Genomic DNA, 54,223 nt, shown 5'->3' with positions numbered 1-54,223 from the left:
GGCAGCATCCCGCGGGCGCGGCAGGATCCGCGGCCTCAGGCGCTGATGCAGGTCGATGGGATCGGTCACGGCGTCCAAGCCCGACTCCTCTCTGGTTGTTATAGCGTTCCACGTGACAACACCCAGCACACCGGACGTTATATCGGCACAGCAGGGGACCGAACAAGGCACGGAGGTCGCCCCTCTGGGGTAAGACCATAGGGCCCCGTGCCGAGCGAGGGGCGCCGGGGGCAGGCCGAAGAGGGGGTCCTATGCCAGGGATGGCATCGGTAGCGCCCAGGGAGGGGTTCACAGCGCCCCCTCGCAGGCCTGTCGCCGGATCAGCCCCGAGGGGAACCCCTATCGGCGATTCTCGGCGACGAACTTCTGCACCGCGGCCAGCTCGGAGGGCAGCACGGTGTAGCGCTCCTCGCGCTCCAGCAGGTCGTCCATATGCGGCGGCAGCGGCACGCCCGGGAAGCCCGCCTTGACCACCGCCTCGGCGAACTTGGCCGGATGGGCGGTAGCCAGGGTGATCATCGGCACGGCCGCATCGCCCCGCTCGCGCTCGGCGGCACGATAGCCGGTGGCGGTATGCGGGTCGAGGACCTCCTGGGTGCGGTGGTGGGCCTCACGGATCACCTCCAGGATGGTGGCATCATCCACGCTGTGGCTAGCGAACTGCTCGCGCAACCTGGCCAGCGGCGCCTCGGCGAGCGCCGTCGGCTCCGCCTGGAAGCGTTCGAGCAGCGCCGCCACGGCGGCACCGTCGCGTCCATAGGCCTCGAACAGCAACCGCTCGAAGTTGGACGACACCACGATGTCCATGGAGGGTGCGAGGGTGGCCACCAGGTCCTGCTTCGAGAAGTCGTTGTCGGCGAGGGTGCGGTGCAGGATGTCGTTGGCGTTGGTGGCGATGACGAAGCGTTCCACCGGCAACCCCATGCGATGAGCCATGTAGCCGGCGAAGACATTGCCGAAGTTGGCCGAGGGCACGCAGAAGCTCACCATGCGGTGCGGCGCGCCCAGCGCCACGGCGGCGGCCACGTAGTAGACGATCTGGGCCATGATGCGTGCCCAGTTGATGGAGTTCACCGCCACCAGCCGGGTGCCGTCCAGGAAGCCCTGGTCGGCGAAGCTCGCCTTGACCATGGCCTGGGCGTCGTCGAAGTTGCCCTCGATGGCGACGTTGAAGACGTTATCGGCCAGCACCGTGGTCATCTGGCGGCGCTGCACCTCGGAGACCCGCTGGTAGGGATGCAGGATGAAGATGTCGAGGTTGTCGCAGTGGCGGCAGCCCTCGATCGCCGCCGAGCCGGTGTCGCCGGAGGTGGCGCCCATGATCACCGCGCGCTCGCCACGCTTCTTCAGGAAGTGGTCGAGGATGCGGCCGAGCAGCTGCAGGGCCACGTCCTTGAAGGCCAGCGTCGGGCCGTGGAACAGCTCGAGCAGAAAGTGGTTGGCGTCGAGCTGGTTCAGCGGCACCACGGCGTCGTGGCTGAAGGTGGCATAGGCATCACGCACGATACCCCGGAAGGTGTCGTCGTCGATCTCGCCGTTGACGAAGGGCCGCATGACCCGGAAGGCGATCTCGGCGTAGGAGAGCCCGGCCATGGCCGCCAGGTCGTCACGGGAGAGCCGCGGGATCTCCTCCGGCACGTAGAGGCCGCCGTCGCTGGCCATGCCGGTGAGCACGACCTCCTCGAAGGAGAGCGCGGGCGCCTGCCCGCGGGTGCTGATATAGCGCATGGTTTATTCCTGCTCGTCGAGGCTCTCGACCCGGATACGGGTGACGGGGCCGGCGATGTCGGCCATGGACTCGATCTGGCGGATCGCCTCGTTCATGTGCTGCTCGCGGGTGCGGTGGGTCAACAGGATGATCGGCACCAGCTCACCCTCGGTGGCCTCCTTCTGGATCAGCGCTTCGATGGAGATGCCCTGCTCGGAGAGGATGGTGGCCACCCGGGCCAGCACCCCGGGGCGATCCACCGCCAGCAGCCGCAGGTAGTAGGCGGTGGTGATCTCCTCCATGGGCATGATCGGCAGCTGGCTGACGTCCTCGCCGATGCCGCTGAAGGCCAGGTAGGGCACCCGGTAGTGGTGGTCGGTGGTGATGTCGCGGGCCACGTCGAGCAGGTCGGCCACCACCGCCGAGGCGGTGGGCTCGGCGCCGGCGCCGGCCCCGTAGTAGAGGGTCGGGCCCACGGCATCGCCCATCACGGCGATGGCGTTCTTGACGCCGTGGACGTTGGCCAGCAGGCGCTCCTTGGGGATCAGCGTGGGGTGCACGCGCAGCTCGAGGCCCTGCTCGGTGCGCTTGGAGATGCCCAGGTGCTTGATCACGTAGCCCAGGTTGTCGGCCTGCTCGACGTCCTCGGCGGTGACCCGGGAGATGCCCTCGGTATAGGCCTTGTCGAACTGCAGCGGCACGCCGTAGGCGATGGAGGCGAGGATGGTCAGCTTGTGGGCGGCGTCGATGCCTTCCACGTCGAAGGTCGGGTCGGCCTCGGCATAGCCCAGCGCCTGGGCCTCGGCCAGGACGTCCTCGAAGGCCCGCCCCTCGTCGCGCATGTGGGTGAGGATGTAGTTGCCGGTGCCGTTGATGATGCCGGCCACCCACTCGATACGGTTGGCGCCCAGGCCCTCGCGCAGCGACTTGATCACCGGGATGCCGCCGGCCACGGCGGCCTCGAAGGCGACGATCACGCCCTTCTCGTGGGCGGCCTGGAAGATCTCGTTGCCGTGCACGGCGATCAGCGCCTTGTTGGCGGTGACCACGTGCTTGCCGTTGTCGATGGCAGTGAGCACCAGCTCGCGGGCCACCTCGTAGCCGCCGATCAGCTCCACCAGCACATCGATGTCGGGATTGGTGGCCACTTCGAAGACGTCGGCGGTGGTCTTGAGGCCGGTGAGGTCACACGCCGGGTTGGGGGTGCGGTAGGCGACCTGCTCGATGACGATCGGTCGCCCCGCCCGCCGTGCGATGTCGTCGGCGTTGCGCGTCAGCACATTGAAGGTCCCGCCACCGACGGTCCCCAGCCCACAGATTCCTACTCTCACCGGTTTCAATGTCTCGCTCCTGCTCGCATGTTTCTTTGTGTCAAGGCGTTGTGTCCAGGCGTGTCGTCGGCCCGCCGGGGGCAGGCCGCGTGGCCGGCGCTCGTCATCGGAGGCGGCGCACCGCCTCACTCCTCCAGGCCGAGCATGGCGGCCAGGCGCTCCGCGGGCACGTAGCCCGGTACCAGGCGCCCGTCGGGCAACACGATGGCCGGTGTGCCCTGGACGCCCAGCTCCATCCCCAGATGATACTGTGACTCGACCGGATTGTCGCAGTCCGCGGCCCCGGAAAGCGAATCTTCACGCTTGGCGGCGCTCATCGCCTCGCTGGGATTCTCCGCACACCACACCTGCTGCAGGGTGCGCGCGCCCTCGCCGTTCATGCCGGTACGCGGAAAGGCCAGGTAGTGCACCTCGATGCCCAGCTCGTTGAGCCGCGGCACCTCCTCGTGGAGCTGCCGGCAGTAGGGACAGGTGGTGTCGGTGAAGACCACCAACTCGGCGCGGCTCTCGGGGCCGCGGAAGATCACCCGCTCCTCCTCGGGCACCCCGGCCAGGCGCGCGGCACGGTCGGCGTTGCGTCCCTGCTCCGAAATGTTGACCAGGCCCTGCTCGCCGTTGCGATAGAGGTCGCCCACCAGGAAGTACTCGCCCTCGGCGTCGCTGTAGAAGCGCTCGCCGGTCTCCAGGCGCACCTCGAAGATGCCGTCGAGGGGTGCCTCGCGCACGCTCTCCACCGGCATCGGCTGGCCACTCACCGCCAGGCGCTCGGCGAGGCGCTCGGCCTCACCCTGCTGGGAGAGGGCCTGGGCCGGCAGCGACAGGGCCAGCAGGCCGGCCAGGCCGGCCAGGAGGGCACGGGAAGGGATCGTCATGGTTCATCCTCGCGGGTGATGATCGGCATGCAGGCGCTCCAGGCGCGCCTGCGCCACATGGGTATAGATCTGCGTGGTCGAGAGGTCGCTGTGACCCAGCAGCATCTGTACGACACGCAGGTTGGCCCCATGATTCAACAGATGGGTGGCGAAGGCATGGCGCAGGGTGTGCGGCGACAGCGAACGCTCGATGCCGGCCACCCGCGCATGGGCCTTGATGCGGTACCAGAAGGCCTGGCGGGTCAGGGGTCGGTCGTCGCGCCCCGGGAACAGCGCCGGCCGGGAGGCGTCGCGCATCAGCGCCCCGCGGGCGGTGCGCAGGTAGCGGGCGAGCCAGTCGACGGCCTCCTCGCCCAGCGGCACCAGGCGATCCTTGTCGCCCTTGCCGCGCACCCTCACCACGCCCTGGCGCAGGTTCACCGCCTCCACGCCGAGCCCCACCAGCTCGGAGACGCGCAGCCCCGCCCCGTAGAGCACCTCGAGCATGGTGCGGTCGCGCAGCCCCAGGTCGGTGGTGACGTCAGGGGCAGCGATCAGGCGCTCCACCTCGGCTTCCTCCAGGGTCTCCGGCAGGCTCGGGCGCACCCGCGGCAGGCGCACCTCGGCCAGCGGGTCGCGCTCGAGGAGCCCCTGCTCCAGGGCCCAGCGGTAGAAGCGCCGCAGGCTCGACAGCAGCCGCGCATTGCTGCGCAGCCGGTAGCCCGCTGCGCGGCGCTCGTCGAGCCAGGCCGGCAGGGTCGAGGGCGCCGGCGCCAGCAGCGTCTCGCCGCGCTCCGCCAGGCGTGCCGCCCAGGCGGTCAGGTCGCGGCGGTAGGCGACCAGGGTGTGCTCGCTCGCCCCCTGCTCGAGCCACAGGGCATCGAGGAAGGCCTCGACCCGGCCGCTGGCGTCGTCATGGCGCTCGCCCATGCTATCTCCCCGTCATCCCATCCGACGCCAGGCCTCGCCGCCATGCGACGAGACCCCGCCCCGCGGGTGCGGTGACGGGGTCTCGAAGGGGGCCGGGACGAGGTCCCGGCCCGGGCGCGGCCGGCGGCACTCGCCTCAGGCCAGCTTTTCCTTGATGCGGGCGGACTTGCCGCTGCGCTCGCGAAGGTAGTAGAGCTTGGCCTGACGCACGTCGCCACGACGCTTGACGCTGATCGACTCGACCAGCGGGCTGTAGGTCTGGAAGGTACGCTCGACGCCGACGCCGTGGGAGATCTTGCGCACGGTGAAGGCGGAGTTCAGGCCGCGGTTACGCTTGCCGATGACCACGCCCTCGAAGGCCTGCAGACGCTCGCGGTTGCCCTCCTTGACCTTGACCTGGACGACGATGGTGTCGCCGGGGGCGAAGGCCGGGACTTCCTTGCTCATCTGCTCGGCTTCGAGCGCCTGGATCACCTTGTTCTTGCTGCTCATGACATTGACTCCTTGATAACCTGACCCGCCGGATCCGGTTCGTTGCCGGCGGATCGTGATCCCGGCGCCCGAGCGAACTCGAGAGCGCGGGAGATGATGGGTGACGCGGGTCCGCGGCTCGTCGCGTCCCGCACCTCCGCCCTGACCTACCTGGTGGACAGCGCGTGTTCCTCGATGAACTCCTCGAGCAGCTCGCGCTGCTCGTCGCTCAACGTCCTGCCTTCCAGCAGGTCGGGGCGCCTCTGCCAGGTCCGCCCCAGGGACTGCTTCAGCCGCCAGCGCCGGATGGCGCCGTGGTTGCCGCTGAGCAGGACCTCCGGCACGCGCCGCCCGTCGATCTCCTCGGGGCGGGTGTAGTGCGGGCAGTCCAGCAGCCCGTCGTTGAAGGAGTCCTCGACCGCGGAATCCTGGTGGCCCAGCACCCCGGGCACCAGCCTTGCCGCGGCATCGATCAGCACCATGGCCGGCAGCTCGCCGCCGCTCAGCACGTAGTCGCCGATCGACCACTCCTCGTCGATGTCGCGCTCCACCACGCGCTCATCGATGCCTTCGTAGCGCCCGGCCACCACCACCAGGGGTGGGCCCGACGCCAGCTCCTGCACGCCGGCCTGGTCGAGCCGCCGCCCCTGGGGCGACAGGTAGACCACCCTCGGGCGCTGCCCGGTGGCCTGCTCGGCCCTGGCCCTGGCAGCGTGGATCGCCGCGCGCAGGGTGTCGACCTTCATCAGCATCCCCGGGCCGCCGCCATAGGGACGGTCGTCCACGGTGCGATGCCGGTCGGTGGCGTAATCGCGCGGGTTCCAGAACTCCAGCGCGATGCGCCCCTTCTCCACCGCCCGGCCGGTGACGCCGTGGCGACTGATCGCCTCGAACATCTCGGGGAACAGCGACACCACGCCGATCCACATGTCCGCGGCCTCCTCGGGGGCCGTCCAATCGGATGCCATCAAACCTGTTTCCGTCAAAAATCGGGATCCCAGTCGACGGTCATCACGCCCCCTTCGAGGTCCACCTCGAGGATCACCTCCTCGGGCAGGAAGGGCAGCAACCGCTCACGGGCGTCGACGGCGTCGGCCTCGAGGCTCCCCTTCACCACCATGACGTCGTTGGCGCCGGTCTCGAAGAGGTAGTCGACGCACCCCAGCACCGTCCCGTCCCGGGTGACCACCCGCAGGCCTTCCAGCTCGTGCCAGTAGAAGTCATCGCCGGACAGTTCGGGCAGTTCGGCCTTGGGCAGCAGGATCTCCGCCCCGGCCAGCGCCTCGGCGGCCTCGCGGGTGTCGCAACCCTCGACCCGAGCCACCAGGCCCTTGCCGTGGCGGCGGCCCTGCACCAGGCGGCGACGCTCCAGGGCCTCGCCCCGACGCAGCACCCACTCGGCATAGTCGAGGATGCCTTCCATGGGACCGGTGTACGAATACACCCTGAGCCAGCCCTTCACGCCATAGGGGCTGGTCAGCTTGCCCAGCACCACGTGATCGTCGGCCTGCTGCGGCTGTGCGCTCTCGCTCATCGACGACCTCGGCACCCGGCGACTCAGGCCTGCTTGCGGGCTTCCTTGACCAGCTCGGCGACCCGGTCGGAGAGCTGGGCACCCTGGTTCTGCCAGTGGGCGATGCGGTCCAGGTCGATGCGCAGGCGCTCTTCCTGGCCGCGGGCGACCGGGTTGAAGAAGCCCAGGCGCTCGATGAAGCGGCCGTCGCGGGCATTGCGGGAATTGGTGACGGTCAGGTGGTAGAAGGGACGCTTCTTGGCGCCACCACGTGCCAGACGAATGGTAACCATGGCCTAGTCTGTCCTTCGGTTGAAGTTACGGATATTGCGGTCGGGGCCGGGCCTCGACGACCTTCTCGGGAAAGCGGGCCCGTGGCCCGGCTTCGCGTCGTTCGGTCACGACGGCGACCGCGAGCCTTCGCGGTCCTGCCATGAAGACGCAGCATTCTACGGAAAACAGCCCCGCTTGGGAACCTTTTTCGGGCTTGGCGGCCTCGCCTGCCTGGGGCCTGCCCCCATAGGCCGCCCCGACAGGCCGTTGCGCAGTCTACCGCCGGGGAAAGCCGCCAGGCCCCCCCATGCCTCCCGGGCCACCCATACCACCGGGCCCGCCGGGACCACCGCCGCCCATCATGCCGGGCATGCCGCGCATCATCTTCTGCATGCCGCCCTTCTTGCCCGCCTTCTTCATCATCTTCTGCATCTGCTTGTGCTGCTTGAGCAGGCGGTTCAGGTCGGGGACCTGCAGGCCGGCGCCGGCGGCGATGCGACGCTTGCGCGAGCCGTTGATGATCTCCGGCTTGCGGCGCTCCTGGGGCGTCATGGAGCTGATCAGCGCCTCGAGCTTGCCCAGCTCCTTCTCGGGGCCGGGGCCCTGGGCCATCTCGGCCATCTGGCCCATGCCGGGCAGCTTGCCGAGCAGGCCGCCCATGCCGCCCATCTTCTTGAGCTGCTGGAGCTGGTCGCGGAAGTCCTCGAGGTCGAAGCCCTGGCCCTTCTTGACCTTCTTGGCCAGCTTGTCGGCCTTGCCCTTGTCGACGGTGCGCTCGGCCTCCTCGATCAGCGACAGGACGTCGCCCATGCCGAGGATCCGCGAGGCGACGCGGTCGGGATGGAAGGGCTCCAGGGCATCGACCTTCTCACCCACGCCCATGAACTTGATCGGCTTGCCGGTAACGTGGCGCACCGAGAGCGCCGCGCCCCCGCGGGCGTCGCCGTCGGCCTTGGTGAGGATGACGCCTGTCAGCGGCAGCGCCTCGTGGAAGGCCTTGGCGGTGTTGGCGGCGTCCTGGCCGGTCATGGCATCGACCACGAACAGCGTCTCGTCCGGCGACACGGCCCGATTGAGCGCCTGGATCTCGGCCATCATCGCCTCGTCGATGGCCAGGCGGCCGGCGGTATCGACGAGCACCACATCGTGGAACTGGATCTTGGCGTGCCGGATCGCCGCCTCGGCGATATCGACGGGCTGCTGGTCGGAGCGTGACGGGAAGAAGTCGACATCCACCTCGGCGGCCAGCGTCTCGAGTTGGTCGATGGCCGCCGGACGGTAGACGTCGGCGGAGACCACCAGCACCTTCTTCTTCTCGCGCTCCCGCAGGTAGCGTGCCAGCTTGGCCACGGAGGTGGTCTTGCCCGCGCCCTGCAGGCCGGCCATCAGCACCACCGCAGGGGTGCCCTTGAGCTCGAGGCCCTCGTTGGCCAGGCCCATGATCGCCTCGAGCTCCTGCTGGACGATCTTGACGAACTGCTGCCCCGGGGACAGGCTCTGCGACACCTCCTGCCCCACGGCGCGCTCGCGGACCCGATCGATGAAGGCCTTGACCACCGGCAGGGCGACGTCGGCCTCGAGCAGGGCCCGGCGCACCTCGCGCAGGGTGTCCTTGATGTTGTCTTCGGTCAGGCGTGCCTGACCCTTGACCGACTTGAGCGTCTGCGACAGGCGCTCGCTGAGATTCTGGAACATTGGCCTCTCCACATGCGACGGCCGGAAGGTTGGCGGTGATTATACGCCCTGTAGCCGCGAGTCTCCATGCACGGCGCCCCGCCAGCGGCTGCGCCCTGTGCGGGGGCGGGGCGATTGGGTATAGTAGCCGCACGCCATCCACCCAACCGGCGCATGGAACGCTATCGATGCAGGCGCTCGCCCTGGCCATCCTGGCCTTCATCCTCTACCTCGCCGCGGCTTCCTGGCAGGGCCTGGTACTGGTTCGCCGCGTCGCGCCGCAGCCGCTGCTGGTGCGGGGCCTGGCAGTCCTGGGGCTGCTCTGCCATCTGCCGCTGGTGGTGAGCCTGTTCGGGCAGGGGGCCCCGACCCTGCCGGGCCTCGCCGCCAGCATGGTGCTGCTCAGCGCCATGGCGGTGGCCGTGCTGGTGGCCGCGAGCCTGTTCAAGCCCGTGCTCAATGCCGCCACCGGCATCCTGCCCCTCTCCGGCCTGGCGCTGCTGCTGGCTGCCGGCCTGCCCGCCCCGGCACCCGCCGACGGCCTGCCCCCTGGCGTCGCCCTGCATGCCATCAGTTCCCTGCTGGGCTTCGCGGTGCTGGCCATCGCCGCCGTGCAGGCGGTGCTGCTGGGCCTGCAGAACCGCGCCCTGCGCCAGCACCACATTCGCGGCATCGTCCAGTCCCTGCCACCGTTGACCACCATGGAGCGGGTGCTGTTCGAGCTGGTGTGGGTGGGCATGGCACTGCTGACGCTGTCGATCGTCAGCGGCCTGCTGTTCCTCGACAACATGTTCGCCCAGCACCTGGCCCACAAGACGATCCTCTCGCTGGCCGCCTGGGTGATCTTCGCGGTACTGCTGTTCAGCCACCACCGCCTGGGCTGGCGCGGCATGCGCGCCGTGCGCTGGACGCTCGGCGGCTGCGCCCTGCTGGTGCTGGCCTACTTCGGCAGCAAGTTCGTGCTGGAAGTGCTACTGAACCGCGGCTGAGGACCCGGCGATCGCCTTGACACCGCGCGCGCCCGTCCCGTCAAATCGAGCCTGACACGCGACCGAGGAACCCTAGACTTGAGCGACGACTTCCCACTGGGATTGCTGTTCGGCCTGCTTTTCCTGCTCATCTGCCTGTCCGCCTTCTTCTCCAGTTCCGAGACCGGCATGATGTCGATCAACCGCTACCGCCTGAGCCATCTGGCCAGCAGCGGGGAACCGCGGGCCCAGCGCGTCGCGAGGCTGTTGGCACGCCCCGACCGACTGATCGGCGTGATCCTGATCGGCAACAACCTGGTCAACAACCTGGCGGCGGCCATCGCCACCGTGCTGGCCATCCACTTCTTCGGCGAGGTAACGGGGCCGGCGGTGGCCCCGCTGATCCTGACCATCGTGATCCTGATCTTCGCCGAGGTCAGCCCCAAGACCTACGCCGCGGTGAAGCCCGAGCGCATCGCCTTCCCGGCCTCGCTGGTGCTGGAGCCGCTGCTCAAGCTGCTCTACCCGCTGGTATGGCTGGTCAACGCCCTCTCCAACGGCCTGCTGCGGCTGATCGGCGTGAAGAGCATCGAGGGCGGCGGCGACAACCTGACCCGTGACGAACTGCGCACCGTGGTCCACGAGGCCGGCACCCTGATTCCCCAGCGCCACCAGACGATGCTGCTCTCCATCCTCGACCTCGAGAACGTCACCGTGAACGACATCATGGTGCCGCGCCACGAGGTGATGGGCATCGACCTGGACGACGACCTGGAGGACATCCTCGCCCAGATCCGCACCAGCCAGCACACCCGGGTACCGGTCTACAAGGGCGACATCAACAACATCATCGGCATGCTCCACCTGCGTAACGCGGCGCGCTTCCTGTCACGCGATGAGGTGACCAAGGCGGCCATCGTCCAGGAGGCCCGCGAGCCCTACTTCATCCCCGAATCCACGCCGCTGCATACCCAGCTGCTCAACTTCCAGAAGCAGAAGCGGCGCATCGGTATCGTGGTGGACGAGTACGGCGACGTGGAGGGCCTGGTCACCCTGGAAGACATCCTCGAGGAGATCGTCGGCGAGTTCACCACCGACGTGGCGGGCATGGAGGAGGAGATCCACCGCCAGGACGACGGCAGCTACGTGATCGAGGGCACCGCCAACATTCGCGACATCAACAAGTCGCTGGGCTGGCAGCTGCCCACCGACGGCCCCAAGACCCTCAACGGGCTGATCCTGGAGCACCTGGAGGCCTTCCCCGAAGGGCCCGTCTCGATGCAGCTGGGCAGCGTGCGCATGGAAATCCTCGAGGTGCGCGACAACCTGATCACCGCGGCACGCTGCTGGCAGGCGCCGCGGCGCCGCTGACGCCACGCCGACTCAGCGGCGCTCCAGCGCTCCGCCGGCGACCGGCTCGACCCAGCGGTCCGCCTCGGCCTTGAGCGCGCGCACCCGCACCTCCAGGCACCGGCGCGTCGCCCGGGCCGGCGACAGCGGTTCGCCGAAGCGCAACACCACCCGCGCGCGAAAGCGGCGTGGCCACTTGGTGAGGGCGCGCGCCCCGCAATGCGAGGTCCAGGACCCCCAGAGGCCGGCCAACCCGGCGGGGATCACCGGTACCGGGTCACGGGCCAGGATCCGCTCCAGGCCACGCCGGAAGTCATGAATCTCGCCATCCGGGGTCAGTCGCCCCTCGGGAAAGAGCATCACCACCTCGCCGGCGCGCAGCGCCCGTCGCACCTCCTCCAGGGCACGGCGCAGGCTGGCCGGATCGCGCCGGTCCGACTCCACGGGGATGGCCCCCACCAGCCGGAACAACCAGTTGAGCCAGGGCGAGTCATAGATCGGCTTGTCCATCAGGAAACGCAGCGGGCGGCGGCTGGCGCCGCCCATCACCAGGGCGTCCATGAAGCTGACGTGGTTGCACACCACCAGGGCGGCACCGCGCGTCGGGATGTTGGCCTGCCCCTCCAGGCGCAGGCGGTAGAGGCAGCGCACGGCGAGGTACACCAAACAGCGCACCACCGACCGCGGCCGGCTCACCAGCCGCCAGGCGAGCCACAGCAGCGGGCCGGCGGCAAGGATCCAGGCCAGCGCGGTCACGTCTCGGCGGACCTCGCCCTCAGCCCGGCGAGGATGGTGTCCAGCAACTGGTCGAGCAGTTCGCCGACCTCCAGCTGCTGACCCTGCCAATAGCCCAGGCGCTCGTTGAGCCCCAGCAGCACCAGGCCGTGGACGCTGCCCCACAGGGTGCGCCCCAGGCGGCGCGCTTCCAGGTCCCCCAGGGCCGGCTGGTACTCCTTGAGCGTGCCCTCGACGCGCACGAAGAGTGCCTCGATCATGGCGTTCTGGCGCTGGTCGAGCTCACCCTCCTGGGCCAGGGGGTAGTCGAACAGCAGCTGCCAGCGGTAGGCCTCGCGCTGGGCGAACTGCCAGTAGGCGCGCGCCAGGGCCTGCAATCGTTGCTCGGGAGTGGCGCGGGTGGTCAACGGCTCGATCACCTCGCGCAGCCGTGCCAGGGTCTCGAGGTTGACGTGCTGCAGCAGGTTGTGGAAGCTGCCATAGAGCTTGAGTAGGGTACTCGGGGCACAGCCCACCTCCCGTGCCAGAGCCCGCAGCGAGAGGGTGTGCACCGGATTCTCCTGCAGCCAGGCGTCGCACGCCGCCATGACCTGGGCATGGAGCGCCTCGGGGGCATGCTGTCTGGGACGGGCCATCGAAATCCTCGCGAGCCGGACGGGCGTTAGCGTGAAGGACCTCAAGGATAGCGCACATCGAACACTGTTTTCGATACCCGGGCCGCATTCCCCACGTCGCGCTTTTCCCGGACGGCCCGCTTGGTTACCCTGGCGACCCACCAACGCGGAGCGCCCATGGCCGGCCGACTGCATATCGCCCCCCTCGATTCCGATGCGCTGCTGCCCGAGCTGGCCGTCGATGCGCCCCTGGTCACCAGCCCCAACCTGGCGCCGCGGCGCATGATCTCGGCGATTCGCCTGGAGGCCGGGCGGCCACGCCTGGGCCGGCTGTTCTGGGGCCTGACGCCCCCCTGGCTGGAGGTGCTCGACCATGCGCCCCACTGTGCCCGGGCCGAGTCGCTGGAGGCGCGCCCCATGTTCCGCGAGGCCTTCCAGGCCCGGCGCTGCCTGGTGCCGGCCAGCGGGATCTATGTCTGGAAGCCACAGCCGCGCTTCAAGCAGCCCTTCCTGGTCACCCGGACGGACCGCGGCCCCCTGCTGCTGGCCGCCCTGTGGTGCCGCTTCCACACCAGCCTGGCCGAGCACACCGACTCCCTGGCGCTGATCACCGTGCCGAGCAATCCGCTGCTGGCGCCGCTCAGCGATCGGTTGCCGGCGGCGATCGACGCCACCGATGCCCGCCGCTGGCTGGCCCCCGACACCCCAACCGCAGAGGCCCGGACGCTGCTCGCCCCTGCCCGGGCGGAACTGTTGGGCGCTTTTCCGGTATCAAGACGAGTGAACAGCCCCGCGCACCAGGACGCCGCCTGCGCCCACCCCGTCGGGCCCATGCTGCGCCACCGCGCCTGATGCTTCCCCGAGACGAGGAGAAAGGATGTCCCGCGCCCTGCCCCACGCGCCCAGCCGCCACCTGCTGCCGCTGGCGCTACTCACCCTGGCGGCCCTCGCCGTCCTGCCCGAGGCCCGCGCCGAACGCCCGGACGAGGTGGCCGCGGCCACTACCCCGATCGTCAGCCCCCACGACGAGCGCGACTACCGGGCGCTGACCCTGGAGAACGGCCTCACCGCCCTGCTGGTCAGCGACCCCGAGGCCGACGAGGCGGCCGTGTCGATGAACGTCTCGGTGGGCAGCGCCCAGGACCCGGAGGACCTGGCCGGGCTGGCCCACTTCCTCGAGCACATGCTGTTCCTGGGCACCGAGCCCTACCCCAAGGCCGACGCCTACCAGGACTACCTGTCGCGCCACGGCGGCAGCCACAACGCCTTCACCGCGCCCCAGGACACCAACTACTTCTTCGACATCGAGCCCGAGGCGCTGCCCGGCGCCCTGGACCGCTTCAGCCGCTTCTTCGTCTCGCCGCTGTTCAACGCCGACCGGCTGGGCAGCGAGCGCAACGTCGTGCACTCGGAGTACGTGGCACGCATCCGCGACGAGGGGCGGCGCGAGAACGACGTCCTCGACCGCCTGCTCAACCCCGAGCATCCCTTCACCGGCTTCGCCGTGGGCAGCCGCGAGACCCTGGCCGACCGTCCCGAGGGCGAGCCCAGCCTGCGCGAGCGGGTGATCGACTTCTACGAGCGCCACTACGGCGCGGGCGTCATGCACCTGGCGGTGGTGGCGCCGCAGCCGCTGGACGAGCTCGAGGCCCTGGTGGCCGGACGCTTCGTCGACGTACCGGACCGCGATCTCGAGCGGCCGGTCATCGAGACGCCCCTCGCCCTGGAGGAGCGCCTGCCACGGCGCGTCGCGGTGCAGTCGCTGCGCGACAGCCGCCGGCTGAGCTTCCTCTTCCCGGTACCCGACCCCATCGCGGAGTATCGCCACAAGCCCGCCGACCTGCTCGCCCACCTGCTGGGTCACGAGGGCGACGGCAGCCTGCTGGCGGTGCTGCGCGAGGCGGGCTGGGCCGACGGCCTGTCTGCCGGGGTCACGCGGGGCGACGGCCGGCATGCGTTGTTCCGGGTCGGCATCAGCCTGACCCCGGCCGGCGCCGAGCAGCGCGACGCCATCGAGGCCAGCCTGTTTGCCGCCATCGAGCGGATCCGCGAGGAGGGCCTGGCGGAGTGGCGCTACGCCGAGCAGGCACGGCTGGCCGAGCAGGCGTTCCGCTTCCAGCAGCACGGCGCCCCCCTGCGCGATGCCATGCGCCTGTCCATGAACCTGGCACGCTTCCCGATGGAGGACGTCCAGTACGCCGACTACCGCATGGACGGCTTCGACCCGGAGCGCGCCCGCGAGTACCTGGCGGCCCTGCGCCCCGACAACCTGATCCGCCTCTACAGCGCCCCGGACGTGGAGGGCGAGCAGACCTCGCCCTGGTTCAACGCCCCCTGGCGGGAGGAGGCGGCCGGGAACGCCGAGCCGCTGACGGGCCTGGCCCTCCCCGAGCCCAACCCCTACATCGCCGAGGACCTCGAGCTGCTCGACGACCAGGACCAGCGACCCCAGCAGCGTATCGACGAGCCTGCCTTCGACTTCTGGTACATGGCCGACGCCAGCTTCGACACCCCCAAGGTGGAGTGGCGCTTCAGCCTGCAGCACCCGCGCGCCGCCGAGGCGCCTCGTGAGGCGGCGCTGGCCCGCCTGCTGGCCGGCTGGCTGGAGGACAGCCTCAACGAGGCGCTCTACCCCGCCCGGCTGGCCGGCCAGCACGCCGAGGCCTACGCCCATGCCCGCGGCATCACCCTGGCCTTCTCGGGCTGGCGCGACCGCCAGCCGGCGGTGATGGAGCGGGTGCTCGAGCAGCTGCAGGATGCCGAGATCGGCGCGGAGAGCTTCGAGCGGGTGCGCCACCGGCTGCAGCGGGAGTGGCGCAACGCCCCCCAGGACGCCCTGCACCGCCAGGCCGGACGCACCCTGGCCGAGGCCCTGGTGCGCCCGCAGTGGCCTTCCGAGGCCCTGCTGGAGGCGAGCCGCGAGCTCGCGGTCGAGGACCTGCGCGACTTCCGCGGCGCCTTCCTCGCCGAGCTGCGCCTGGAGGCCATGGCGGTGGGCAACCTCGATGCCTCCACGGCCGAGGCCACGGCCCGGGAGGTCGCCGAGGCCCTCGCCCCGACCCTCGACGCCGCGGCGATTCCCGACCTCGTCCCGCTCGCGGCCGAGGACGGACTGCCGCCCCTGACCCCGGCCACCCGGCGCGAGGAGTCGGTGCTGCTGCGCTACCTGCAGGGCCCCGACCGTTCGCTGTCCAGCCAGGCCCGCCTTGCGGTGCTCGGCCAACTGATCGAGACGCCCTTCTACCAGCGCCTGCGCACCGAGGAGCAGCTCGGCTACGTGGTCAACGCCGGCTACTCGCCGATGCTCGACGCCCCCGGCCTGGCGCTGCTGGTGCAGTCGCCGGAGACCGAGAGCGAGACCATCGACGCCCGCATCGACGCCTTCCTGGAGGACTTCGGCGCGCGCCTCGAGGCACTGGACGACGAGGACCTGGTTGCCTACCGGCAGGCGGTCCATGACACCCTGACGCGTCGCGACACCAGTCTCGGCGAGCGTGCCGACCGGCTATGGCGGGCCCTGGCCTACGGCGACACCGCCTTCGATCGCCGCGAGCGCCTGGCCGCCCGGGTCCTGGAGGTCACCCGGGACGACCTGCTGGCGGCCTGGACGGCGCTGCGCGACGGCCCCGCCGTGCGCGTCGCCTTCGATCCGGGCGACGAAGCCGATGACATCCTGGCGCTGACCCGCCACCTCGAGCCGCTGCCCGAGGGTGAAGAGTGATCCCCGGCTGCGCCGGGAGCGATAAGCTGCAAGCTTCAAGCCGGAACAGGGCCACCCATAGCGGCCCTGGCAAAAGGCGTAGACCGGACCAGGCCCGAAACGGGAGAGGTCAGTCCGCGTCAAACGCCTGGGGCGGCATGATCGCCTCCACGTGCATCACCAGTTCCTCGAGGATCTGCCGCTCGCGATCCTCGAGGGCCACCTGGTTGAGCCGCTCGATCTCCCTGGCGAAGCCCTTGAGGGTCAGGCTGGCCACCGCCGGGTCGTTCATCCGCGCCCAGCGATAGGCCTCCCAGCGGGCGAGCTCCTCGCCCTCCAGGGTGTCGGGATAACTGCGCGCCCGATAGCGGTAGAGCATCTCCTCGAGGCGCGGGTCCTGGAAGGCGAAACGCGCCCCCACCAGGTCCCAGGGGTCGGTGTCGCGCACCCGCTGCATCTGCTGGCGATCCGCCGGCGAGAAGAAGCCCCCCGAGTAGAGCATCAGGTCCGGATCGCCGGGCCCCTCCGGAGGGGGCTCAGCGAACACCTCGGCGACCCGCGCGGCCACCTCGGGGTGCTCGGCGAGCCGCTTCCAGTGAGCGCGGCAGGCGGCCATGTCGAGCCCCAGCCGCTCGACGATGGTGCCGTACTCCCCCTCCCGGGGGCCGGCGACGTCCTTCAGTGCACTGGCCGGGAAGAGCACCGGGCACTTGTTGATGTGGATCACCTTGAGGGGGATGCGCTCGGTGCCCTCGGCCAGGTCGTCGTTGCTGACGAAGACCCGTTGGCGGATCTGCTCGGGGGTCAGGTCGAGGAGCGGGGCCGGGTCCACCGAGAGGTCATAGACGATCACCCCGTTGGGGTTGGTGGGGTGCTCGGCCAGGGGAACCACCAGGGCGCTGCAGGCGCGGCTGGCCGGGTAGCGCCGCGAGACGTGCAGCACCGGCTTGCGGCCCGGCACGTCCAGCAGCCTGGCCACCGCGCGCTTGCCACGCAGCTTGAGCAGGTAGTCGAAGAGGTTGGCGTTGGCCTCGCGCAGCCGCCGGGCCAGGGCGATGGTCGCCCGCACGTCGGCCAGGGCGTCGTGGGCCCCGGCGTGCTCGATGCCGTTGGCCGCGGTGAGATCCTCGAGCCGGAAGCTGGGGGCGCCGTCGTCGCGCCGCGGCCACTCGAGGCCCTCCGGGCGCAGGGCATGGAAGGCCCGTACCACGTCGATGAGGTCCCAGCGGGAGTTGCCGTTCTGCCACTCGCGGGCGTAGGGGTCGAGCAGGTTGCGGTAGAAGAGGTGGCGGGTCACCTCGTCGTCGAAGCGCAGGCTGTTGTAGCCCACCGAGCAGGTACCCGGCTCGCCCATCAAGGCCGCGATGCGCCCGGCGAACTCCGCCTCGGGCAGGCCGCGACGGCGTGCCTGCTGGGGGGTGATGCCGGTGATCAGGCAGGCCTGGGGATGGGGCAGGAAGTCGTCGGCCGGCTTGCAGAACCACTCCACCGGCTCGCCGATCTCGTTGAAGTCGGCATCGGTGCGGATCGCCGCGAACTGGGCGGGGCGATCGCGACGCGGGTCGGCACCGAAGGTCTCGTAGTCATGCCACAGGAAGGTCAGCGGGGCGTCGGACGGCGCCATGGGCGAGCTCTCTCTGACGGGTGGTGCAGGATGAAGGCCTCAAGCCTAGCACAGCCCCGTCGCGGGCTCAGCCTGCCCCGGGCCTCAGGCCCGGGGCAGGGTCACGTTGAGCTCCAGCACCGAGCAGTTGTCCTCGCTGTCGAGGCTGATGTTGATGGCATCGTCGTCCACCTGGACGTAGCGCCGGATCACCTCCAGCAGCTCCTTCTCCAGCATCGGCATGTAGTCGGGTTGCCCGCGCTGGCTGCGCTGGTGGGCGACGATGATCTGCAGCCGCTCCTTGGCGACCGACGCGGACTTCTTGCGCTCTCGCTTCAGGAATTCGAGCAGTTTCACCGGCGACCTCCTCCGAACATGCGGCTCAGCAGGCTCTTCTTCTGGTATTCGTGGAAGCGCAACGGGACATCCTCGCCGAGCAGGCGGGACACGGTATCGGCATAGGCCTGGCCGGCGTCGCTCCCGGCGTCGTGGGTCACCGGCACCCCCTGGTTGGAGGCACGCAGCACCGCCTCGGACTCCGGGATCAGGCCGATCAGGTCGATGGCCAGGATCTCGCGGATATCCTCCAGGTTGAGCATGTCCCCCATGTCGACCCGCCCCGGGTTGTAGCGGGTGATCAGCAGGTGCTCCTTGACCGGGTCCGCGCCCCGCTCGGCGCGCCGGGTCTTGGAGGCGAGCAGGCCCAGGATGCGGTCGGAGTCGCGCACCGAGGAGACCTCGGGGTTGGTGATCACGATCGCCTCGTCGGCGTAGTACATGGCCAACTGGGCGCCGCGCTCGATGCCCGCCGGGGAGTCGCAGAGGATATAGTCGAAATCCTTGCCCAGGGTCTCGAGCACCTTCTCGACCCCTTCCTGGGTCAAGGCGTCCTTGTCGCGGGTCTGGGAGGCCGGGAGGATGTGCAGGTTGTCGACCCGCTTGTCGCGGATCAGCGCCTGGCTCAGTCCCGCCTCGCCCTGGATGACGTTGACCAGGTCGTAGACCACGCGGCGTTCGCAGCCCATGATCAGATCCAGGTTGCGCAGCCCCACGTCGAAATCGATGACCACGGTCTTGTTGCCACGCAGCGCCAGGCCGGTGGCGATGGCTGCCGCGCTGGTTGTCTTGCCGACGCCTCCCTTGCCGGAGGTCACAACGATGATCTTGGCCAAGAGTCGCTTCCTGTCTGTCGTTGAAGTGGATTCCGTATGACCCGGGGCCTGCCCGCCCCTCAGCCGAGCGAGGTGATGCCGAGCTGGTCGCCGTCGAGGCGCACCTGGACCGAGGTACTCAGCAGGCGCGGGTCGATGTCCTCGAGGCGCTTGTAGTTGCCGGCCACCGAGAGCAGTTCGGCGTGCAGCTCGCGGCAGAAGATGCCGGCCTGGGGATCGCCGTGGATGCCGGCCAGGGCGCGACCGCGCAGGGCGCCGTAGACGTGCACGCTGCCCGCCGCCAGCACCTCGGCGCCGGCATTGACGGCGCCCACCACCACCAGGTCGCCGTCGGGCGCCGTGACCTGCTGGCCGGAACGCACCGTGCCGCGGTAGATGCGCCCGCCGCTGGCCACCCCGGGCGGCGACTCGAGATCGCCCTCGGCCGGCGCATCGCCCTCCTGGGACGGCACGCTCTCCAACTGGCGCGGGCGGCTGGCCTCCTGGGGGGGAAACCAGCCCAGCCCCAGCGCCCAGGCCGACTGCTTGACCGGGTCGGTACCGCCACGCACCGCCACCGGCAGCAGCTTGTGGGCGCGACACACCGCGCAGATGCGCTCCAGCGCCAGGTGAGGCTCGTCGAGCCTCTCGACGCTGAGCACCACCGGGGTGTGCTGAAAGAAGGCCGGGGACTGGCTGAGCTTGCCGGCGAGCTGGTCGCGAATCTGCTCGGGATCGGCGCAGGTCAGCTCCATGACCGTCATCGGCAGCATGCCCCCCTTGAAGGTGAAGGCCATGCGATCCCTGTCCAGGTTGAGACTCATTGCCGAACTCCACGTCGGGGTTATCGGGGTATGGGTCAAAACTAAGCGAGTCCCGTCTCCCCTGCAACTCAATCATACGCACGGCGGTGCCCCGGTGTCAGTGTCTCCGTCAGGCCACACCCGAGCGCCGGAACGGACTTTTCCCCAGCGGCGGCGCGTGCTTAGATACCCGCAAGGACGCCAGTTCGACCATCGACCAACAATATCCGGGCCGGCGCGTCCCGGTCCGCACCGCGCCCCCCGCCAGGATCGCCCATGTCAGGACTCTTCCGTCGCCTCTTCGCCCCCCGCTGGCAGCACCCCGACCCCAAGACGCGCCGCCAGGCCATCGAACGCCTCGACCCCGCCCGCGACGAACACCGCCAGGCCCTCGAACGGCTGGCCGCGGACGCCGATGTCACCGTGCGCGCGGCGGCCCTGGCCCGCCTCGAGGATCCCGAACGCCTGCTGGCACTGGCCGACGAGGCACCCTCGCCCGAGCTGACACGCCGGCTGGTGGCACTGCTCAGTGGCCGCGAGGGGCGACTGGAGCTGGGCGCCCGGGTCGCCCTGGTGGAGCGTCTCGAGAAGGCCGACCTGCTCGCCGAGATCGCCCTGCAGGGTGACAACCAGCAGCTGCGCCTGGCGGCGGTCGAGCGCCTCGACGACGAGGCGGCGCTGATCCGACAGGCCTGCGACAACGGCATCGCCGCAGTGCGCCAGGCCGCCGCGGCCCGGGTGACCAGCGAGGAAGGCCTCAACCGCCTGGTCCGCGAGGCGAAGCGTGACCGCCAGGTGGTACGCCAGGCCCGCGAGCGCCTCAACCGCCGGCGGGCCGACGCCGCCGGGCTGGCCGCCGCCCGCGAGAAGCGCGAGGCGCTGGTCGAGGAGCTGGAGCGCCACGCCCGGTCGCCCTGGGAACCGTTGTATGCCGGACGCTTCCGCCACCTGATGCGCGAGTGGAGTGCCCTGGAGGATCCCCCCGAGGCCGGCCTGGAACGCCGCTACCAGGACGCCTGCCTGCGCTGCCGCAAGGTGATCGAGGATCACGAGGCCCAGCAGCGTGCCCAGGAGGCCGCCCACCGCCACCGCGAGGATGCCGAACAGGCCCGCGAGGGGCTGGTGGAGGCCCTGGAGGAGGGGCTCGAGGCGCTCACCCGCAGCGAGGTCATCACCGCCCAGGACCTCGACAGCCTGCGTGCCCAGAAGCGCCTGCTGGCCAATCGCTGGCAGCTGCTCTCCGACCAGCACCTGGCCGACGAGGCCCTGGACGTCCGCTACGATGACGCCCTGCGCCGCTTCGAGCGGGTCACCGGCGCCTGGGTGCGCCTGCAGCAGCGCGCCGGCGAGATCGAGCGCGCACTCGCCGACGGCGATGACGAACGCCTCCAGGCCCTGGTGGAGGCCACTGCCTGGCCCGAGGAACTCGCCCCCACCCCGCTCCTGCGACGGGCCCGGCAGCACCTGGCGACCGAGCCCGGCCAGGCGAAGACCAGCGGCGCCGAGCGCCTGGCGCGCTTCGCCGCCGACCTCGACGAGCTGGAGCGCCTGCTCGAACGGGGCGCCTTCAAGCCGGCCAGCCGCCTCCACCAGCGCCTGCGCCAGGCCGCCGAGGGCCTCGACGAGGCACAGCGCCGGCCCCATGCGGCGCGCCTCAAGCGGCTGGGGGCCCGGCTGGCCGAGCTGCGTGACTGGCGCGGTTTCGTCGCCGGGCCCAAGCGCGAACAGCTGGTCCAGGCCATCGAGTCGCTGGCCGACGACGAGACCGCCGTGGACGCCGCCCTGGATCGCCGCCACCGCCAGCTGGTCAAGGAGTGGAAGGCGCTGGGCGACGCCGCCGCCAATCGCGAGCAGTCGGCCCAGTTCCGCGCCGCCTCCGACCGCATCCATGAGCGACTGGGCCCCTGGCGGGCCCGGCTCGATGCCGAGCGCGAACGCAATCTGGCCACCCGCGAGACCCTCTGCGAACAGCTCGAGACGCTGCTCGAGCGCCCCGCCGAGGAGGCCGACCCGGATGCCCTGCGCGAGATCCGCGACCGCGCCCGGGACCAGTGGCGGCGCGCCTCCCCGGTCCCCCGCGACCAGGCCGAGGCCATCGGGCGCCGCTTCGGGCGCATCCGTCATCGCCTCCAGGCGCTGATCGACCAGCGCGCTCGGGAGATCGCCGACGCCAAGCGCGAGCTGATCGAGGAGGCGCGCACCCTCACCGAGCAGGAGATGCCTGCCACCCGCCGAGCCGAACAGGCCAAGGCATTGCAGCGGCGCTGGCGAGCCCTTGGGCGCGCGCCCAAGGGCGAGGAGCAGGCGCTGTGGCGGGAATTCCGCGGCCTCTGCGACACCATCTTCTCCACCCGCGAGGCGGAGCGCGACGACCGTGCCCAGCGGGCCCGGCAGCGCCTGGACACCATGCAGGCGCTGATCGACCGCCTGGATGCCTGGCAACCCTCCGGCCCCCACGACGAGGCGGAACTGGCCCGCGCCATCGACGAGGCCGCCGCCCTGGAGCCGCTGCCCAGCGGGCGTCGCAGCGAGGGCATGCGGCGCCGCTGGTCGGGCATCGTGCGGGCCCGCCGCGAGCGCCTCGAGCGCCTGGCGGTGGCCGAGGAAATCGAGCGCTGGCGGGCGGTACGCCCCCTGCTCGACGCCCACCTGGCGGCGGATGCCGAGCAGTTGGACGGCGGAGACGCCCGCGAGGTCGAGGTTCCCCCCGAACTGGACCTGGCGGAGGACATGCGCGGCGCCCACGCGCGGCGCAACGCCGCACGCCAGGATCCCGCCGATCAGGCCGAGGTGGCGGAACGCCTGGCCAGGGTGCGCGTGCACCTCTCGCTGCTGGCGGTGGGCAGCGTCAGCCATCGCGACGACCCGCTACGCCTGGCGATCCAGGTCGAGCGCCTCAACGAGAACCTGGGTCGGGAACCCTCCCGCGCCGAGGAGGTGCACGGCGTGCTGCGCGAGCTGCTGGCCGTGGGGCCGGTCTCTCCCGTGCTCTGGGAGCGCGAGGTGGGCGAGCTGGACCGGCTGCTGGAGCGGCTCGTCCACCTGCCTCCCCCCTGATACGCGAAAGCGCGAGGCACCTGGTCCTCGCGCTTTCCGGCGTGCTCGGCCTCGCCGTTCCGGGATCCTCCGGGACAGGCGAGGCCAACCTGGCGATCAGCCCATGAACTGGCCACCGTTGATGTCGATGTTGGCACCGGTGATGAAGCCGGACTCCTCGTCGGCCAGGTAGGCCACCAGGCGACCGATCTCCTCGGGCTTGCCGTAGCGCTTGACCGGGATGGTCTCGCGGATCGATTCGCGGACCTTCTCGGGGATATTCATGATCATGTCGGTGGCGATGTAGCCGGGGGACACGGTGTTCACCGTGATGCCCTTGGTCGCCGTCTCCTGGGCCAGGGACATGGTCAGGCCATGCATCCCCGCCTTGGCGGCGGCATAGTTCACCTGGCCGAACTGGCCCTTGCGCCCGTTGATCGAGGAGATGTTGATGATGCGCCCGTACTGCCGTTCGAGCATGCCTTCGATCACGCTGCGGCAGGTGTTGAAGACGCTGTTGAGGTTGGTGTCGATGACCTCGCGCCACTGCTCGGGGGTCATCTTCTTCATGGTGCCGTCGCGGGTGATGCCGGCGCAGTTGACCAGCACGCCGATGGGGCCGTGCTTCTCCTCGACCTCCTTGACCCCCTTCTGACAGGCGTCGAAGTCGACGAGATCGATGCCGGCGATGTCGATGTTGTCGAAACCCTCCGCCTTCTGGGTCTCCAGCCAGGTCTTGGCCTTCTCCGGATTGTTGTAGCCGGCCACGACCATGTAGCCCTCGGCGGCCAGGCTGCGACAGATGGCGCTGCCGATTCCCCCGGTTCCCCCGGTTACCCAAGCAACGGTTGCGTTCTTGGCCATTGTTACCTCCCTGATCATGATGACGCTGCGGCCCGACCCGAAACCAACGCGGGCGGTACCGGCATTGTTCGCGATACGGTTGCCATTTTCATGACAACCGAGGTCAGTATGAACCACGCCCGGCGGGAGGGACGAGCGTTTTAACCCGCCCCTTGACTCCTGCCAGGTTCCCGGTAGAATATGCCTACGTTGATGCGGGGTGGAGCAGCCTGGTAGCTCGTCGGGCTCATAACCCGAAGGTCGTCGGTTCGAATCCGGCCCCCGCTACCAAATATCGGAAAGAAGCCGATTCCTTAGGAGTCGGCTTTTTTCGTGCCCGACGACCCGGTCGTCGGTTTCCCCTCTTTCAGGTTCAGCGGCCCCCGCTACCCTTCCCCTCTCCCTTGATCAGGGGTGCCACACCGAGCCGGCCGATGCCGGGAAGCTTGAGCGCCGGGCGGCGCAGGTCGAGGCCCAGCGCCAGCCCCAGCAGGTTGAGCTCGAGGCCCTCGTCGCGGCCCAGGGTCAGGCCCAGCACCCCGCCCAGGGAGGCGGTCAGGCCGGCCCCGCCCGGCGCCGCCGCCAGGGGGCCGTCGAGCAGGTAGTCCTTGCCCACCGCGGTCACCGGCAGCACCGCCTCGAGCCCCTCCACCTCACGGATCAACCAGGCGGTGAAGGTATTGCTGTTGGGGCCGGGCCAGGCGCGGTAGGCGTCGGGGGCCGGGTAGGCGGCCACCGCCGCCTCGATGGCGGGGATCAGCCGCGCGGCCCCTTCGCCGCGGTAGTCGGCCAGCAGGCGCGGCGGATTGCCGTACCAGGCGCGATCCGGGGTCTCGGTGGTGGTGCTGGCCAGCGCCGGGCGGCGCCAGCTCGTCACCTGGTGCATGCGCCACGCCGCGGCACCGGCCTCCCGGCTGGCCACCCAGGTGTGCACGCCGAAGGCGCCCCGCCAACCCCAGGCCCGAGCGGCGTAGAGCTGCACCACCGCCCCGGGCGCCTCGACGGGGCTCGGCGCCAGGCCGGCCGGCTCGCGACTGGCCGCCCCCCAGTGGCGTCCGACCTCGACGCCCCCACTAGCCAGCATCCACAACGGGCCGGCCAGCAGCAGGGCCAGGGCCACCAGCATCGCGGCCAGCGGCCGCCAGAGACTGCGCATCACGCCTCCTCCCCTTGAATCCTTCGCCCGTCACCCGCATCTCAGGTGGAAATCCACTCGATCCCGGGAACCCCAACCATGTCCATCGTCGACCCGCGCACCGGAGAGCCCCTCACCGCCGATCTTCCCTCCGATGCCGAGGCCAGCGCCACACCGGATGCCGGCCAGGCGCCGGAGGTGATCATCGACGTCGACTCCAGCAATATCCAGCAGGTGCTGGAGCTCTCCATGCAGGTGCCGGTGCTGCTGCAGTCCTGGGCCACCTGGTGCGAGCCCTGCAAGAACCTGATGCCGGTACTCGAGAAGCTGGCCCGCGAGTACCGCGGCACCTTCGTGCTCGCCAAGCTCGACATCGACGCCAACCAGGAGATCGCCGCCCAGCTCGGCGTGCGCTCGGTACCCGACGTCAAGCTGATCAGCCAGGGCGGCCTGGTCGACCACTTCCAGGGCGCACTGCCCGAGAAGCAGGTCCGCGAATGGCTGGCCCGCTACTTCCCGGCCCCCGAGGACGCCCCGGCCAGCCCCGAGGAGCAGGCCGCCGAGGCGCTGGCCGCCGGCGACGCCGCCACCGCCCGGGCCCTCTACGCGGAGCTGGCGCAGCAGTATCCCCAGCACTACCCCTACCAGATCGAGCTGGCCCGAGCCCTGGTGGCCGAGGGCAATGCCGAGGAGGCCCGCGCCCTGCTCGACGACCTGCCGCCGGAGGAGCGCGACGGCCCCGCGGCCCGCGGGGTGCGCGCCAGCATCGAGTTCGGCGAGGAGGCCCCCTCGGCCGAGGAGCTCGCCGCCCTGGGCGACCGCGACGACAGCGAGGCCCGCTACCGGCGCGCCCTGCGCCGGGTCGCCGACGGCGACTACGAGGCGGGGCTGGAGGGCCTGCTGGCGCTGATGAAGAGCGACCGCGCCTACGGCGACGACGCCGCCCGCCGGACCCTGCTGCGGGTCTTCGATGCCCTGGGCGCCGACCACCCGCTGACCGTCACCTATCGCCGCAAGCTGTTTGCCCTGCTCTACTGAGCCCGCACGGCGGCTGCCCTTGGGCGGCCGCCGGCGTCATGCCGCCAGCACCCCGTCGAGGCGTGCCAACGCCGCCTCCAGCTGCGTCGCCGTGGTGCCGAAGTTGAGTCGCGCGAAACCCGGCCAGCCGAAGTCGGCGCCGTCGGAGAGCGCCACCCCGGCGCGCTCGAGCAGCGCCCTGCAGGGCGAGGCCCCGCCTTGCAGGGCCGGCGCCTCGCGCAGGTCGAGCCAGGCCAGGTAGGTGGACTCGGGCGGGCTCATGGCCACCCCGGGCCAGCGGGCCACGCGCTCGGTCAGGGAGTGGCGATGGCCGCGCAGCACCGCCAGCAGCGCCCGGCGCCAGGGGTCACCCTGGGCGTAGGCGGCCTCTGCCGCCACCAGCCCCAGGACGTTGCCGTCGGGTGTCAGCCCCTTGATGCCCCGGGCGAAGCGGCGGCGCAGCCCCGGGTCGGGGATCACCGCACAGGCGGTGGTCAGCCCCGCCAGGTTGAAGGTCTTGGACGGCGCCCAGAGGGTCAGGATGCGCGAGGCCAGTGCCGGGAAGGTGGCCGCCAGCGGTCGATGCCGCGCCCCCTCGTCGAGCAGCAGGTCGCAGTGCAGCTCGTCGGAGACCACCAGCAGGTCGTGGCGCTCGACCAGCTCGGCCAGGCCGGCCAGCTCCTCGCGGCTCCAGACCCGGCCGGTGGGATTGTGCGGCTGGCACCACAGCAGCAGCCGGGTGCGCGGGGTGATCGCCGCCGCCAGGGCCTCGAGATCGAGCCGCCACGGCTCGCCGGGGCGGGCGGGGGACCGCATCGGCGCCTGCTGGGGTTCCCGGCCGGTGCGTTCGGCGACCCGCAGGAAGGGCGGATAGATCGGCGTCAGCGTCAGCACGCCATCGCCCGGCTCGGTCAGCGCCAGGCTGGCCAGATGCAGGGCCGGCACCACGCCCGGCAGCCACAGCTGCCAGTCGGGCTCGATGGCCCAGCCATAGTGCTCGGCGCTCCAGGCACACAGCGTCTCACGCAGCGAGTCGGGCACCAGGCCGTAGCCGAACACCCCGTGGTCGACCCGGGCACGCAGCGCCTCGAGCACCGCCGGCGGCGAGACGAAGTCCATGTCGGCCACCCACAGCGGCAGCACCTCGCCGCCGTAGCGATGCCACTTCTGTGAGGGCCAGTGAGACGCATCGCCGCCCTGCGGATGCCGCCGCTCGACGGGCGTGGCAAAATCGAACTCCATCCACACTCTCCTTCTCATGGCCAGGAACAGCCGATGACCAAGACCATGCCCCAGGACGACTTCTATGCCAAGGTGCGCCGCGGCCTGCCTGCGCTGCTGGGCCAGTGGCTGGCACTGGGCCAGGATGCCCCCGACCGCCTGGCCCTGATACTCGCCGAGACGGCCCGGGTGGCGAAGCTCGGTGAACCGGAGGCCACCCCGGACGGCGCCACCCTGGCCGCCTGGAGCGCCCCCGGCGCCGGTGACGAGGTCCCGCTGTGGGCGGCGCGTACCGCCACCTTCCTGCTGGTGCAGATGCCGGCCCGGCCGGTGCCGGACGGCGACGACGAGGCCTGCGCCTGGGCCTACTGCTGGCTGCGCAACCGCGACTTCGACGACTTCGCCGCGGCCCATGCCGCCCTGCCCGAGCACCTCAGGGAGCCCCTGGACGCCGCCCTCAAGGCCGCCTGGACCGACCGCCAGGGACTGCGCCTGGTGTAGGAGCCTGTACCCACTAAGGATAAGGAAAACGAGATGGAGGTTCCCCTCGCCTGGCAGCTGGCCAAGCTGCTGGTGTCCATCGGCATGGTGCTGGGCCTGGGCGCCGTCGCCGTGCGCGTCAGCCCGCGCGTCGCCGGCCTGCTGGCCGGCTACCCCCTGGGCACGGCCATCGCGCTGTTCTTCATCGGCCTGGAGCTCTCCCCGGCCTTCGCCGCCGAGAGCGCCGTACACACCCTGGCCGGCTTCACCGCCACCCTGGCGCTGGGCGGCGGCTACCTGCTGGCCGGCCGCCGCCCCGGCCTGCCCGGGGTACTGGCCGGCACCCTGGGCGGCCTGGCGGCCTTCCTGGCGGTCAGCCTGCTGCTCACCCGGGTGGAGTTCACGCGGCTCACCGGCACCCTGACCACCCTGGTGGCCATCGCGCTCTTCCTGCGCCTCTATCGCCGGGTGCCCGAGAGCCTGGCCAGGCCGTCCGGCGGCTTCTCCTGGACCGCCCTGGGGGTGCGGGCACTGCTCGCCGCCGCCATCATCTTCGTGATCACCGGCCTGGCCCATGTGCTGCCGGCCGCCTGGGCCGGGGTCATGGCCGCCTTCCCGGTGACCATGTACCCCTTCCTGGTGATCCTCCACCTGACCCACGGCCCCGGCCCGGTGGCCACGGTGATCAAGCATTACCCGGCGGGGCTGGGCTCGCTGCTCTGCTACGCGCTCTGCGTATCGCTCGCCTACCCCGCCCTGGGCCTGGCGCTGGGCACCCTGGCCGGCTTCGCCGTGGCCACCCTGTGGCTGCTGGCCTGGACGCGCCTCCAGGCGTGGCAACGCCGGAGAGGCGAGGGGCGGCGAGGGCAGGCCACCCCACCTTAGAAGGATTGACCGAGCGCTTGCTCGGGGCAAAGCTGTGGCCCTAGAGCGATCACAATCAGGACCCTGCCATGTTCATCCGCACCATCGAGCCCGCCTTCTACGACACCGACGCCCTGGGGCACGTCAACAACACCCGGCTGCCGGCCTGGTTCGAGCTGTCCCGCAACGATCTCTTCCGGCTCTTCACCCCGGACCTGGACCCGGCCAAGTGGCGGCTGATCATGGCCCGCATGGAGATCGACTACCGCGCCGAGTTGCACTACGGCAGCGAGATCGAGATCCGCACCTACCTCTCGCGACTCGGCAACAGCTCCTTCACGGTGAGCCAGGAGGCCCGCCAGAACGGCCGGCTGACCAACCTGGGCCATACGGTGCTGGTCCACTTCGACCACCAGGCGAAGCGCGCCGTGCCCATCGAGGGCGAGCTTCGCGAGGCGCTGGAGGCCCACCTCCAGGAGGAGCCGGCCGAGGCATGACCCCCGCCGTCAAGCTGCTCGAGGAGGCCGGCGTCGACTTCGCCCTGGCCGAGTACCACCACGATCCGCGCACCCCGGCCTTCGGCGAGGAGGCGGCCCAGGCCCTGGGCCTGTCGCCCGACGAGGTCTTCAAGACCCTGCTGGCGCGACTCGACGACGGCCGCCTGGCGGTGGCCATCGTCCCGGTGTCGGGCCAGCTGGACCTCAAGGCCCTGGCCCGGGCCGCCGGCGCCCGCCGGGCCACCATGGCCGACGCCGCCGAGGCCCAGCGCGCCACCGGCTATGTGGTCGGCGGCATCAGCCCCCTGGGCCAGAAGCGCCGTCTGCCCACCTTCCTCGACGCCAGCGCCGAGTCCCAGGCGGCGATCCACGTCAGCGGTGGGCGCCGCGGACTGGAGATCCGCCTGGCGCCGGCCGAACTGCTCGCGCTCACCGCCGGCCGCCTGGCGCCCCTGGCGCGGTGGTGAGCCGAAACTCGCGCCCCGGGGTCTCAAGGGGATAAGGTAGCGACCCGGCATCCCATCCACCCACAGGAGCCAGGCATGGCCATCCGCTACACCCTCTGGCTGGATCCCGACGATGTCACCCGCCACCGGGCGGTGGAGGCGGACCTGATCCGCTACTTCGTCGAGCGCTTCGCCGACTACCCGCATATCCGCTTGTTCGGCGCCGATCCCTACGATTATGATGCCCCGTTCAATCGACTCCATGACGTCCTGATGGCCCGGGCCGCCGAGTACTGCGAGCGGGAGTGGTGCTACGTGCCCACCCCCGATCAGCTCAATCGCGCCTTCTTCCTGGCCGTCGGGCGATCCAACAAGTTCGTACGGGGCCCCGACGATGGTGATCCGCACCGATCAGACTCCTGACGCCTGCCAGCTGGCGATCATCGCCGAGCAGCTCGGCCGCGCCCCGCGGGGCATCGAGGCCGTGGCGGCCACCGACGGCGAGGGCACGCCCCTGGTGCTGCGCATGGCGCCCATCGTCGACGGCAAGCCCTTCCCCACCCTCTACTGGCTGAGCTCCGAACAGCTCAAGGTGGCGCTCTCGCGCCTCGAGGCCGACGGGGTGATCAAGGCGCTGGAGAGCCGCCTGCAGGCGGCCCCCGACTTCCTCGCCGCCTACCACGCCAGCCACCGCGACTATGTCGCCACGCGCTGGCGCCGCATGAGCGCGGACCAGGCCGCCGAGGTAAGGCGCCTGGGCTACGAGGCGGTGCTCCGCGAGCGTGGCATCGGCGGCATCGCCAACTGGGACCAGGTGCGCTGCCTGCACACCCAGTACGCCCATCACCTGTGTGGCGACAACGTCATCGGCCAGTGGCTGGACGCCGAATTCGCTGTCGCCGACTGCCTGCCCTGACCCAGGCTTCCGACCACGCGACACCGACGCTAGGATGGGCCATCACCCAAGGAGGAGAAGATGTCCAGATTCTGCGTCTACCTGGGCTCACGGGACGGCCGTGACCCGCAATTCCTGGAGGCCGCCCGCCGGCTCGGCACCCAACTGGCCCGGCGCGGCCACACCCTGGTCTACGGCGGGGCGCGCATCGGCCTGATGGGCGCCCTGGCCGACGCCGCCATGGCCGCCGGCGGCGAGGTGATCGGCGTGATGCCCGACCACCTGGTGGAGCGCGAGCAGGCCCACCGGGGCCTCAGCGAACTGCTTCGGGTGCGCAACATGCACGAGCGCAAGGCCGGCATGGCCGCCCATGCCGACGCCTTCATCGTGCTGCCCGGGGGCATCGGCACCCTGGAAGAGTTCTTCGAGGCCTGGACCTGGCACTATCTGGGGCTGCACGACAAGCCGATCGGCGTGCTCGACACCGGCGGCTTCTACGCCCCACTGCTGGCCTTCCTCGACACCACCGTGGAGCACGGCTTCCTCAACGCTCGCACCCGCGCGGAGCTGCTCGACGCCGCCGAGCCCGAGGCGTTGCTGGATATCCTCGAGGCGCGGCTAGCCGAGCGCCACTGACCACCAACGAGGGGGAGGAGCCCGCCATGCACGCCATCATCGTCGACGGCGACCGACTGACCTGGCAGGAGACACCGACGCCGCCGGCACCGCAGGGCCGGGAAGTTCGCCTGGGCGTCGCCTGGGCCGGCGTCAACCGTGCCGACCTCATGCAGCGCGCCGGCCACTACCCACCGCCCCCGGGGGCCAGCGAACTCCTCGGCCTGGAGGTGAGTGGCCGGGTCCTCGAGGCCGGCCCCGAGGCGCGGCTGCGCCCCGGCGAGCGGGTCTGCGCCCTGCTGGCGGGCGGCGGCTACGCCGAGCAGGTGGTGGTGGACGAACGCCAGGTGCTGCCGCTGCCCGAGGGCATCGCCCTGCGCGAGGCCGCGGCCCTGCCCGAGGTGTTCGCCACCGCCTGGCTCAACCTGTTCATGGAGGGTCAGCTGCGCCCGGGCGAGCGGGTGCTGCTGCACGCCGCCGCCAGTGGGGTGGGCACCGCCGCCATCCAGCTGTGCCGCGCCTTCGGCCAGCCCTGCTTCGCCACCGCCGGCAGCGCGGCCAAGCTCGCCGCCTGCCGCGAGCTGGGCGCCGACGCCGGCTGGAACCGCCACGACGGCAGCTTCGTGAACGCGGTGAAGGCCTGGGGCGGCGCCGACCTGATCCTCGACCCGGTGGGCGGGCGCTACCTGGCCGACAACCAGCGAGTGCTCAACGCCGACGGCCGACTGGTGCTGATCGGCCTGATGGGCGGCCGCCGGGCGGAGCTCGACCTGGGCCGCCTGCTGATGAAGCGCCAGCGGCTGCTCGGCTCGACCCTCCGCGCCCGACCGCCCGAGGCCAAGGGCGAGATCCTCGCCGCCCTCCACGCACACGTCTGGCCGCGGCTGACCAGCGGCGAGCTGCGCCCGCTGGTGGATCGCACCTGGCCCATCGCCGAGGCCGAGGCGGCCCACGCCCATGTGCAGGCGGACGCCAATATCGGCAAGGTGCTGCTCGAGGTGAGCGGCGAGGGATGAGGCGAGGCGGGCGCCTCAGGCGTCGCCGGCCAGCTCGCGGGTGCGCTGATAGGTCAGCTGCAGCAGGCGGGCATCCTCCCCGGCGCGATGGCGATGGATGCCCAACTCCACCACCAGCTTCTCCTTGGCGCGCTTCCACAGCGCCAGCTGGCACTCGCTGAGCAGCATGCGCAGCGCCTCGAGGCGGAAGGCCGGCAGCATGCCGGCGTGATGGAAGAGCAGCGACAGCCAGGTGTTGTCGTAGCCCCAGCTGTCGCTGTAGCAGACGCCGATTTCGCCGAGTTCGTCGTTGAGCCAGCGCGCCACCTGGCGGACCGGGTAGCCCTCGCGCTCGAGGCGCGCTCGGCTAATGCCGTGGAGCAGTTCCGCCTTGGGATCCCAGTGGGTCCACTCGGCCAACGGCTGGATCAGGAAGGCACAGCTGCTGCCATCCGGGCGGGCCAGGCCCACCTCGATGGGGTAGCTGCCGCGCCCGAACCCGGACGCCTCGATATCGAGCAGTGTCGGTAGCGTCACGGGCGGGAGTGTCCTCGGGCGAATGAACGGAAACGGTCGGCCGGGCCGACCTCACTCGACCTAGTGTCGCGTCTCGGCTTCGCCGCTGTCCAGCGCCTGGCCGGCCAGGCCCGAGGCGCGGTCGGCCAGCCACTGCCAGTGGTGGGCGCGCTCGGCGTCCACCGGCAGGCCCAGTTGCCCCTCGCGGTAGGCGCGGGCCAGGCGGGCGGCGGCCAGGGGGTGGCCGGCCTCGCCGGCACGGGCATACCAGGTGACGGCATGGTCATCGCGACGCGGGTAGAGGGCGCAGCCGTGCTCGTGGATCTGCCCGGCCTGGTACTGGGCACGGGCATTGCCGGCGTGAGCCGCCTCCAGCACGTAGCGCGCGCCGCGCGCCTTGTCCTGGGGACTCATGCCGCGGTGGAAGAGCATATGGCCGTAGAGCGACAGTGCCGCCGGGTGGCCGGCATCGGCGCAGCGCTGGAAGAGATGCATGGTCAGGCGCTGAGTGCGCGGCGAACGGGGAAGCCAGCGGGTATGGAACAGCTGCTCTGCCAGGCGGTACTCGAGCCGGGTGAACAGAGAGGATGCCTGTGACATGGCCTACTACCGGATCCTGTAACGCAATGGACGAGACACGCCAGCACCACCCTGTGCGCGGCGTCTGCGATCTGCTTGAACCAGGGGCCCCATCCTTGCTGCGGGGCACAACGGGCGGCCAGCATACGCCCGCCCCGGCGGCGACTCAACCCCGCATTTGCCGCCCCGCCGACGTCTGGCTACCATGCCGTTTCCATATCCGCGGATTCCGGCAAGGGGAGACAGGATGCAGACGCGACCGCTGGGCACCACCGGCATCGAGGTCAGCCGACTCTGCCTGGGCACCATGACCTTCGGCGAGCAGAACAGCGAGGCCGAGGCCCACGAACAACTCGACCGCGCCGTGGCCTTCGGCATCAACTTCATCGACACCGCCGAGATGTACCCGGTCCCGCCGAAGGCGGAGACCCAGGGCCGCACCGAGGCCTACCTCGGCAGCTGGCTGAAGCGACGCGGGAGCCGCGACGACGTCATCGTCGCCACCAAGGCCGCCGGGCCGGGGCTGGACCACGTCCGTGGCGGGCCGCGCCTGACCCGCGAACATCTCCACCAGGCCATCGACGCCAGCCTCGCGCGCCTGCAGACCGACTACGTGGACCTCTACCAGCTGCACTGGCCGGACCGCACGACCAACTTCTTCGGCCGCCTCGGCTATGAGCACGACGAGGAGGAGGACGCCACCGCCCTGGAGGAGACCCTGGCCGCCCTCAAGGAGTTGGTGGATGCCGGCAAGGTGCGCGCCATCGGGCTGTCCAACGAGACCCCCTGGGGCGTGATGCGGGCCCTGCAGCTGGCCGAGCGCCTCGGGCTGCCGCGGATCGCCTCGGTGCAGAACCCCTACAACCTGCTCAACCGTACCTTCGAGGTAGGGCTCGCCGAGATCGCCCACCGCGAGAGCGTGGGGCTGCTCGCCTACTCGCCGCTGGCCTTCGGCGTGCTCTCCGGCAAGTACCTGGACGGCGCCTGGCCGGAGGGTGCCCGCCTGACGCTGTTCGAGCGCTTCAAGCGCTACACCAACCCCCAGGCCGAGGCGGCCACCCGGGAGTACGTCGCGCTGGCCCACGACGCCGGCCTGGACCCCGCCCAGATGGCGCTGGCCTTCGTCAACTCGCGCAGTTTCCTGACCAGCAACATCATCGGCGCTACCACCATGGAGCAGCTGGAGAGCGACCTGGCCAGCGAGTCCCTGAAGCTCGACCGGGACCTGCTCGAGGCCATCGAGGAGGTGCATCGGCGCCACCCCAACCCGGCGCCCTGAGGGGCGCGCCGGCTATCGCGTCGATAGCCCACCCGGCGGGTCACGCTTGGTATACTCCGGCCAACCCCACAGGCACAGGAGCGCCCCCATGCTGAGCGTGATCTCGCCCGCCAAGAAACTCGATTTCGAGACCCCGGCCACCACCGCCCAGTACACCCGGCCGGACCACCTCGAACGTAGCCGGCAACTGATCGAGATCCTGCGCGACTACTCGCCCCGGCGCCTCTCCGAGCTGATGGGCCTCAGCGACAAGCTGGCCGCCCTCAACGCCGCCCGCTACGCCGAGTGGCACACCCCCTTCACCCCCGACAACGCCAAGCCCGCCGCCCAGGCCTTCCGGGGCGACGTCTACGTGGGGCTCGAGGCAGACACCTTCAGCGACGACGACAACGCCTTCGCCCAGCAACACCTGCGCATCCTCTCCGGCCTCTACGGCCTGCTGCGCCCCCTGGACCTGATCCAGCCCTACCGCCTGGAGATGGGCACCCGGCTGGAGAACCCGGCCGGCCGCGACCTCTACGCCTTCTGGAAGGAGACGCTGACCGCGGAACTCGACCGCGCCGTGGCGGAAAGCGGCAGCCCGGTGCTGGTCAACCTCGCCTCCAACGAGTACTTCAAGGCGATCGACACCGGCCGTCTCCAGGCGCGGGTGATCACCCCGGTGTTCAAGGACGAGAAGAACGGCAAGCTCAAGGTCATCAGCTTCTACGCCAAGAAGGCCCGCGGCCTGATGGCCGCCTGGATGATCCACCAGCGCCTCGACGATCCGGAGGGGCTCAAGGACTTCGCTGTCGCCGGCTACACCTACAACGCCGCCATGAGCGAGGGCGATACCCTGGTCTTCACCCGCCCGGAAGGCGCCGCCTAAGCCCCCTTCAGGGTCAGGCCCCTAAGCAGATTGAAGGGCCTGACCCCAAGGGGCAGGCTACGGAAATATCAAGGGGCGCGCCGCCCGGGCCTTGAGGAAGCGCCGGTGGGCCTCCTTGAAGCGCGCATCGTCGCAGCGCTGCAGCCACTCGTAGGCCACCATGTCGGCGCTGACCGGCACCGCCCCGGCCTGGACCAGGCGCTCGCGGGCCAGGCGCGCCTCCGCCGCCCGACGGCTGGCGCAGGCCTCGGTGAACCAGTAGACCTCGTAACCCGCCTGAAGCAGGCCCAGGCCGGTCTGCAGCACGCAGATATGCGCCTCGCTGCCGCACAGCACCACCTGGCGCCGCCCGCTCGCCGCCAGGGCCTCGGCGAAGGCCGGCTCGGCATGGGCGTCGAAGTGCACCTTGTGCCACAGGCGATGCCCCGGCAGCGCCTCCCGCAGCCGTGGCACGCAGCCGCCCAGCCCCTCGGGATACTGTTCGGTGAGCCACACCGGCACCTCCAGCAGCCCGGCCAGGCCGCCCAGCCAGGCGGCCTCCTCCACCGCCTGGTCGCCATGCTCGATCACCGGCAGCAGGCCGGCCTGGAGGTCGACCACCAGCAGCAGGCCCTCCTCGGGAATCAGGCGCATCGGCGTTCTCCGTCGGTTGTTGTCGTGGAGTCCCAGCATAGCCGCTAGAATGGGCCGTCACGACCCTTCCCCGCGCCTCACGGAGACCATCCTCACATGCGCCATTTCCTGATCATGCTGGTGGCCGGCCTGCTGACCCTGGGCCCGGCCCTCCAGGACGCCGAGGCGCGCCGCCTGGGCGGCGGCAAGACCTTCGGCACCCAGTCGCGCACCGTGCAACAGCAGCCGGCCGCCACCCAGCAGGACTCGGCCACCGGCAACCGCACCGCCCAGGGCGGCATCGGCTCGCGCATGCCGGGCATGCTGGGCGGCATGCTCGCCGGGGGGCTGCTGGCGGCGCTGTTCTTCGGGGGCGCCTTCGACGAGCTGCGACTGATGGACATCCTGGTGGTGGCGGGCATCGCCTTCCTGCTGTTGCGACTGTTCGCCCGCCGCCGCCCGGCCATGGCCGGCGGCCCGGGGCAGCCCGCGGGCGCGCCCCGCAGCGAGGCCGATACGACCGACGGCAGCCTCCGGGCCTTCCCGGCCGGCGGCGGCGCCTTCGCCGCCGAGCCGGCGTGGTTCGACCGCGAGCGCTTCCTGGGCGGCGCCAAGGAGCACTTCATGACCCTGCAGCGCGCCTGGGACAACAACGACCTGGCCGGCATCCAGGAGTACGTGACGCCGGCGCTCTACAACCTGCTGCGCGAGGAGCGTGCCCGCCAGCCGGCGAACAACCGCACCGAGGTGGTGCGCCTGTTCGCCGAGCTGGGCATGATCCAGGAGCTCGGTGGCCAGGCCGAGGCCACCGTGATCTTCCACGGCGTCCTCGACGAGAACGGCGAAAGCAGCGAATTCAATGAGACCTGGCACCTGGTGCGCGAGGTGCGCGACGGCGCCCCCTGGTACGTGCAGGGCATCGAGCAGAACGGCTGAGCACCGTTGCCGATGCCGAAACGCAGGAGGCCGGGCAGCGTGCCCGGCCTCCTGTATCGGGGGACGCCGCCGTCACTCGCCCTCGGCGGCCTCCTCCATCTCGTCGCCCATCTCCTCGACATTATCGCCGGCTTCCTCCATGGCCTGGTCGACCTCCTGGCCGGCCTCCTCCGCCGGGCCGGGATCGTCCTCGCAGGCCGCCAGGCCCAGCGCCAGCAGGCCGGCCGCCAGCGTCAATCCCAGTTTCCTTGCCATCACGCCTCGCATGCGACTCTCCTCCTGAGAACGGTTCGTCGAAACGGGCCACCCGAGCCACCGGATGCGGCCACGCTTCCAAACTAGCCGGCCGACCCGGGGATTGCCACCGCACCCGGTAACTTCTTGTCAGCATCGGCAACATCCGGAAATGACGCGCCACGCCAGGGCGGCCGCATGACGGGGCTGCGGGCCGGGTGCTATGATCCATGGCCTGACCGACTCGTAGACATCAACAGCACAACGAGGAACCCGGCTTGTCACACTTACCGGTGATCGTCGGCATGGGCGGCGTGAACCCTGCCGGCAGAACCTCGGGCCATCAGGCTTTCCGCCGCACCGTGCTCGACGCCCTGCCCCAGGATGACCAGGCCAGCACCCTGCTAGGCCTGGCGGCCATGATGCGCCTGGCCGGCGGCGCGGAGGACGGCAGCTGGCAGGACGCCGAAGGCCGGACGCTCGACCCCGCCGCCATCGTCGAACAGACCCGCCAGCAGGTCCTCGACCATACCCTGATCCGGCGCATCGAGGATCCGCGCTTCAACGACGAGGGCCTGCCCGCCAACCGCCGGGCCAGCCTCGCCCTGGATGCCCCCCTGACCTTCCGCATCCGCCGTCGCCAGCTCCCCGACGACCTGCCGCCCACCTGGCAGGTCCGCGAACTCGATCGCCGCCTCCTGGAGGTCACGGTGCCCGCCGGCGAGATGGACGTCATGCTCCCCGAGAGCCGCCCGGCCCAGGTGCGCGCCGCCGGCCAGCTGCCCAGCGGCTTCGAGCCCAGCCGGCTCTACCGCAGCGTCCACCATCCTCGCGGCCTGGCCATGGCGATCTTCGCCGCCAGCGACTGCCTGGGCGACAGCGGCCTGGAGTGGGACGACCTGCGCGACCGCCTGGACCCCGACGAGGTCGCCGTCTATGCCGGCAACTCCATCGGCCAGCTCGACGACGAGGGCTGGGGCGGGCTGCTCAAGAGCTTCGTCTCCGGCAACCGCGCCACTTCCAAGCAGATGCCGCTGGGCTACGGCCAGATGCCCGCCGACTTCCTCAACGCCTACGTGCTGGGCAGCGTGGGCGGGACCGGCGCGGCCCTGGGCGCCTGTGCCAGCTTCCTCTACAACCTGCGCCTGGGCGTCGACGACATCCGCGCCGGCCGCCGCCGCGTGGTGATGGTGGGCACCGCCGACGCCCCGGTCACCCCGGAGATCATCGAGGGCTTCCGTGCCATGGGGGCGCTGGCCGACGACGACAGCCTCAAGGCGCTGGACGCCCTGGAGCTGCTCAGCGACGCCGACTACCAGCGCGCCTGCCGCCCCTTCGCCCGCAACTGCGGTTTCACCATGGCCGAGTCCAGCCAGTTCATCATGCTGATGGACGACGCCCTGGCCCTGGAGGAGGGCGCCGAGATCCTCGGCAGCGTGCCCGAGGTATTCGTCAACGCCGACGGCTGGAAGCGCTCCATCTCCGCCCCCGGCATCGGCAACTACATCACCCTGGGCAAGGCCGCCGCCCTGGTCCGCGACTTGCTCGGCGAGCGCGCGCTGCGCGAGCGCACCTTCCTCCACGCCCACGGCACCAGCACGCCCAAGAACCGCGTCACCGAGTCCCACGTCTTCGACCTGGTGGCCCAGGCCCACGGCATCGAGGCCTGGCCGGTGGTGGCCGTCAAGGCCTATCTCGGCCACTCCCAGGGCAGCGCCGCCGGCGACCAGCTGGCCAGCGCCCTGGGCAGCTTCGCCCACGGCCTGCTGCCGGGCATCGCCACCCTGGATGCCGTGGCCAACGACGTCTACGCCGAGCGGCTGCGGCTGTCCCGGGACCCCGTGTCCTTCGCGGCCGACGCCGCCTTCATCAACGCCAAGGGCTTCGGCGGCAACAACGCCACCGGCGTGGTGCTCTCCCCCGCGGTGACCGAACGGCTGCTGGTGCAGCGCCACGGCGAGGCCGCCGTGGCCGCCTGGCAGGCGCGCCGCGAGGCCACCCGGCAGGCCGCCGCCGGCTACCGCCACCAGGCCGACCTGGGACGCTTCCGCCCCCGCTACCGCTTCGGCGAGGGCGTGCTGGAGGGCCCCGAGCTCGAGATGAGCGACGCCGCCATCCGCATCCCCGGCTACGCCCGCCCGGTCTCCCTGGCGGTGAACAACCCTTTCGGCAGACTTCCGGACGAAGACTCCCAGGCCCCCCAATGAATACTGCTGTCTACCCCGGCACCTTCGACCCCATCACCAACGGTCACTACGACCTGATCGAGCGGGCCGCACGGCTGTTCGACAAGGTGGTGGTGGCCATCGCCACGAGCCCCGGCAAGGGGCCGGTGCTGGACATCGATACGCGGATCGCCCTGGCCCGGGAGGTGGTAACCGGCCTGGACAACGTCGAGGTGATCGGCTTCTCGGGGCTGATGACCGAGTTCATGAAGCAGCAGAAGGCCCGCGTCCTGCTTCGCGGCCTGCGTGCGGTCTCGGACTTCGAGTACGAGCTGCAGCTGGCCAACATGAACCGCGCCCAGATGCCGGAGCTCGAGACCGTCTTCCTGACCCCGGAGGTGGAGAATTCCTACATCTCCTCCACCCTGGTCCGCGAGATCGCCAAGCTGGGCGGCGACGTCTCGAAGCACGTGCATCCCAGGGTCGCCGAAACCCTGAAGAGCCATTACAATACCTGACCAGGAGACTCGGGATTGTGCCGAGCACCATCCCTGGTCCTGTCTTACCAGCAAGGCGGCCAGCGACTTCCGCGAGGTATCCCATGGCCCTGATGATCACCGACGAGTGCATCAACTGCGACGTCTGCGAACCCGAGTGCCCCAATGGCGCCATTTCCGCCGGGGAGGAGATCTACGTCATCGACCCCGGGCTATGCACCGAGTGCGTCGGCCACTACGACGAGCCCCAGTGCCAGCAGGTCTGCCCGGTGGACTGCATCCCCCTCGACCCGGAACGCGAGGAGAGCCGCGAGGAGCTGATGGAGAAGTACCAGCGCATCACCGCGGCCTGAGCCCGTCACCGGCCGAGACCACGACGCCCCGCCAAGTGCGGGGCGTCGTAGGTTCATGACATCGCGGTTTACTGAAGTCGGGACTCAGGGCGCCGTGCTTGGTGGCGACGGCCTGGGCTCCTTCGGAGGCAAGCTCACGGTACAGCCCAGACAGCGTGCGAAAGTGGCCCTGGCCGGCGTCATGACCAGCGTCTCGGCGGCCCCTTCCATGTTGCCGCCCAACGCGGAAAACGGCATCGAAACGAGGAACAGGGCCGTCCCCCCCACGGTGGCGGCCGCCAGCAGGGGGCGTGCCACCAGGGCATCCACGATCATCGCCCCACCGCTGGGCTGGGCCTCCAGGCTCTGCCGCTGCTGTTCCGCGGCTACCGGCAGGCTGCCAAGCATGACGACCAGCGCCATGCCAACTAAGGTCGTGCGTCTTGCAGTTCGGCTCATGAGATATCCCCTGCACTGGCTCGACCTGGCTCGTGCGACCAGGTTCCGGTTGGACACCCGACAGGCAGTGTCACACTTGAAAGGTAACCCGCTTTGCCGGACCGCCCAAGTGCAGGGTAGTCGGAAACCCCGCCGCCCGGCAGTTGCGCCGACCAGCAAGGCACGCCATCCTGAGCGGCTTTATGCTTCCCGGAAACGCCGTGCCATCAGCTAACCCCTCCCCCGGGGCCGCCCGCCAGCGCATCTGGGCCCTGGCCTGGCCGATCATCCTCTCCAATATCACCGTGCCGCTGCTGGGGCTGGTGGATACCGCCGTGGTGGGTCACCTGCCGGACTCCCGCTACCTGGCCGGGGTGACCCTGGGCGCCACCCTGTTCGGCTTCCTCTACTGGGGCTTCGGCTTCCTGCGCATGGGCACCACCGGGCTGACCTCCCAGGCGCTGGGCCGCGAGGACGACACCGCCGTGCGCCACCTGCTCGGCCAATCGCTGCTGATGGCGGGGGCCATCGGCGCGCTGCTGATCCTCTTCTCCCGGCCGCTGGTCGCCCTGGGCCTGTGGCTACTGGACGGCAGCGAGACGGCCTCGGCCCTGGCCGCCGAGTATGCCCATATCCGCATCCTCTCGGCACCCGCGGTGCTGGCCAACTATGCCATCCTCGGCTGGTTCCTGGGCCAGCAGAACTCGCGGGTGACGCTGTCCATCCTGGTGCTGACCAACGCCGTCAACATCGCCCTCGACCTGCTGTTCGTGGTGGGTCTGGGCATGACCAGCGACGGCGTGGCCTGGGCCACGGTGATCGCCGACTACACGGCACTGGCCTTCGGCCTGTGGCTGGTGACCCGCCAGCTGCGCCTGCTGGAGGGCCGCTTCCTGCGCGACCGGCTGCTGGCACTCTCCGCCTACGCCGAGCTCTTCCGGGTCAACGCCAACCTCTTCGTGCGCACCCTGGGGCTCTTGTTCGCCATGGCCTTCTTTACCTCACGGGGCGCCGTGCAGGGCGACACCGTGCTGGCCGCCAACGCCGTGCTGCTGCAGTTCATCATGCTGACCAGCTACGCCCTGGACGGCTTCGCCCACGCCGCCGAGGCACTCACCGGCCGCTCGGTGGGCCGCCGCCGCTGGGACGAGTTCGCCACCACGGTGAGGGGCGCCGCCGGCTTCTCGCTGGCGACCGCCGCAGCGGCCTCGCTGGCTTTTGCCCTGGGCGGCGAGGCGTTGATCGCCCTGCTCACCGGCCTGCCCGAGGTGCGCGCCACCGCCGCCACCTACCTGCCCTGGATGGTCGTCATGCCGCTGATCGCCGTGTGGAGCTACCTGCTGGACGGGGTCTTCATCGGCGCCACGGCGATCCGCGAGATGCGCAACAGCATCTTCGCCGGCCTGGCCGTCTACCTGCCGGCCTGGTGGCTGACCCAGGCGCTGCTGCCGCAGGACCTCACCAACCACGGCCTGTGGCTGGCCTTCACCCTCTTCACCCTGGTGCGCTCCGCGACCCTGGCGGCCTACTACCGTTACCACCGTCGCACCCGCTGGCGCGACACACCCGACCAAGGTCGCCTTCACAGCGGCCTTTGACGGCCGGCAACGTTGAGGGCCAGGGTGGCGCAATTCTCTGAATCTGCGCTACTTTCTTCACACCTCTGGACAACCAGAAGAAACGGATCTCGCCATGCTCAAGGCCCTCTCGAGACCGGCAGTGAAGCTAGTCGAACGCTACCTGCCCGATCCCTACATCTTCGTGCTGTTGCTGACCATCATCGCCTCGGCGGCGGCCATCGCCGTGGAGCGCCAGGCGCCGGTGGCGGTGATGCGCATGTGGGGCGACGGCTTCTGGAACCTGCTGACCTTCTCGATGCAGATGCTGCTGGTGCTGGTCACCGGTTTCATGCTGGCCAGCTCGCCCCCCGTGAAGCGGCTGCTGCAGCGCCTGGCCGCGCTGGCCAAGGGCCCCGGCGCGGCCATCCTGCTGGTCACCTATGTCTCCCTGGCCGCCAGCTGGATCAACTGGGGCTTCGGCCTGGTGGTGGGTGCGCTGTTCGCCAAGGAGTTGGCTCGCCTGGTGCGCGTCGACTACCGCCTGCTGGTGGCCAGCGCCTACTCCGGCTTCATCGTTTGGCACGGCGGCTTGGCCGGCTCGGTACCGCTGACCATCGCCACCGACGGCCACTTCAGTGCCGACCAGATCGGCGTGATCGGCACCGGCGCCACCATCTTCGCCTTCTTCAACCTGGCCATCGTCGTCTGCCTGTTCGTCGTCGTACCGTTGGTCAACCGCCTGATGCTGCCCGACGAGAACGAGAGCGTCTTCGTCGACCCCAAGCTGCTGGGCGACGACGAGGAGGGCCGGGTACGTATCACCCGCCCCGCCGAGCGCCTGGAGAACAGCGTGGTGCTGGCCTGGCTGGTGGGCATCCCCGGCCTGATCTTCCTGGTCGACCACTTCCTGCTGCGCGGCGGCGGCCTGAACCTCAACGTGGTCAACTTCATGTTCCTGTTCCTCGCCATCGTGCTGCACCGTACGCCGCGCAGCCTGTTGACCAGCCTCCAGGAGGCGATCAGGGGCGGCGCCGGGATCGTCATCCAGTTCCCCTTCTACGCCGGCATCATGGCCATCATGGTGGACTCCGGCCTGGCGGCCACCCTCTCCGAGGGGCTGATCTCGTTCGCCACCGAGTCCTCGCTGCCCTTCTGGTCCTTCGTCAGCGCCGGCCTCGTCAACCTCTTCGTGCCCTCCGGCGGCGGCCAGTGGGCCGTGCAGGCCCCGGTGATGCTGCCGGCGGCCGAGGCGCTGGGCGTCGACATCCCGCGGGTCGCCATGGCGGTGGCCTGGGGCGACGCCTGGACCAACCTGCTGCAGCCCTTCTGGGCCCTGCCGGTGCTCGGCATCGCCGGGCTCAAGGCCAAGGACATCATGGGCTTCTGCCTGATCCAGCTGATCATCACCGGGGCGGTGATCGCGGCAGGCCTGACCTGGTTCTAGGCCACCTTACGCCTGGCGGCCCCGGTCACGCGGCGGTGCCCTCCGACTCCCCCGGCATATCGCCGCAGCGCCAGGCACTTTATGCTGGGGGGACCCTTCAACCAGGAACCGACCCCAATGGACGAACGCGCCCTCCCCGGCCAGCACGAACTGACCATGACCGTGCTGATGACCCCCGACATGGCCAACTTCAGCGGCAAGGTGCACGGCGGGGCCATCCTCAAGAAGCTCGACGAGGTGGCCTACGCCTGCGCCAGCCGCTACGCCGGTCACTATGTGGTGACCCTGTCGGTGGACCAGGTGCTGTTCAAGCAGCCGATCCACGTGGGCGAGCTGGTCACCTTCCTGGCTTGCGTCAACCACGTGGGGCGCTCCTCCATGGAGATCGGCATCAAGGTGGTGGCCGAGGACATCCGCCGCAAGGTGATCCGCCACACCAACAGCTGCTACCTGACCATGGTGGCGGTGGACGAGCACGGCCAGCCGGCCCCAGTGCCGCCGCTGGCGCTCGACACGTCATTGCAGAAGCTGCGCTACGAGAAGGCCGCGCTGCGCAAGAAGCTGCGCAAGCAGGCCGAGGAGGAGGAGCGCCGCACCCAGGTCGAACACGGCGCCCAATAGGTGGTCATCCACAATCGATGGCGGTGATGGTATCCGTCTCGTCGAGGTGGACGTTGAGGCGATCGCCGCGATAGTCGAGGGTCACCGCCGTGTCGGGACGGATCGCCCTGAGGTCGGCGGCCCCGCTCTCCTCGCGGATCGCGGCGCCCAGCGCCTCGCTCCAGGTACGGCCGACGCGGTCCTGGACTCGCTCGGCACCGCAGTCGCCGCCCTCTTCCACCCGCGGGGGCGGCGGTGCCGGTTCGGGCTCGGGGGTGGTCATCGGGCCGGTGCAACCGGCCAGCAGCAGGCCGGCGGCCAGCGGAAGCACGCGCATGGGAAACATCATCTGCCCTCCTTGTGCAGGGTGACGACACCGCGCGAATCCTTCGCCCGGCGCCGTCCGATGGGTCAATAGGTGGACCGCTGGATCGCCTCGCCCCCCTCCTCGATGTCCTCGCCGGCACCGCGCATGGTGTTGCAGCCGGAGAGCAGGGAGACGGTGAACAGGGTGACCAGCAGCATCGCCAGGGTACGCTTCATGGGACCACCTCCTCCTGTGGATTGGACATTGCCCCTGTACTTTAGCAGCCGCCGTTACCCACTGCCGCCTCAGCCCAGCAGGAGCCGCAGGATGATGGCGACGATCACCGCCACGGTCAGCCACTTCACCACGAAGGCCCCGCGCGGGCTGACATTGACCTTCACCGCCAGCCAGGCGCCCAGCATGCTGCCGGCCGCCAGCAGCAGGCCATAGCCCCAGCGCACCTGGTCGTTGATCAGGAAGATGGCCAGGGCCGGCAGGGTATAGACCAGGATGATCAGCACCTTGAAGGCATTTACCTGGCCCAGGTCGATCTTCAGCATGCGGTAGAGCACCACGATGAACAGGATCCCCACGCCGACCTGGATGAAGCCGCCATAGAGGCCGATGGCGAACATCGCCAGGTAGACCGCCGGGGTGAGGCGCTCGGCGGTCAGGGGGCGGGTGTCCAGGCGCGGCTGGGGCAGCAACATCAGTAGCGCTGCGCCCGCCATCACCGCGACCAGGATCGCCTCGAAGAGGGCATCGCTGACCTGCAGCGACAGCCAGGCGCCCAGCAGCGAGCCGACCACCGCGGGCACCGAGAGGCGCAGCGAGAGCCCCACATGGCGCGCCCCGGCGCGCAGGAAGCTGATCACCGCCGAAACGCTCTGCAGCACGATGGAGACACGGTTGGTGCCGTTGGCTTCCTGGGGCGGCAGGCCCAGGAACATCAGCAGCGGCAGGGTCAGCATGGAGCCGCCCGCCGAGAGCACGTTGATGAAGCCGGCCAGGGTACCGATCAGCAGCAGGGCCAGCGCCTCGAGCAGGGTCATGGAAGGCATCCTTTCCGGGTCGGGCCGAACAGCTTAGCCGCCGAACGGTCTGCAGGAAACACCACGACGGATCCGTGCCATGATGTGCGGCAAGCCACACGCTCCGGAGGACCCCATGAACGATTTCACGCTCGATGCCCGCCTGGAGGCGGACAGCTACCCCGTCACCGAGCTGCCACTGTGCCAGTTGCGGCTGATGAACGACGCCCGCTACCCCTGGCTGGTGCTGATCCCCCGCCGCTCGGGGGTCAGCGAGGTGTACGAGCTGGCGGAGGGCGAACAGCGCCAGCTGTGGCGCGAGGCCGCCCGGGTGGGCCGGGGGCTCAAGGAGGGGGTCGGCGGCGACAAGCTCAACGTGGCGAGCCTGGGCAACCTGGTGGCCCAGCTACATGTGCACCTGGTACTGCGTCGTCGCGACGATGCCGCCTGGCCGGGGCCGGTCTGGGGCCAGGGCGAGGCCGAACCCTACGACCTGGAGGCGCTGGCCGCCATGCGCGACCGGATCCTCGCCCTGGTGGAAGGACTCGACCTCGAACCGGAACAGGGCTAGAAGGGGTGGCGCGCGGGGGCAGACTCGGCGGGCGCCTCACGCGGAGGCGGCTCACCCAGCAGGGGGGCGCCACCGGGCTGGGTCGCCCCGCCCAGGATCAGCGAGACGCCCAGCGCCACGATGGCCAGGCCGCCCGCCAGCGCGGCCCAACCGAGCAGCCGGCCGCCATCGACCTGGCGAACCAGGCGTCGCTCCGCCCAGCCCCGGGCATGGACGCTGGCCAGGGCCAGCGCCGAGACGGTCAGTGCGGTACCCAGCGACATCACCAGCACCGCCGCCATCCCCACCGCGAAGTGGCCGAGCAGGGCGGCCGCCCCCAGCAGCAGCACGGCGCCGCTGCACGGCCGCAGGCCGATGGCCACCACCGTGGCCAGGGCGCTGCGCCAGTCGCCGGTCTGCCGGGGATCGACATGATGATGGCCAGCGCAGCAACCGTCGTGGTGGGCGTGATGGTCGGCGGGAGCGCGACGCAGCCGGCGGAGGGCCCGCCCGCAGAGCCAGGCCCCGAGCAGGGTCACCATGGCGAAGCTCGCCTGCTCCACCCAGGCCACGCTGCCCATGGCCTGGCGGGTCAGCCAACCCAGGCCGAACACCAGCACCGTCACCAGGCCGATGGCCACCGCCCCCTGCAGCAGGGAGGCGGCACAGGAGAGCACCAGGGCCCGGCGCCGCGCGCCGCCCTGGGAGACCAGGTAGGTGGCCAGCACCGCCTTGCCGTGGCCCGGGCCGGCGGCGTGGAAGACCCCGTAGCCGAAGCTGATCCCCAGCAATGTCGCCCAGGCTGCCGGCGAGGGCGTCGCGGAGAAGGCCTGGATGGCCAGCGTCAGATCGCGATGGAAGTCGCGCTGCCAGCCGATCAGCCGCAGGCTCAGCGCCTGGAAGGCCTCCTGCAGCAGTGGCCAGGCGAGCAGCGCCAGCAGCAGGGCCACGCCGCACAGGGCCAGGCGTCGGGCGGTCAGCGGCACGTCACCTCCCCGGTCTCGGCGAAGTGGCGCCCGAGCCCCGGTTCGGCCTCGTCGGTGGCGTCCAGGCGCGCCGCCTCGGCGACCCGCTCGGGATCCGGCGAGGGCGCCAGGATGCGACTCTCGCAGTCGAGCTCGCCACTCATGACGAGGGCATCAGCCGCCGGGGCGTCGTCCTCGGCCTCGTGGACCACCTCGAGGTAGTAGGTGGGATCGAAGACCCGGTAACGCAGGCGGCTCCCGGCCAGGGGCAGCGGCTCGGCCAGCGGCAGTCGGAAGCGGAACTCGACGCGCCCGTCGCGCTCCAGCACGGTGTACTCCTCGACCTCGCCGAAGGCCACCGCATCGCCCTCCAGGGCCATCTCGGTGAAGTAGCCCTGGGGAGCGAGGTTGTCGCGGATCTCCAGGCCGAGTCGGTCGAGTCCCGCCTCCAGGCCCTCCTCAGCCTGCCCCAGCTCCTCGAGGAGCACCAGGCTGTAGAAGGGGTCCAGCCGCCACGTCTGCTCCAGCTCGGTGAGTCGTCCCCGGTCGTCCACCGCCAGGCGCATGCGCAGGTCGATCCAGCCGTGGGGATGAGCCAGGGCCGCCTCGCCGGCGACCAGGCAGCACAACGCGACCATCCAGTACCGCCAGCGGCGCCGGGGCCGGGTCCTCGTCACGGGTCTCTCCATGCGCCTCGACGCTCCTCAGTCCATGGCCATGCGGTTCTGGATGTCCATCGACAGGCGATCCAGGGTCTCAGGCGGCAACGGGCGGCCACCTCGGGTGGCGGTCAACGCCAGGCGGCTGCCCTCGCCTTCCGCCTGCACCTTCGCCTGCACCCGGTAACCGGGCCAGCGGGAGAGCACCGCCTCCAGGCGTCCCAGGTCGGCATCGGCATGGCGCAGCACGTAGCCGCTGTCCATCAGGACCTCGGCGGTGGTCGTCAGCGCCGTCTCGGGGGGCACCGCGAAGGTCAGCTCCCGGGGCGGCACCGGCGCGCCCGGGGTGGCACAGCCGGCGAGCAGGGTCGCCAGCAACAGCAGGGCGGCGAGTCGACTCATGCGTCACCTCCCGTGGCCATGGCATCGCGCAGCCGCCTGCAGAAGTCGTCGGTACTGGCGCTGCGCGCCTCCAGCAGTTCGCCGCGCCAGTCGATCAGCTGCAGGTCGCGACTCACCCGGATGGTCTCGTCGCCGACCAGCAGCGAGACCCGCTCCAGTTGCGTGGCATCACGGGTCACGCTACCCACCCCGCCGAAGCCGATCATCATCCCGCCGGCCACGCGGCCCCTGCCGCCGCCGATCCCGACCCCACCGAACATGCCGTGGCGTTCCCAGTCATCGTAGCGACCGCCGTAACCGGGCAGGATACGGATACGCTCGGCGCTCACCACCGCCGGGGCCAGGGCGGTGTGACGTATCAGGAAGCCGTCCTCCTCCAGCGCCGTCACGGCCCGGCGCAGCACCTCGCGCGGGGCCGTCCCCTCGGCCGGCCAGCGACACGCCGCGGCGGGAGCGGGCTCGGCCACCGGCAGCGTGGAGGGAAGGGTCTGGCAGCCGGCCAGCGCCAGCAGCAGGGACAATAGCCAGGGGCGCATCGGAACTCTCCGTGGTTCGATACGGGAAGTGTACGCACTGCGCCGGGGCGACGGGAAGCCGGGGGTTCAGCACGGCGACCGACGCGGCTAAGCTGGAGCGAACTTCCGCGACACGAGCATGCCCATGAAGATCCTCATCTGCCCGGATAGTTTCAAGGACGCCCTGCCGGCCCCGGCGGCGGCACGCGCCATCGCCTGCGGCCTGCGTCGCCTCGGCGATGCCGTCGTCGCCGTGGAGTGCCCCCTGGCCGACGGCGGCGAGGGTAGCCTGGACGCCCTGCTGGCCGCCACCGGCGCCGAGCGGCGCCGCGCCACCGTGCAGGACGCCCTGGGGCGCCCCACCAGCGCCGCCTGGGGCTGGCAGGCCGAGCGTCGCACCGCCTTCGTGGAGCTGGCCGAGGCCAGCGGCATCCAGGCCCTGGCCCTGGGCGAGCGCACCGCTCTGCACAGCACCACCCACGGCGTGGGCGAGCTGATCCGCGAGGCGCTGGACGCCGGCGCCGAGCGGCTGCTGCTGACCCTGGGCGGCAGCGCCACCAACGACGGCGGGGCCGGCATGCTGGTGGCCCTGGGCGCCCGGCTGCGCGACGCCCGGGGTCGCGACCTGCCGCCCGGCGGTGCCGCCCTGGCGGATCTCGCCGAGCTCGACCTCTCGGGGCTGGACCCGCGGCTGGCCGGGCTCGAGGTGGAGACCGCCGTGGACGTGGACAACCCGCTGCTGGGCGAACGCGGCGCCAGCGCCGTGTTCGGCCCCCAGAAGGGCGCCACGCCCGCCGATGTGGCGCGGCTGGATGCCGCCCTGGCGCGCTTCGCCGACCTGGCCGCCGCGGCGCTGGGGGTGGACCACCGCGAGCTGCCGGGCGCCGGGGCCGCCGGCGGCATGGGCTTCGCCGCCCGCGCCTTCCTGGGCGCCGCGCTGCGCCCGGGCATCGAGCTGGTGATGACCCAGGCCGGCGTCGACGCCCTGCTCGCCGATGCCGACCTGGTGATCACCGGCGAGGGCCAGCTCGATGGCCAGAGCCTGGCCGGCAAGACCCCGGTGGGGGTGGCCCGGGCGGCACGCGCCCGGGGGGTGCCGGTGGTGGTGCTGGCCGGCCGCCTGGCCCCGGGCTGGCAGGCCGCCCATGACGAGGGCATCGTCGCCGCCTTCGCCCTGGCCGATGGCCCCATGGGGCTCGACGAGGCGCTGGAGCGCTGCGCCGAGCTGCTCGCCGACCGGGCCGAGAGCGTGGCACGGTTGCTGCTGGCCGCCCCGGCGGCAGCCACCCAGGCGATGCCGACGCCGTCGGGCGCCTGACGGCGCCGGTCGCGCAACGCTCGCCCCGACGGGCCGGCCCCTCGCGCCAAGCCTAGAAATGGCCGGGTGTCGCCAAGACGTCATGGGTGGAGGCTATGGTGCCCATGGAAAGGATTCGTTATCCCTCCGGCGGGCGGCCGGGTAGTCTGCACCCCTCGAGATCAAGGAGGCATCCGCATGAGCGATACCAATTCCATCGGCCTGCACGAGGCCAGCGCCAGCCAGCTCGCCGAGAAGCTCAACGAGCTGCTGGCCAACTACCAGATCTTCTACATGAACGTGCGCGGCTATCACTGGAACGTGAAGGGGCCGCAGTTCTTCGAGTTGCACGCCAAGTTCGAGGAGCTCTACACCGACCTGCTGGCCAAGGTGGACGAGGTCGCCGAACGCATCCTCACCCTGGGCCACCAGCCGGTCCACGCCTACAGCGACTACGTGGAGATCTCGCGCATCGCCGAGGACAAGAACGTCAGCGACGGCGAGGAGTGCGTGAGGGGCGTGCTCGCGGGCTACCGGGTGCTGCTCGAGCGGCAACGCGAGCTCCTCTCGCTGGCCTCCGACGCCGACGACGAGGGGACCGCCGCCCAGATCGGCGACTATATCCGCGAGCAGGAGAAGACCATCTGGATGCTCGGCGCCTACCTCGGCTGAACCGCCGGTACGCCCCGCGACGATGCGACACCGCCCCGGGCGGTGTCGTCATTTGTGGTCACCCGGCCGGGGAATATGGAGAGATTCGGGAACCGCGGCCCGCCGGGTCCGGGCCGCCCACCGCGGCGATATACTGCACAGCATGGGATCACGGGGATGACGCGACCCGACGGATCACCCATGGAGGCAAGCCCATGAAACGCCTGCTGATCGCCGCCCTGCTGGCCGGCCTGACCCTGGCCCTGAGCGCCCCCGCCATGGCGGACCACCGCCATCACGGCCACCGCCCTCAGGTGCACCATCACTTCCACCACCACGATCACCGCGCCGACCGTGGACGCCACCACTTCCACCACCACGATCATCGCGCCGACCGCGGACGCCACCACTACCAGAAGCGCTATCGCGCGGCCATGAAGCGGCACCATCATCGCTACCGCTCGGGCCCCCGGATGATCGAGCGGCACTACCACCACCGCCCCTCGCGGCATCACCGGCACAGCGACATCCCGCTGGTGACCGTCGGCGGCTATCCGGCGATCCGGATCCGGGTCAACCACTGACCCCCATCGCCCGCCGCCGGGGCACGTCCCGACGGCGGGCCGGCACCGCTACCCGGCCAGGTCCTCCACCAGGCCGCGCAGCAGCGTCCAGAACTCCTCCACCGAGGCGAGCTCGACGCGCTCGTCGGGAGAGTGCGCACCACGGATCAGCGGGCCGAAGGAGATCATCTCCAGGTCGGGGTACTTGCCACCGAGGATGCCGCACTCGAGCCCCGCGTGGATCACCTTGACCGCGGGTTCGCCGCCCAGGCGCTCGCGGTGCACGCGCCGGAAGCGTGCCAGCAGCTCGCTGTCGGGCCGCGGCGTCCAGCCCGGATAGCCGTTCTCCACCCGCACCCGGGCGCCGATCAGCTCGAACAGGGCACGGATCCGGTCGGCCAGGTCGACGGTGGCGCTGTCGCGCAGCGAGCGCACCAGGGCCGCGAGCCGAAAGCGCCCTGCCTCCAGGCTCACCACCCCCAGGTTGTTGGAGGTCTCCACCACGCCGGGGACCTCCTGGCTCATGCGTTCGACGCCACAGGGCGCGGCGTGCAGGGCGGCCACCAGCAGGCGGCTGGCCTGGGCGGTCAGCGCCTCGTCGGCGGGTGCCGCGGCCTGGGAGACCGTCAGGGCCAGCGCCTCGTCCACCCCGGCCAGTTCGGCCCGCAGGATGGCCTCGAGCTCGGCCACCCGCGCCTCGGCGACCTCCCGTGCCTCGGCGGGCAGCGCCAGGGTGGCGAAGGCCTCCCGCGGCAGGGCATTGCGCAGGGTGCCGCCCCGGTAGGCCACCAGGCGCGCTTCCTCGGCTTCCAGGGCGCGCAGCACCCGCACCAGCAGCCGATTGGCGTTGCCCAGCCCCTTGTGAATGTCGATGCCCGAGTGACCGCCCTGCAGGCCGGTCAGCGCCAGCTCCAGGGTCACCTCGTCATCGGCCAGGGGAGCGCCGGGCAACTGGGCCTCCACCACCACGTCGGCGCCCCCGGCGCAGCCGATGAACACCTCGCCGCGGTCCTCGGAGTCCAGGTTGAGCAGGTAGCGGCCCTCGAGCCAGCCCTCGGCCAGGTTGAGGGCGCCGCCCATCCCCGTTTCCTCCTCCAGGGTGAACAGCGCCTCGAGGGGGCCGTGTTCCAGGGCCTCGTCCTCGAGGATCGCCAGGGCCGCGGCCACCCCCAGGCCGTTGTCGGCGCCCAGGGTGGTGTGGCGGGCGCGCAGCCAGCCGTCGTCCACCCGGGTCTCGATGGGATCGCGGGTGAAATCGTGGGGGTGGTCGGCATTGGCCTGGGCCACCATGTCCAGGTGGCCCTGGAAGATCACCCCCGGGGCCGCCTCGTGCCCCGGCGTGGCGGGCTTGCGGATGCGCAGGTTGCCGAAGGCGTCGCGGTCGTGGGCCAGGCCGCGGGCCTCGGCCCAGGCCTCCAGGCGCGCCACCAGGGCGGCCTCGCCGCCGGAGGGGCGCGGCGTCTCGCACAGGGTCCGGAAGTGGCGCCACAGCGGCCGGGGCGCGAGCTGGTCGAGATGTTCGTTCATGGGGATCCCCTCCTGATTGACCGGCCTACCTGACTCAGGGTGCTATAACAAGGGAAGTGGCCGCCAGTAGCACCGGCAACTATCGCAGTTACCGGCACCGCTCGGGGCTGATCCGGCCCCCTCGCTATGTACAGCTACGTTTGTCCGCCAGCAGCGCCGCCGTGGCCTCGCGCAGCCGGGCGGTGACCTCGCGGCGCCCCGAGACGCCCAGGCGCCGCGCCAGCGCCTCGGTGCCCAGCCCCTGGAAGCCCCAGGCCACCAGCAGGCAGAGCGCCTCGCCGTCCGCGGCCTGGCCCCGGGCCAGGGCATGGCGCACCAGCGCCTGCAGCGCCGGGCGCGCCAGGGCCGGCTCGCGGTGGCCGGCGGCCACGTCCCGGGCGTCGCGCAGGTCGGCCGCGTCCAGCGCCGGCCCCGCGCCTTCCGCCAGCAGGGCGGCGGCCACCTCGGGCGCCAGCCGCGGCAGCTCGAAGGCCAGCAGGCCGGGCAGGGCGCGCTGGAAGCGCGCGGCCAGCTCCGCCACCAGGCGCTCGCCGCGCGGCGTGAGCGGGCGCGCCACCATCAGGGCGTGCTCGCCGGTGGCCGCCTCGCGGGTCAGCCCCAGGCGTACCGCCCGGAAGCCCAGGACACGCCAGAAGCCCATCAGCCCCGGCTCGGCGCCGAAGCTCGCCCCCAGGACGTCGCGGCCGTCGTCGCGGGCGCGGGACAGCTCCGCCTCGATCAGGCGCCGTCCCAGCCCCTCGCGGCGGCGCTCTGGCGACACGGCGATGCGCAGCACCCGCCGCAGCCGACCGGTCAGCGCCTCCCGGGAGCCGGCGTGGGCGGCCAGGGACTGGGCCATCAGGTGGCCGCGGGGACGCCGCTCGCCGCGGGCCACCCGCTCGGCCAGTGCCGCCTCGAAGCCACCCTCGTCGGCGGTGAGCGCCACGCCCAGGGGGGTGTCACCGGTTTCCAGGGTGGCGATGCCCAGCCCCGGCCCGTCCAGCAGCAGTCGCAGGTCGCTCGGCGTGGTGCGGTAGTGGGCCTGCACCAGCAGCCCGAACAGGCCGCGCAGGCGCGGCTCGTCCCTGGCCAGGGCATCGCGGGACGGATGTCGCAGCACGGGCTCACCCACGACCTCCGCCACCGGCGGCTCGGCATCGAGCATCAGCAGCCGGTGCACCAGGCCCTCGAGGGGATCGTCGACCGCCCAACGGATCGGCTCGCCCAGGTGCAGGCCGCGCCAGTCGGGGGTACGCCGGTCGAGGCGCTCGCGGAAGCGCAGCGCGAAGCCGCGCCCGGAGCCCTCGTAGCCGTGCACCGTGGTGGCGAAGGCGATGCGCGGGAAGGCCGCGAGCCACTCGCCGAGCAGGCCGGCGGGGATGGCCGCCGCCTCGTCCACCAGCAGCAGCCGCCCCGGGCCGCCCGCCCGACCCTCGCGGGCCAGCTCGGCCAGGGCATCGGGGGCCACGAAGCGTACCGCCCGATCCTCCAGGCGGAAGGTCTGTCCGTGCCGCTCGCCCGCCGGGCAGAGCGCCGCCAGTCGCTCGAAGAGGCTGGTTACCGCCGCGGGCCGTGGTGCGGTGACCAGGATCTCCGGCTCGCCCGCGGTCAGCAGGCGCGCACAGGCGATGCCCAGGGCGGCGCTCTTGCCGCGGCCGCGATCGGCGGTGATCACCAATGGCCGGCGACGGCGCAGGCGCAACAGGCGGGCCACCGCCATGGCCTGGTCGCGGGTCAGGCAGTCGGGATCCGCGGGGGATGCCGAGGGAGACGGCGGCGTCCTCGGCAGCGCCGGCAGACGCGGCCCCTCTCCCGCCGGCCAGCGGATCACCCCAGGATCGGCCTCGAGCAGCCGCGCCAGGCGAGCCAGGTAGCGCGCGGCGAGCGCCTCGGGGCGCCAGGGGTGCTCGGCGAGCCGGGCATAGTCGGCATCGGGATGCTCTCCCCAGTCGGCCGGCGTCAGCAACACCAGCAGCCCACCGGCGCGCAGGGTGCCCGC

At 71.0% G+C, this 54,223-nt stretch carries 60 protein-coding genes and 1 tRNA gene (1 of these 61 cut by a window edge); 28 read left to right on the top strand and 33 right to left on the bottom strand.

The window, feature by feature from the left end; all coding sequences use genetic code 11:
- The 10 genes from QWY80_RS07270 to ffh form a co-directional block, all read right to left on the bottom strand.
- A protein-coding gene (locus tag QWY80_RS07270) for a single-stranded-DNA-specific exonuclease RecJ (RefSeq protein WP_290230275.1) crosses the window boundary here: on the bottom strand, positions 1–69 show its start. It extends 1,728 nt beyond the left edge of the window; 69 of the gene's 1,797 nt are visible here — the first part of the coding sequence; its start codon is at positions 67–69; the stop codon falls past the left edge of the window.
- A 270-nt stretch (positions 70–339) separates the two neighbouring features.
- Positions 340–1,728 (bottom strand): threonine synthase, encoded by a 1,389-nt coding sequence (thrC, locus tag QWY80_RS07265; RefSeq protein ID WP_290230079.1) that lies wholly within the window; start codon positions 1,726–1,728, stop codon positions 340–342.
- A gap of 3 nt (positions 1,729–1,731) precedes the next feature.
- Positions 1,732–3,048: a homoserine dehydrogenase gene (locus QWY80_RS07260; RefSeq protein ID WP_290230078.1), complete on the bottom strand. Its 1,317-nt coding sequence runs from the start codon at positions 3,046–3,048 to the stop codon at positions 1,732–1,734.
- 116 nt (positions 3,049–3,164) lie between these two features.
- On the bottom strand, positions 3,165–3,911 hold the full coding sequence (locus tag QWY80_RS07255) for a DsbC family protein (RefSeq protein WP_290230077.1): 747 nt from the start codon (positions 3,909–3,911) through the stop codon (positions 3,165–3,167).
- Between the two features lie 3 nt (positions 3,912–3,914).
- Positions 3,915–4,820 (bottom strand): site-specific tyrosine recombinase XerD, encoded by a 906-nt coding sequence (gene xerD / locus QWY80_RS07250; RefSeq protein WP_290230076.1) that lies wholly within the window; start codon positions 4,818–4,820, stop codon positions 3,915–3,917.
- A gap of 135 nt (positions 4,821–4,955) precedes the next feature.
- Positions 4,956–5,312: a 50S ribosomal protein L19 gene (gene rplS, locus QWY80_RS07245; RefSeq protein WP_290230074.1), complete on the bottom strand. Its 357-nt coding sequence runs from the start codon at positions 5,310–5,312 to the stop codon at positions 4,956–4,958.
- A gap of 146 nt (positions 5,313–5,458) precedes the next feature.
- A complete protein-coding gene (gene trmD, locus QWY80_RS07240) occupies positions 5,459–6,220 on the bottom strand; it encodes a tRNA (guanosine(37)-N1)-methyltransferase TrmD (RefSeq protein WP_290230274.1) in 762 nt (253 codons plus the stop codon).
- A gap of 53 nt (positions 6,221–6,273) precedes the next feature.
- Entirely contained in the window at positions 6,274–6,825 is a 552-nt protein-coding gene (gene rimM / locus QWY80_RS07235) for a ribosome maturation factor RimM (protein ID WP_290230073.1), read from the bottom strand.
- A 23-nt stretch (positions 6,826–6,848) separates the two neighbouring features.
- Positions 6,849–7,097, bottom strand: coding sequence for a 30S ribosomal protein S16 (gene rpsP / locus QWY80_RS07230; protein WP_290230072.1), 249 nt, complete (start codon positions 7,095–7,097; stop codon positions 6,849–6,851).
- A 256-nt stretch (positions 7,098–7,353) separates the two neighbouring features.
- The gene (ffh, locus tag QWY80_RS07225; protein WP_290230071.1) at positions 7,354–8,772 is read right to left on the bottom strand and encodes a signal recognition particle protein; all 1,419 of its coding nucleotides are present in this window, start codon (positions 8,770–8,772) and stop codon (positions 7,354–7,356) included.
- 167 nt (positions 8,773–8,939) lie between these two features.
- On the opposite strand from ffh, the gene QWY80_RS07220 reads away from it, so the two are divergent.
- Together QWY80_RS07220 and QWY80_RS07215 are read left to right on the top strand one after the other, a co-directional pair.
- Positions 8,940–9,740 carry a cytochrome C assembly family protein gene (locus tag QWY80_RS07220; protein WP_290230070.1) on the top strand — a complete coding sequence of 267 codons (801 nt, stop codon included), beginning with the start codon at positions 8,940–8,942 and terminating at the stop codon, positions 9,738–9,740.
- A 78-nt stretch (positions 9,741–9,818) separates the two neighbouring features.
- Positions 9,819–11,090, top strand: a complete 1,272-nt coding sequence (locus tag QWY80_RS07215; protein ID WP_290230069.1) for an HlyC/CorC family transporter — start codon at positions 9,819–9,821, stop codon at positions 11,088–11,090.
- 12 nt (positions 11,091–11,102) lie between these two features.
- Here QWY80_RS07215 and QWY80_RS07210 read toward each other — a convergent pair whose 3' ends face one another.
- Both QWY80_RS07210 and QWY80_RS07205 read right to left on the bottom strand, forming a co-directional pair.
- The gene (locus tag QWY80_RS07210; protein ID WP_435389308.1) at positions 11,103–11,816 is read right to left on the bottom strand and encodes a 1-acyl-sn-glycerol-3-phosphate acyltransferase; all 714 of its coding nucleotides are present in this window, start codon (positions 11,814–11,816) and stop codon (positions 11,103–11,105) included.
- A gap of 5 nt (positions 11,817–11,821) precedes the next feature.
- Complete coding sequence (locus tag QWY80_RS07205) at positions 11,822–12,439, bottom strand: TetR/AcrR family transcriptional regulator (RefSeq protein ID WP_290230067.1); 618 nt, start codon at positions 12,437–12,439, stop codon at positions 11,822–11,824.
- Between the two features lie 156 nt (positions 12,440–12,595).
- Between QWY80_RS07205 and QWY80_RS07200 the strand changes: the two genes are divergently transcribed.
- Positions 12,596–13,270, top strand: a complete 675-nt coding sequence (locus QWY80_RS07200) for an SOS response-associated peptidase (RefSeq protein WP_290230066.1) — start codon at positions 12,596–12,598, stop codon at positions 13,268–13,270.
- A gap of 25 nt (positions 13,271–13,295) precedes the next feature.
- Positions 13,296–16,139, top strand: a complete 2,844-nt coding sequence (locus QWY80_RS07195) for an insulinase family protein (RefSeq protein ID WP_290230064.1) — start codon at positions 13,296–13,298, stop codon at positions 16,137–16,139.
- 109 nt (positions 16,140–16,248) lie between these two features.
- Here QWY80_RS07195 and sbcB read toward each other — a convergent pair whose 3' ends face one another.
- From sbcB to minC, 4 genes are all read right to left on the bottom strand, one after another.
- Entirely contained in the window at positions 16,249–17,742 is a 1,494-nt protein-coding gene (gene sbcB / locus QWY80_RS07190; protein ID WP_290230063.1) for an exodeoxyribonuclease I, read from the bottom strand.
- Between the two features lie 84 nt (positions 17,743–17,826).
- Positions 17,827–18,078 (bottom strand): cell division topological specificity factor MinE, encoded by a 252-nt coding sequence (minE, locus tag QWY80_RS07185; RefSeq protein WP_102588074.1) that lies wholly within the window; start codon positions 18,076–18,078, stop codon positions 17,827–17,829.
- Positions 18,075–18,893 carry a septum site-determining protein MinD gene (minD, locus tag QWY80_RS07180; RefSeq protein WP_290230062.1) on the bottom strand — a complete coding sequence of 273 codons (819 nt, stop codon included), beginning with the start codon at positions 18,891–18,893 and terminating at the stop codon, positions 18,075–18,077. Before minD ends, minE begins: the two co-directional genes overlap by 4 nt.
- Before the next feature lie 59 nt (positions 18,894–18,952).
- On the bottom strand, positions 18,953–19,696 hold the full coding sequence (minC, locus tag QWY80_RS07175; RefSeq protein WP_290230061.1) for a septum site-determining protein MinC: 744 nt from the start codon (positions 19,694–19,696) through the stop codon (positions 18,953–18,955).
- Between the two features lie 255 nt (positions 19,697–19,951).
- On the opposite strand from minC, the gene QWY80_RS07170 reads away from it, so the two are divergent.
- Positions 19,952–22,732, top strand: a complete 2,781-nt coding sequence (locus QWY80_RS07170; RefSeq protein WP_290230060.1) for a DUF349 domain-containing protein — start codon at positions 19,952–19,954, stop codon at positions 22,730–22,732.
- Between the two features lie 96 nt (positions 22,733–22,828).
- On the opposite strand, the gene phbB is transcribed toward QWY80_RS07170, so the two are convergent.
- The gene (gene phbB, locus QWY80_RS07165) at positions 22,829–23,575 is read right to left on the bottom strand and encodes an acetoacetyl-CoA reductase (RefSeq protein WP_290230059.1); all 747 of its coding nucleotides are present in this window, start codon (positions 23,573–23,575) and stop codon (positions 22,829–22,831) included.
- Between the two features lie 193 nt (positions 23,576–23,768).
- Here phbB and QWY80_RS07160 point away from each other — a divergent pair.
- Positions 23,769–23,845, top strand: a tRNA-Met gene (locus QWY80_RS07160).
- 82 nt (positions 23,846–23,927) lie between these two features.
- Here QWY80_RS07160 and QWY80_RS07155 read toward each other — a convergent pair.
- Positions 23,928–24,710, bottom strand: coding sequence for a DUF3750 domain-containing protein (locus tag QWY80_RS07155; protein WP_290230057.1), 783 nt, complete (start codon positions 24,708–24,710; stop codon positions 23,928–23,930).
- Positions 24,711–24,788: 78 nt separating this feature from the next.
- Between QWY80_RS07155 and QWY80_RS07150 the strand changes: the two genes are divergently transcribed.
- Positions 24,789–25,727 carry a tetratricopeptide repeat protein gene (locus tag QWY80_RS07150; RefSeq protein ID WP_290230056.1) on the top strand — a complete coding sequence of 313 codons (939 nt, stop codon included), beginning with the start codon at positions 24,789–24,791 and terminating at the stop codon, positions 25,725–25,727.
- 36 nt (positions 25,728–25,763) lie between these two features.
- Here the strand turns inward: QWY80_RS07150 and QWY80_RS07145 are convergent, their stop codons facing one another.
- Complete coding sequence (locus tag QWY80_RS07145) at positions 25,764–26,948, bottom strand: MalY/PatB family protein (protein ID WP_290230055.1); 1,185 nt, start codon at positions 26,946–26,948, stop codon at positions 25,764–25,766.
- 45 nt (positions 26,949–26,993) lie between these two features.
- On the opposite strand from QWY80_RS07145, the gene QWY80_RS07140 reads away from it, so the two are divergent.
- The 8 genes from QWY80_RS07140 (at position 26,994) to QWY80_RS07105 (ending at position 31,740) form a co-directional block, all read left to right on the top strand.
- Complete coding sequence (locus QWY80_RS07140; protein ID WP_290230273.1) at positions 26,994–27,428, top strand: hypothetical protein; 435 nt, start codon at positions 26,994–26,996, stop codon at positions 27,426–27,428.
- 33 nt (positions 27,429–27,461) lie between these two features.
- Positions 27,462–28,292, top strand: coding sequence for a hypothetical protein (locus QWY80_RS07135; protein ID WP_290230054.1), 831 nt, complete (start codon positions 27,462–27,464; stop codon positions 28,290–28,292).
- A 68-nt stretch (positions 28,293–28,360) separates the two neighbouring features.
- The gene (locus QWY80_RS07130; protein WP_290230053.1) at positions 28,361–28,768 is read left to right on the top strand and encodes an acyl-CoA thioesterase; all 408 of its coding nucleotides are present in this window, start codon (positions 28,361–28,363) and stop codon (positions 28,766–28,768) included.
- Positions 28,765–29,235: a Cys-tRNA(Pro) deacylase gene (gene ybaK / locus QWY80_RS07125; RefSeq protein ID WP_290230052.1), complete on the top strand. Its 471-nt coding sequence runs from the start codon at positions 28,765–28,767 to the stop codon at positions 29,233–29,235. Before QWY80_RS07130 ends, ybaK begins: the two co-directional genes overlap by 4 nt.
- Positions 29,236–29,310: 75 nt before the next feature.
- Positions 29,311–29,637 carry a hypothetical protein gene (locus QWY80_RS07120; protein WP_290230050.1) on the top strand — a complete coding sequence of 109 codons (327 nt, stop codon included), beginning with the start codon at positions 29,311–29,313 and terminating at the stop codon, positions 29,635–29,637.
- Positions 29,609–30,130 (top strand): DUF501 domain-containing protein, encoded by a 522-nt coding sequence (locus tag QWY80_RS07115; RefSeq protein ID WP_290230049.1) that lies wholly within the window; start codon positions 29,609–29,611, stop codon positions 30,128–30,130. The genes QWY80_RS07120 and QWY80_RS07115 overlap by 29 nt, the downstream gene beginning before the upstream one ends.
- A 60-nt stretch (positions 30,131–30,190) precedes the next feature.
- A complete protein-coding gene (locus QWY80_RS07110; RefSeq protein WP_290230048.1) occupies positions 30,191–30,745 on the top strand; it encodes an LOG family protein in 555 nt (184 codons plus the stop codon).
- A gap of 26 nt (positions 30,746–30,771) precedes the next feature.
- Positions 30,772–31,740: an NAD(P)H-quinone oxidoreductase gene (locus QWY80_RS07105; RefSeq protein ID WP_290230047.1), complete on the top strand. Its 969-nt coding sequence runs from the start codon at positions 30,772–30,774 to the stop codon at positions 31,738–31,740.
- Between the two features lie 15 nt (positions 31,741–31,755).
- Here QWY80_RS07105 and QWY80_RS07100 read toward each other — a convergent pair whose 3' ends face one another.
- A complete protein-coding gene (locus QWY80_RS07100) occupies positions 31,756–32,256 on the bottom strand; it encodes a hypothetical protein (protein WP_290230046.1) in 501 nt (166 codons plus the stop codon).
- A 60-nt stretch (positions 32,257–32,316) separates the two neighbouring features.
- Positions 32,317–32,835 (bottom strand): tetratricopeptide repeat protein, encoded by a 519-nt coding sequence (locus tag QWY80_RS07095; protein ID WP_290230045.1) that lies wholly within the window; start codon positions 32,833–32,835, stop codon positions 32,317–32,319.
- Between the two features lie 226 nt (positions 32,836–33,061).
- Here QWY80_RS07095 and QWY80_RS07090 point away from each other — a divergent pair, with 226 nt between their 5' ends.
- Both QWY80_RS07090 and yaaA read left to right on the top strand, forming a co-directional pair.
- Entirely contained in the window at positions 33,062–34,093 is a 1,032-nt protein-coding gene (locus QWY80_RS07090) for an NADP(H)-dependent aldo-keto reductase (protein ID WP_290230044.1), read from the top strand.
- Positions 34,094–34,181: 88 nt separating this feature from the next.
- On the top strand, positions 34,182–34,961 hold the full coding sequence (gene yaaA, locus QWY80_RS07085) for a peroxide stress protein YaaA (protein ID WP_290230043.1): 780 nt from the start codon (positions 34,182–34,184) through the stop codon (positions 34,959–34,961).
- A gap of 57 nt (positions 34,962–35,018) precedes the next feature.
- Here yaaA and QWY80_RS07080 read toward each other — a convergent pair whose 3' ends face one another.
- Entirely contained in the window at positions 35,019–35,594 is a 576-nt protein-coding gene (locus tag QWY80_RS07080) for an isochorismatase family protein (protein WP_290230042.1), read from the bottom strand.
- A gap of 96 nt (positions 35,595–35,690) precedes the next feature.
- Here QWY80_RS07080 and QWY80_RS07075 point away from each other — a divergent pair, with 96 nt between their 5' ends.
- Entirely contained in the window at positions 35,691–36,509 is an 819-nt protein-coding gene (locus QWY80_RS07075; protein WP_290230041.1) for a Tim44 domain-containing protein, read from the top strand.
- 72 nt (positions 36,510–36,581) lie between these two features.
- Here QWY80_RS07075 and QWY80_RS07070 read toward each other — a convergent pair whose 3' ends face one another.
- On the bottom strand, positions 36,582–36,776 hold the full coding sequence (locus QWY80_RS07070) for a hypothetical protein (protein ID WP_290230040.1): 195 nt from the start codon (positions 36,774–36,776) through the stop codon (positions 36,582–36,584).
- Positions 36,777–37,048: 272 nt separating this feature from the next.
- Here QWY80_RS07070 and QWY80_RS07065 point away from each other — a divergent pair, with 272 nt between their 5' ends.
- The 3 genes from QWY80_RS07065 (at position 37,049) to QWY80_RS07055 (ending at position 39,758) form a co-directional block, all read left to right on the top strand.
- Positions 37,049–38,950 carry a beta-ketoacyl synthase gene (locus tag QWY80_RS07065; protein ID WP_290230272.1) on the top strand — a complete coding sequence of 634 codons (1,902 nt, stop codon included), beginning with the start codon at positions 37,049–37,051 and terminating at the stop codon, positions 38,948–38,950.
- Positions 38,947–39,426 (top strand): pantetheine-phosphate adenylyltransferase, encoded by a 480-nt coding sequence (coaD, locus tag QWY80_RS07060; RefSeq protein ID WP_290230039.1) that lies wholly within the window; start codon positions 38,947–38,949, stop codon positions 39,424–39,426. Before QWY80_RS07065 ends, coaD begins: the two co-directional genes overlap by 4 nt.
- 83 nt (positions 39,427–39,509) lie before the next feature.
- Positions 39,510–39,758, top strand: a complete 249-nt coding sequence (locus QWY80_RS07055) for a YfhL family 4Fe-4S dicluster ferredoxin (RefSeq protein WP_290230038.1) — start codon at positions 39,510–39,512, stop codon at positions 39,756–39,758.
- Positions 39,759–39,842: 84 nt separating this feature from the next.
- On the opposite strand, the gene QWY80_RS07050 is transcribed toward QWY80_RS07055, so the two are convergent.
- The gene (locus QWY80_RS07050; RefSeq protein ID WP_290230037.1) at positions 39,843–40,160 is read right to left on the bottom strand and encodes a hypothetical protein; all 318 of its coding nucleotides are present in this window, start codon (positions 40,158–40,160) and stop codon (positions 39,843–39,845) included.
- Between the two features lie 236 nt (positions 40,161–40,396).
- Here QWY80_RS07050 and QWY80_RS07045 point away from each other — a divergent pair, with 236 nt between their 5' ends.
- From QWY80_RS07045 to QWY80_RS07035, 3 genes are all read left to right on the top strand, one after another.
- Positions 40,397–41,773 (top strand): MATE family efflux transporter, encoded by a 1,377-nt coding sequence (locus QWY80_RS07045; protein ID WP_290230036.1) that lies wholly within the window; start codon positions 40,397–40,399, stop codon positions 41,771–41,773.
- Between the two features lie 94 nt (positions 41,774–41,867).
- Entirely contained in the window at positions 41,868–43,178 is a 1,311-nt protein-coding gene (locus tag QWY80_RS07040) for a short-chain fatty acid transporter (RefSeq protein WP_290230035.1), read from the top strand.
- A 117-nt stretch (positions 43,179–43,295) separates the two neighbouring features.
- On the top strand, positions 43,296–43,799 hold the full coding sequence (locus QWY80_RS07035) for an acyl-CoA thioesterase (protein WP_290230033.1): 504 nt from the start codon (positions 43,296–43,298) through the stop codon (positions 43,797–43,799).
- A 4-nt stretch (positions 43,800–43,803) separates the two neighbouring features.
- Here QWY80_RS07035 and QWY80_RS07030 read toward each other — a convergent pair whose 3' ends face one another.
- The 3 genes from QWY80_RS07030 to QWY80_RS07020 form a co-directional block, all read right to left on the bottom strand.
- Positions 43,804–44,127 carry an I78 family peptidase inhibitor gene (locus tag QWY80_RS07030; RefSeq protein ID WP_290230032.1) on the bottom strand — a complete coding sequence of 108 codons (324 nt, stop codon included), beginning with the start codon at positions 44,125–44,127 and terminating at the stop codon, positions 43,804–43,806.
- 62 nt (positions 44,128–44,189) lie between these two features.
- Entirely contained in the window at positions 44,190–44,321 is a 132-nt protein-coding gene (locus QWY80_RS07025) for an entericidin A/B family lipoprotein (protein WP_290230031.1), read from the bottom strand.
- 69 nt (positions 44,322–44,390) lie between these two features.
- Positions 44,391–45,137: a sulfite exporter TauE/SafE family protein gene (locus QWY80_RS07020; RefSeq protein ID WP_290230029.1), complete on the bottom strand. Its 747-nt coding sequence runs from the start codon at positions 45,135–45,137 to the stop codon at positions 44,391–44,393.
- 115 nt (positions 45,138–45,252) lie between these two features.
- Here QWY80_RS07020 and QWY80_RS07015 point away from each other — a divergent pair, with 115 nt between their 5' ends.
- Positions 45,253–45,687, top strand: coding sequence for an HIT domain-containing protein (locus QWY80_RS07015; RefSeq protein ID WP_290230028.1), 435 nt, complete (start codon positions 45,253–45,255; stop codon positions 45,685–45,687).
- Here QWY80_RS07015 and QWY80_RS07010 read toward each other — a convergent pair.
- From QWY80_RS07010 to QWY80_RS06995, 4 genes are read right to left on the bottom strand one after another with little or no spacing between them, the layout of a single operon-like run.
- On the bottom strand, positions 45,684–46,652 hold the full coding sequence (locus QWY80_RS07010) for a nickel/cobalt transporter (protein WP_290230027.1): 969 nt from the start codon (positions 46,650–46,652) through the stop codon (positions 45,684–45,686). The two genes, QWY80_RS07015 and QWY80_RS07010, sit on opposite strands and share 4 nt — an antisense overlap.
- Positions 46,643–47,308: a DUF1007 family protein gene (locus tag QWY80_RS07005; RefSeq protein WP_353960443.1), complete on the bottom strand. Its 666-nt coding sequence runs from the start codon at positions 47,306–47,308 to the stop codon at positions 46,643–46,645. Before QWY80_RS07005 ends, QWY80_RS07010 begins: the two co-directional genes overlap by 10 nt.
- A gap of 27 nt (positions 47,309–47,335) precedes the next feature.
- Positions 47,336–47,692 carry a hypothetical protein gene (locus QWY80_RS07000; protein ID WP_290230026.1) on the bottom strand — a complete coding sequence of 119 codons (357 nt, stop codon included), beginning with the start codon at positions 47,690–47,692 and terminating at the stop codon, positions 47,336–47,338.
- Positions 47,689–48,228: a hypothetical protein gene (locus tag QWY80_RS06995; protein ID WP_290230025.1), complete on the bottom strand. Its 540-nt coding sequence runs from the start codon at positions 48,226–48,228 to the stop codon at positions 47,689–47,691. Before QWY80_RS06995 ends, QWY80_RS07000 begins: the two co-directional genes overlap by 4 nt.
- Before the next feature lie 124 nt (positions 48,229–48,352).
- On the opposite strand from QWY80_RS06995, the gene QWY80_RS06990 reads away from it, so the two are divergent.
- From QWY80_RS06990 to QWY80_RS06980, 3 genes are all read left to right on the top strand, one after another.
- Positions 48,353–49,525 (top strand): glycerate kinase, encoded by a 1,173-nt coding sequence (locus QWY80_RS06990; RefSeq protein WP_290230024.1) that lies wholly within the window; start codon positions 48,353–48,355, stop codon positions 49,523–49,525.
- Positions 49,526–49,702: 177 nt separating this feature from the next.
- A complete protein-coding gene (locus tag QWY80_RS06985) occupies positions 49,703–50,176 on the top strand; it encodes a Dps family protein (protein ID WP_290230023.1) in 474 nt (157 codons plus the stop codon).
- Positions 50,177–50,370: 194 nt separating this feature from the next.
- Entirely contained in the window at positions 50,371–50,739 is a 369-nt protein-coding gene (locus QWY80_RS06980; RefSeq protein ID WP_290230022.1) for a hypothetical protein, read from the top strand.
- Positions 50,740–50,787: 48 nt separating this feature from the next.
- On the opposite strand, the gene QWY80_RS06975 is transcribed toward QWY80_RS06980, so the two are convergent.
- Together QWY80_RS06975 and QWY80_RS06970 are read right to left on the bottom strand one after the other, a co-directional pair.
- Positions 50,788–52,245: an aminoacyl-histidine dipeptidase gene (locus QWY80_RS06975; RefSeq protein ID WP_290230021.1), complete on the bottom strand. Its 1,458-nt coding sequence runs from the start codon at positions 52,243–52,245 to the stop codon at positions 50,788–50,790.
- A 124-nt stretch (positions 52,246–52,369) separates the two neighbouring features.
- Positions 52,370–54,223 (bottom strand): tRNA(Met) cytidine acetyltransferase TmcA (locus tag QWY80_RS06970; RefSeq protein WP_290230020.1); only part of this gene is annotated, 1,854 nt, incomplete at its 5' end.

It is taken from the genome of Halomonas ramblicola, assembly GCF_030409215.1.
GTDB lineage: Bacteria > Pseudomonadota > Gammaproteobacteria > Pseudomonadales > Halomonadaceae > Halomonas > Halomonas ramblicola.
Note: the sequence above shows the minus strand (reverse complement) of the source record. Positions and strands in the feature narration are given on the sequence as shown.

Coding starts and splice junctions, on each gene's coding strand:
- thrC (WP_290230079.1), bottom strand. CDS start 1,728: ATGCGCTATATCAGCACCCGCGGGCAGGCGCCCGCGCTCTCCTTCGAG.
- QWY80_RS07255 (WP_290230077.1), bottom strand. CDS start 3,911: ATGACGATCCCTTCCCGTGCCCTCCTGGCCGGCCTGGCCGGCCTGCTG.
- xerD (WP_290230076.1), bottom strand. CDS start 4,820: ATGGGCGAGCGCCATGACGACGCCAGCGGCCGGGTCGAGGCCTTCCTC.
- rplS (WP_290230074.1), bottom strand. CDS start 5,312: ATGAGCAGCAAGAACAAGGTGATCCAGGCGCTCGAAGCCGAGCAGATG.
- trmD (WP_290230274.1), bottom strand. CDS start 6,220: ATGTGGATCGGCGTGGTGTCGCTGTTCCCCGAGATGTTCGAGGCGATC.
- rimM (WP_290230073.1), bottom strand. CDS start 6,825: ATGAGCGAGAGCGCACAGCCGCAGCAGGCCGACGATCACGTGGTGCTG.
- rpsP (WP_290230072.1), bottom strand. CDS start 7,097: ATGGTTACCATTCGTCTGGCACGTGGTGGCGCCAAGAAGCGTCCCTTC.
- ffh (WP_290230071.1), bottom strand. CDS start 8,772: ATGTTCCAGAATCTCAGCGAGCGCCTGTCGCAGACGCTCAAGTCGGTC.
- QWY80_RS07220 (WP_290230070.1), top strand. CDS start 8,940: ATGCAGGCGCTCGCCCTGGCCATCCTGGCCTTCATCCTCTACCTCGCC.
- QWY80_RS07205 (WP_290230067.1), bottom strand. CDS start 12,439: ATGGCCCGTCCCAGACAGCATGCCCCCGAGGCGCTCCATGCCCAGGTC.
- QWY80_RS07200 (WP_290230066.1), top strand. CDS start 12,596: ATGGCCGGCCGACTGCATATCGCCCCCCTCGATTCCGATGCGCTGCTG.
- QWY80_RS07195 (WP_290230064.1), top strand. CDS start 13,296: ATGTCCCGCGCCCTGCCCCACGCGCCCAGCCGCCACCTGCTGCCGCTG.
- sbcB (WP_290230063.1), bottom strand. CDS start 17,742: ATGGCGCCGTCCGACGCCCCGCTGACCTTCCTGTGGCATGACTACGAG.
- minC (WP_290230061.1), bottom strand. CDS start 19,696: ATGAGTCTCAACCTGGACAGGGATCGCATGGCCTTCACCTTCAAGGGG.
- QWY80_RS07170 (WP_290230060.1), top strand. CDS start 19,952: ATGTCAGGACTCTTCCGTCGCCTCTTCGCCCCCCGCTGGCAGCACCCC.
- phbB (WP_290230059.1), bottom strand. CDS start 23,575: ATGGCCAAGAACGCAACCGTTGCTTGGGTAACCGGGGGAACCGGGGGA.
- QWY80_RS07155 (WP_290230057.1), bottom strand. CDS start 24,710: ATGCGCAGTCTCTGGCGGCCGCTGGCCGCGATGCTGGTGGCCCTGGCC.
- QWY80_RS07150 (WP_290230056.1), top strand. CDS start 24,789: ATGTCCATCGTCGACCCGCGCACCGGAGAGCCCCTCACCGCCGATCTT.
- QWY80_RS07145 (WP_290230055.1), bottom strand. CDS start 26,948: ATGGAGTTCGATTTTGCCACGCCCGTCGAGCGGCGGCATCCGCAGGGC.
- QWY80_RS07140 (WP_290230273.1), top strand. CDS start 26,994: ATGCCCCAGGACGACTTCTATGCCAAGGTGCGCCGCGGCCTGCCTGCG.
- QWY80_RS07135 (WP_290230054.1), top strand. CDS start 27,462: ATGGAGGTTCCCCTCGCCTGGCAGCTGGCCAAGCTGCTGGTGTCCATC.
- QWY80_RS07130 (WP_290230053.1), top strand. CDS start 28,361: ATGTTCATCCGCACCATCGAGCCCGCCTTCTACGACACCGACGCCCTG.
- ybaK (WP_290230052.1), top strand. CDS start 28,765: ATGACCCCCGCCGTCAAGCTGCTCGAGGAGGCCGGCGTCGACTTCGCC.
- QWY80_RS07120 (WP_290230050.1), top strand. CDS start 29,311: ATGGCCATCCGCTACACCCTCTGGCTGGATCCCGACGATGTCACCCGC.
- QWY80_RS07115 (WP_290230049.1), top strand. CDS start 29,609: ATGGTGATCCGCACCGATCAGACTCCTGACGCCTGCCAGCTGGCGATC.
- QWY80_RS07110 (WP_290230048.1), top strand. CDS start 30,191: ATGTCCAGATTCTGCGTCTACCTGGGCTCACGGGACGGCCGTGACCCG.
- QWY80_RS07105 (WP_290230047.1), top strand. CDS start 30,772: ATGCACGCCATCATCGTCGACGGCGACCGACTGACCTGGCAGGAGACA.
- QWY80_RS07095 (WP_290230045.1), bottom strand. CDS start 32,835: ATGTCACAGGCATCCTCTCTGTTCACCCGGCTCGAGTACCGCCTGGCA.
- QWY80_RS07090 (WP_290230044.1), top strand. CDS start 33,062: ATGCAGACGCGACCGCTGGGCACCACCGGCATCGAGGTCAGCCGACTC.
- yaaA (WP_290230043.1), top strand. CDS start 34,182: ATGCTGAGCGTGATCTCGCCCGCCAAGAAACTCGATTTCGAGACCCCG.
- QWY80_RS07080 (WP_290230042.1), bottom strand. CDS start 35,594: ATGCGCCTGATTCCCGAGGAGGGCCTGCTGCTGGTGGTCGACCTCCAG.
- QWY80_RS07075 (WP_290230041.1), top strand. CDS start 35,691: ATGCGCCATTTCCTGATCATGCTGGTGGCCGGCCTGCTGACCCTGGGC.
- QWY80_RS07070 (WP_290230040.1), bottom strand. CDS start 36,776: ATGCGAGGCGTGATGGCAAGGAAACTGGGATTGACGCTGGCGGCCGGC.
- QWY80_RS07065 (WP_290230272.1), top strand. CDS start 37,049: ATGGGCGGCGTGAACCCTGCCGGCAGAACCTCGGGCCATCAGGCTTTC.
- coaD (WP_290230039.1), top strand. CDS start 38,947: ATGAATACTGCTGTCTACCCCGGCACCTTCGACCCCATCACCAACGGT.
- QWY80_RS07055 (WP_290230038.1), top strand. CDS start 39,510: ATGGCCCTGATGATCACCGACGAGTGCATCAACTGCGACGTCTGCGAA.
- QWY80_RS07050 (WP_290230037.1), bottom strand. CDS start 40,160: ATGGCGCTGGTCGTCATGCTTGGCAGCCTGCCGGTAGCCGCGGAACAG.
- QWY80_RS07040 (WP_290230035.1), top strand. CDS start 41,868: ATGCTCAAGGCCCTCTCGAGACCGGCAGTGAAGCTAGTCGAACGCTAC.
- QWY80_RS07035 (WP_290230033.1), top strand. CDS start 43,296: ATGGACGAACGCGCCCTCCCCGGCCAGCACGAACTGACCATGACCGTG.
- QWY80_RS07030 (WP_290230032.1), bottom strand. CDS start 44,127: ATGATGTTTCCCATGCGCGTGCTTCCGCTGGCCGCCGGCCTGCTGCTG.
- QWY80_RS07025 (WP_290230031.1), bottom strand. CDS start 44,321: ATGAAGCGTACCCTGGCGATGCTGCTGGTCACCCTGTTCACCGTCTCC.
- QWY80_RS07020 (WP_290230029.1), bottom strand. CDS start 45,137: ATGACCCTGCTCGAGGCGCTGGCCCTGCTGCTGATCGGTACCCTGGCC.
- QWY80_RS07015 (WP_290230028.1), top strand. CDS start 45,253: ATGAACGATTTCACGCTCGATGCCCGCCTGGAGGCGGACAGCTACCCC.
- QWY80_RS07000 (WP_290230026.1), bottom strand. CDS start 47,692: ATGAGTCGACTCGCCGCCCTGCTGTTGCTGGCGACCCTGCTCGCCGGC.
- QWY80_RS06995 (WP_290230025.1), bottom strand. CDS start 48,228: ATGCGCCCCTGGCTATTGTCCCTGCTGCTGGCGCTGGCCGGCTGCCAG.
- QWY80_RS06990 (WP_290230024.1), top strand. CDS start 48,353: ATGAAGATCCTCATCTGCCCGGATAGTTTCAAGGACGCCCTGCCGGCC.
- QWY80_RS06985 (WP_290230023.1), top strand. CDS start 49,703: ATGAGCGATACCAATTCCATCGGCCTGCACGAGGCCAGCGCCAGCCAG.
- QWY80_RS06980 (WP_290230022.1), top strand. CDS start 50,371: ATGAAACGCCTGCTGATCGCCGCCCTGCTGGCCGGCCTGACCCTGGCC.
- QWY80_RS06975 (WP_290230021.1), bottom strand. CDS start 52,245: ATGAACGAACATCTCGACCAGCTCGCGCCCCGGCCGCTGTGGCGCCAC.